General features: G+C 68.5%; 53 protein-coding genes, 1 tRNA gene and 1 pseudogene (2 of these 55 only partly in view). 20 read left to right on the plus strand and 35 right to left on the minus strand.

Annotated elements, in window-relative coordinates; translation table 11 throughout:
• The 4 genes in view from EII35_RS03145 to EII35_RS03160 are tightly spaced (at most 10 nt apart) and all read left to right on the plus strand, a layout consistent with a single transcriptional unit that may run on beyond the window.
• A protein-coding gene (locus EII35_RS03145; protein ID WP_125227012.1) for a winged helix DNA-binding domain-containing protein crosses the window boundary here: on the plus strand, window positions 1-1,006 show its 3' portion. 68 nt of this gene lie to the left of the window's left edge; the window shows 1,006 of its 1,074 coding nt (coding positions 69-1,074); its start codon lies off the left edge, out of view; it ends in the stop codon at window positions 1,004-1,006.
• A gap of 10 nt (window positions 1,007-1,016) precedes the next feature.
• Window positions 1,017-1,691, plus strand: coding sequence for an ABC transporter ATP-binding protein (locus tag EII35_RS03150; protein ID WP_260464995.1), 675 nt, complete (start codon window positions 1,017-1,019; stop codon window positions 1,689-1,691).
• Window positions 1,672-2,412, plus strand: coding sequence for a hypothetical protein (locus EII35_RS03155; protein WP_125227014.1), 741 nt, complete (start codon window positions 1,672-1,674; stop codon window positions 2,410-2,412). The genes EII35_RS03150 and EII35_RS03155 overlap by 20 nt, the downstream gene beginning before the upstream one ends.
• Window positions 2,409-3,104, plus strand: a complete 696-nt coding sequence (locus tag EII35_RS03160; RefSeq protein ID WP_125227015.1) for a hypothetical protein — start codon at window positions 2,409-2,411, stop codon at window positions 3,102-3,104. The genes EII35_RS03155 and EII35_RS03160 overlap by 4 nt, the downstream gene beginning before the upstream one ends.
• A 1-nt stretch (window position 3,105) precedes the next feature.
• Here the strand turns inward: EII35_RS03160 and EII35_RS03165 are convergent, their stop codons facing one another.
• The 11 genes from EII35_RS03165 to EII35_RS03215 all read right to left on the minus strand — a co-directional run bounded on the left by EII35_RS03165 (window position 3,106) and on the right by EII35_RS03215 (window position 12,417).
• Window positions 3,106-3,594 carry a SixA phosphatase family protein gene (locus tag EII35_RS03165; protein ID WP_125227016.1) on the minus strand — a complete coding sequence of 163 codons (489 nt, stop codon included), beginning with the start codon at window positions 3,592-3,594 and terminating at the stop codon, window positions 3,106-3,108.
• Between the two features lie 55 nt (window positions 3,595-3,649).
• Window positions 3,650-4,576: a cation diffusion facilitator family transporter gene (locus EII35_RS03170; protein ID WP_125227017.1), complete on the minus strand. Its 927-nt coding sequence runs from the start codon at window positions 4,574-4,576 to the stop codon at window positions 3,650-3,652.
• A gap of 12 nt (window positions 4,577-4,588) precedes the next feature.
• Window positions 4,589-4,924, minus strand: coding sequence for an ArsR/SmtB family transcription factor (locus tag EII35_RS03175; RefSeq protein WP_125227018.1), 336 nt, complete (start codon window positions 4,922-4,924; stop codon window positions 4,589-4,591).
• A 126-nt stretch (window positions 4,925-5,050) separates the two neighbouring features.
• Window positions 5,051-6,043 carry a TRM11 family SAM-dependent methyltransferase gene (locus EII35_RS03180; RefSeq protein ID WP_125227019.1) on the minus strand — a complete coding sequence of 331 codons (993 nt, stop codon included), beginning with the start codon at window positions 6,041-6,043 and terminating at the stop codon, window positions 5,051-5,053.
• 46 nt (window positions 6,044-6,089) lie between these two features.
• A complete protein-coding gene (locus EII35_RS03185) occupies window positions 6,090-7,097 on the minus strand; it encodes a hypothetical protein (RefSeq protein ID WP_125227020.1) in 1,008 nt (335 codons plus the stop codon).
• 303 nt (window positions 7,098-7,400) lie between these two features.
• The gene (locus EII35_RS03190; protein ID WP_125227021.1) at window positions 7,401-9,086 is read right to left on the minus strand and encodes an ABC transporter permease; all 1,686 of its coding nucleotides are present in this window, start codon (window positions 9,084-9,086) and stop codon (window positions 7,401-7,403) included.
• Window positions 9,079-10,005 (minus strand): ABC transporter ATP-binding protein, encoded by a 927-nt coding sequence (locus EII35_RS03195; RefSeq protein WP_125227022.1) that lies wholly within the window; start codon window positions 10,003-10,005, stop codon window positions 9,079-9,081. Before EII35_RS03195 ends, EII35_RS03190 begins: the two co-directional genes overlap by 8 nt.
• Window positions 10,006-10,079: 74 nt before the next feature.
• Window positions 10,080-10,583, minus strand: coding sequence for a hypothetical protein (locus tag EII35_RS03200; RefSeq protein WP_125227023.1), 504 nt, complete (start codon window positions 10,581-10,583; stop codon window positions 10,080-10,082).
• A 69-nt stretch (window positions 10,584-10,652) separates the two neighbouring features.
• Window positions 10,653-11,162, minus strand: coding sequence for a hypothetical protein (locus tag EII35_RS03205; RefSeq protein WP_125227024.1), 510 nt, complete (start codon window positions 11,160-11,162; stop codon window positions 10,653-10,655).
• Window positions 11,163-11,341: 179 nt separating this feature from the next.
• Complete coding sequence (locus EII35_RS03210; protein ID WP_125227025.1) at window positions 11,342-11,872, minus strand: hypothetical protein; 531 nt, start codon at window positions 11,870-11,872, stop codon at window positions 11,342-11,344.
• On the minus strand, window positions 11,869-12,417 hold the full coding sequence (locus EII35_RS03215; protein WP_395858216.1) for an inorganic diphosphatase: 549 nt from the start codon (window positions 12,415-12,417) through the stop codon (window positions 11,869-11,871). Before EII35_RS03215 ends, EII35_RS03210 begins: the two co-directional genes overlap by 4 nt.
• A 97-nt stretch (window positions 12,418-12,514) precedes the next feature.
• Between EII35_RS03215 and dacB the strand changes: the two genes are divergently transcribed.
• The 4 genes from dacB to EII35_RS03235 are packed head-to-tail and all read left to right on the plus strand — an operon-like array spanning window position 12,515 to window position 16,342.
• Window positions 12,515-13,945 carry a D-alanyl-D-alanine carboxypeptidase/D-alanyl-D-alanine endopeptidase gene (dacB, locus tag EII35_RS03220; protein ID WP_125227027.1) on the plus strand — a complete coding sequence of 477 codons (1,431 nt, stop codon included), beginning with the start codon at window positions 12,515-12,517 and terminating at the stop codon, window positions 13,943-13,945.
• Entirely contained in the window at window positions 13,945-14,916 is a 972-nt protein-coding gene (locus EII35_RS03225; protein ID WP_125227028.1) for a zinc-dependent metalloprotease, read from the plus strand. The genes dacB and EII35_RS03225 overlap by 1 nt, the downstream gene beginning before the upstream one ends.
• Complete coding sequence (gene tilS, locus EII35_RS03230; RefSeq protein WP_125227029.1) at window positions 14,903-15,841, plus strand: tRNA lysidine(34) synthetase TilS; 939 nt, start codon at window positions 14,903-14,905, stop codon at window positions 15,839-15,841. The genes EII35_RS03225 and tilS overlap by 14 nt, the downstream gene beginning before the upstream one ends.
• 33 nt (window positions 15,842-15,874) lie before the next feature.
• Window positions 15,875-16,342 carry an SRPBCC family protein gene (locus EII35_RS03235; protein WP_125227030.1) on the plus strand — a complete coding sequence of 156 codons (468 nt, stop codon included), beginning with the start codon at window positions 15,875-15,877 and terminating at the stop codon, window positions 16,340-16,342.
• A 30-nt stretch (window positions 16,343-16,372) separates the two neighbouring features.
• Here EII35_RS03235 and EII35_RS03240 read toward each other — a convergent pair whose 3' ends face one another.
• Window positions 16,373-17,239 (minus strand): hypothetical protein, encoded by an 867-nt coding sequence (locus EII35_RS03240; protein ID WP_125227031.1) that lies wholly within the window; start codon window positions 17,237-17,239, stop codon window positions 16,373-16,375.
• 115 nt (window positions 17,240-17,354) lie between these two features.
• Here EII35_RS03240 and EII35_RS03245 point away from each other — a divergent pair.
• Window positions 17,355-17,440, plus strand: a tRNA-Leu gene (locus tag EII35_RS03245).
• Between the two features lie 108 nt (window positions 17,441-17,548).
• On the opposite strand, the gene EII35_RS03250 is transcribed toward EII35_RS03245, so the two are convergent.
• The 4 genes from EII35_RS03250 to EII35_RS16230 form a co-directional block, all read right to left on the minus strand.
• Entirely contained in the window at window positions 17,549-19,069 is a 1,521-nt protein-coding gene (locus EII35_RS03250) for a potassium/proton antiporter (protein ID WP_125227032.1), read from the minus strand.
• Window positions 19,070-19,151: 82 nt separating this feature from the next.
• Window positions 19,152-21,140 (minus strand): ABC transporter ATP-binding protein, encoded by a 1,989-nt coding sequence (locus EII35_RS03255; RefSeq protein ID WP_125227033.1) that lies wholly within the window; start codon window positions 21,138-21,140, stop codon window positions 19,152-19,154.
• Window positions 21,137-22,882 carry an ABC transporter ATP-binding protein gene (locus tag EII35_RS03260; RefSeq protein WP_125227034.1) on the minus strand — a complete coding sequence of 582 codons (1,746 nt, stop codon included), beginning with the start codon at window positions 22,880-22,882 and terminating at the stop codon, window positions 21,137-21,139. The genes EII35_RS03255 and EII35_RS03260 overlap by 4 nt, the downstream gene beginning before the upstream one ends.
• Window positions 22,876-23,469: a TetR/AcrR family transcriptional regulator gene (locus tag EII35_RS16230; protein ID WP_125227035.1), complete on the minus strand. Its 594-nt coding sequence runs from the start codon at window positions 23,467-23,469 to the stop codon at window positions 22,876-22,878. The genes EII35_RS03260 and EII35_RS16230 overlap by 7 nt, the downstream gene beginning before the upstream one ends.
• Before the next feature lie 81 nt (window positions 23,470-23,550).
• Between EII35_RS16230 and EII35_RS03270 the strand changes: the two genes are divergently transcribed.
• Window positions 23,551-24,018, plus strand: a complete 468-nt coding sequence (locus EII35_RS03270; RefSeq protein WP_125227036.1) for a hypothetical protein — start codon at window positions 23,551-23,553, stop codon at window positions 24,016-24,018.
• 620 nt (window positions 24,019-24,638) lie between these two features.
• Here the strand turns inward: EII35_RS03270 and cas2 are convergent.
• Together cas2 and cas1 are read right to left on the minus strand one after the other, a co-directional pair.
• Complete coding sequence (cas2, locus tag EII35_RS03275; RefSeq protein ID WP_125227037.1) at window positions 24,639-24,941, minus strand: CRISPR-associated endonuclease Cas2; 303 nt, start codon at window positions 24,939-24,941, stop codon at window positions 24,639-24,641.
• A pseudogene (cas1, locus tag EII35_RS03280) lies at window positions 24,938-25,300 on the minus strand (CRISPR-associated endonuclease Cas1); the annotation flags it as partial. The pseudogene cas1 and the gene cas2, both read right to left, overlap by 4 nt.
• A gap of 79 nt (window positions 25,301-25,379) precedes the next feature.
• On the opposite strand from cas1, the gene EII35_RS03285 reads away from it, so the two are divergent.
• Window positions 25,380-26,219, plus strand: a complete 840-nt coding sequence (locus EII35_RS03285) for an IS5 family transposase (RefSeq protein ID WP_125227039.1) — start codon at window positions 25,380-25,382, stop codon at window positions 26,217-26,219.
• Window positions 26,220-26,232: 13 nt separating this feature from the next.
• On the opposite strand, the gene EII35_RS03290 is transcribed toward EII35_RS03285, so the two are convergent.
• The 5 genes from EII35_RS03290 to EII35_RS03310 all read right to left on the minus strand — a co-directional run bounded on the left by EII35_RS03290 (window position 26,233) and on the right by EII35_RS03310 (window position 32,150).
• The gene (locus EII35_RS03290; RefSeq protein WP_125227040.1) at window positions 26,233-26,451 is read right to left on the minus strand and encodes a transposase; all 219 of its coding nucleotides are present in this window, start codon (window positions 26,449-26,451) and stop codon (window positions 26,233-26,235) included.
• 73 nt (window positions 26,452-26,524) lie between these two features.
• A complete protein-coding gene (locus tag EII35_RS03295) occupies window positions 26,525-29,086 on the minus strand; it encodes an ATP-dependent DNA helicase (protein WP_221739662.1) in 2,562 nt (853 codons plus the stop codon).
• A 546-nt stretch (window positions 29,087-29,632) separates the two neighbouring features.
• Window positions 29,633-31,153 carry a lysine--tRNA ligase gene (lysS, locus tag EII35_RS03300; RefSeq protein WP_125227042.1) on the minus strand — a complete coding sequence of 507 codons (1,521 nt, stop codon included), beginning with the start codon at window positions 31,151-31,153 and terminating at the stop codon, window positions 29,633-29,635.
• Between the two features lie 28 nt (window positions 31,154-31,181).
• Entirely contained in the window at window positions 31,182-31,853 is a 672-nt protein-coding gene (locus tag EII35_RS03305; RefSeq protein WP_125227043.1) for an HAD family hydrolase, read from the minus strand.
• A gap of 9 nt (window positions 31,854-31,862) precedes the next feature.
• Window positions 31,863-32,150, minus strand: a complete 288-nt coding sequence (locus EII35_RS03310; protein ID WP_125227044.1) for a cell division protein CrgA — start codon at window positions 32,148-32,150, stop codon at window positions 31,863-31,865.
• Window positions 32,151-32,242: 92 nt separating this feature from the next.
• On the opposite strand from EII35_RS03310, the gene EII35_RS03315 reads away from it, so the two are divergent.
• The 3 genes from EII35_RS03315 (at window position 32,243) to EII35_RS03320 (ending at window position 34,177) form a co-directional block, all read left to right on the plus strand.
• A complete protein-coding gene (locus tag EII35_RS03315) occupies window positions 32,243-33,019 on the plus strand; it encodes a DUF881 domain-containing protein (protein ID WP_125227045.1) in 777 nt (258 codons plus the stop codon).
• A gap of 238 nt (window positions 33,020-33,257) precedes the next feature.
• Complete coding sequence (locus EII35_RS15775) at window positions 33,258-33,422, plus strand: hypothetical protein (protein ID WP_185744133.1); 165 nt, start codon at window positions 33,258-33,260, stop codon at window positions 33,420-33,422.
• 113 nt (window positions 33,423-33,535) lie between these two features.
• Complete coding sequence (locus EII35_RS03320; protein WP_260464989.1) at window positions 33,536-34,177, plus strand: aminodeoxychorismate/anthranilate synthase component II; 642 nt, start codon at window positions 33,536-33,538, stop codon at window positions 34,175-34,177.
• Between the two features lie 204 nt (window positions 34,178-34,381).
• On the opposite strand, the gene pknB is transcribed toward EII35_RS03320, so the two are convergent.
• From pknB to EII35_RS03365, 9 genes are all read right to left on the minus strand, one after another.
• Window positions 34,382-36,439 carry a Stk1 family PASTA domain-containing Ser/Thr kinase gene (gene pknB / locus EII35_RS03325; RefSeq protein ID WP_125227047.1) on the minus strand — a complete coding sequence of 686 codons (2,058 nt, stop codon included), beginning with the start codon at window positions 36,437-36,439 and terminating at the stop codon, window positions 34,382-34,384.
• A gap of 67 nt (window positions 36,440-36,506) precedes the next feature.
• Complete coding sequence (locus EII35_RS03330) at window positions 36,507-37,934, minus strand: peptidoglycan D,D-transpeptidase FtsI family protein (protein WP_125227048.1); 1,428 nt, start codon at window positions 37,932-37,934, stop codon at window positions 36,507-36,509.
• On the minus strand, window positions 37,931-39,325 hold the full coding sequence (locus EII35_RS03335; protein WP_185744134.1) for an FtsW/RodA/SpoVE family cell cycle protein: 1,395 nt from the start codon (window positions 39,323-39,325) through the stop codon (window positions 37,931-37,933). The genes EII35_RS03330 and EII35_RS03335 overlap by 4 nt, the downstream gene beginning before the upstream one ends.
• Window positions 39,325-40,728, minus strand: coding sequence for a PP2C family protein-serine/threonine phosphatase (locus tag EII35_RS03340; protein WP_125227049.1), 1,404 nt, complete (start codon window positions 40,726-40,728; stop codon window positions 39,325-39,327). The genes EII35_RS03335 and EII35_RS03340 overlap by 1 nt, the downstream gene beginning before the upstream one ends.
• Window position 40,729: 1 nt before the next feature.
• Window positions 40,730-41,191, minus strand: a complete 462-nt coding sequence (locus EII35_RS03345; RefSeq protein WP_125227050.1) for an FHA domain-containing protein FhaB/FipA — start codon at window positions 41,189-41,191, stop codon at window positions 40,730-40,732.
• Window positions 41,192-41,197: 6 nt separating this feature from the next.
• Window positions 41,198-41,902: an FhaA domain-containing protein gene (locus EII35_RS03350; protein ID WP_125227051.1), complete on the minus strand. Its 705-nt coding sequence runs from the start codon at window positions 41,900-41,902 to the stop codon at window positions 41,198-41,200.
• Window positions 41,903-42,031: 129 nt separating this feature from the next.
• Complete coding sequence (gene meaB, locus EII35_RS03355) at window positions 42,032-43,027, minus strand: methylmalonyl Co-A mutase-associated GTPase MeaB (RefSeq protein ID WP_260464990.1); 996 nt, start codon at window positions 43,025-43,027, stop codon at window positions 42,032-42,034.
• Between the two features lie 49 nt (window positions 43,028-43,076).
• Window positions 43,077-44,057, minus strand: coding sequence for an ATP-grasp domain-containing protein (locus tag EII35_RS03360; RefSeq protein WP_125227053.1), 981 nt, complete (start codon window positions 44,055-44,057; stop codon window positions 43,077-43,079).
• A 17-nt stretch (window positions 44,058-44,074) separates the two neighbouring features.
• On the minus strand, window positions 44,075-45,259 hold the full coding sequence (locus tag EII35_RS03365; protein ID WP_125227054.1) for a type III PLP-dependent enzyme domain-containing protein: 1,185 nt from the start codon (window positions 45,257-45,259) through the stop codon (window positions 44,075-44,077).
• 267 nt (window positions 45,260-45,526) lie between these two features.
• On the opposite strand from EII35_RS03365, the gene EII35_RS03370 reads away from it, so the two are divergent.
• Genes EII35_RS03370 through EII35_RS03380 form a run of 3 tightly spaced genes read left to right on the plus strand, consistent with a single transcriptional unit; the run spans window position 45,527 to window position 48,209 of the window.
• A complete protein-coding gene (locus EII35_RS03370) occupies window positions 45,527-46,129 on the plus strand; it encodes an acyltransferase (RefSeq protein WP_125227055.1) in 603 nt (200 codons plus the stop codon).
• Entirely contained in the window at window positions 46,129-47,220 is a 1,092-nt protein-coding gene (locus tag EII35_RS03375) for a DegT/DnrJ/EryC1/StrS family aminotransferase (protein ID WP_125227108.1), read from the plus strand. The genes EII35_RS03370 and EII35_RS03375 overlap by 1 nt, the downstream gene beginning before the upstream one ends.
• Window positions 47,220-48,209, plus strand: a complete 990-nt coding sequence (locus EII35_RS03380; protein WP_125227109.1) for a Gfo/Idh/MocA family protein — start codon at window positions 47,220-47,222, stop codon at window positions 48,207-48,209. The genes EII35_RS03375 and EII35_RS03380 overlap by 1 nt, the downstream gene beginning before the upstream one ends.
• A 75-nt stretch (window positions 48,210-48,284) precedes the next feature.
• Here the strand turns inward: EII35_RS03380 and EII35_RS03385 are convergent, their stop codons facing one another.
• Both EII35_RS03385 and EII35_RS03390 read right to left on the minus strand, forming a co-directional pair.
• Window positions 48,285-48,554 carry an HU family DNA-binding protein gene (locus tag EII35_RS03385; RefSeq protein ID WP_125227056.1) on the minus strand — a complete coding sequence of 90 codons (270 nt, stop codon included), beginning with the start codon at window positions 48,552-48,554 and terminating at the stop codon, window positions 48,285-48,287.
• A 108-nt stretch (window positions 48,555-48,662) separates the two neighbouring features.
• Window positions 48,663-50,003, minus strand: coding sequence for a UDP-glucose dehydrogenase family protein (locus EII35_RS03390; RefSeq protein WP_125227057.1), 1,341 nt, complete (start codon window positions 50,001-50,003; stop codon window positions 48,663-48,665).
• An 84-nt stretch (window positions 50,004-50,087) separates the two neighbouring features.
• Between EII35_RS03390 and EII35_RS03395 the strand changes: the two genes are divergently transcribed.
• A complete protein-coding gene (locus EII35_RS03395) occupies window positions 50,088-51,281 on the plus strand; it encodes a glycosyltransferase (RefSeq protein WP_185744135.1) in 1,194 nt (397 codons plus the stop codon).
• A 45-nt stretch (window positions 51,282-51,326) separates the two neighbouring features.
• Window positions 51,327-52,070 (plus strand): PIG-L family deacetylase, encoded by a 744-nt coding sequence (locus EII35_RS03400; protein ID WP_125227059.1) that lies wholly within the window; start codon window positions 51,327-51,329, stop codon window positions 52,068-52,070.
• Window positions 52,071-52,078: 8 nt separating this feature from the next.
• Here EII35_RS03400 and EII35_RS03405 read toward each other — a convergent pair whose 3' ends face one another.
• The gene (locus EII35_RS03405) at window positions 52,079-52,906 is read right to left on the minus strand and encodes an aldo/keto reductase (protein WP_125227060.1); all 828 of its coding nucleotides are present in this window, start codon (window positions 52,904-52,906) and stop codon (window positions 52,079-52,081) included.
• Between the two features lie 92 nt (window positions 52,907-52,998).
• On the opposite strand from EII35_RS03405, the gene EII35_RS03410 reads away from it, so the two are divergent.
• Window positions 52,999-55,474: the 5' portion of a cation-translocating P-type ATPase gene (locus EII35_RS03410; protein ID WP_125227061.1), read on the plus strand. 308 nt of this gene lie beyond the right edge of the window; 2,476 of the gene's 2,784 nt are visible here — the first part of the coding sequence; the start codon lies at window positions 52,999-53,001; its stop codon lies off the right edge, out of view.

Consider the following 55,474-nt stretch of genomic DNA (forward strand, 5'->3'; position numbering starts at 1 on the left):
GCCGAGGGATGCGGCCGGCGCGTTCGGTGCGCATCAGGGCCAGGACCTGCCCGGGGTGGTCGCGTCCCTCGCGCTGCGTTGCGGCGGCGACGTCGACGCGGTGGTGGCGGCGTTCGCGCGGGGTGAGATCGTGCGGGGCTACCCGATGCGCGGCACGGTGTTCGCGATGGCGGCGCAGGATGCGGCGTGGATCACGCAGCTGTGTGTCGGCCCGGGGCTGCGGCAGTCGGTGCGGCTGCTGGACAAGCGCGGGCTGGGGGAGCGGCACCGGGCCAGGAGCGAGGAGGTGGCCCGGGAGCTGCTGGCGGCGGGACCCCGTCCCCGGGCCGAGCTGGGGGAGCGCTGGGCGGAGGCGGGCCTGTCGGAGGCGCAGGGCGCGAACTACCACCTGCTGGTGCACCTCATCTCCACCGGGGTGCTGTGCCACGGCCCGATCGTCGACGGTGACCAGCACGTCGCGCTGTGCGAGTCGTGGCTGCCCGAGGGCTCGGGGCTCGAGGGGCGGTTCAACGGGGACCGGGAGGCGGCGGCCGCCGAGCTGCTCAGCCGGTACCTGACCTCCCGCGGTCCGGCGACGCTGCGGGACTTCCAGTGGTGGTCGAAGCTGCCGATCGCCGAGATCCGGCGGGCCTTCGAGCAGATCCGGGACCGCTTCGAGGAGGTCGACGAGGAGAGATTCCAGCGGCAGGGGCTGGCCGACGAGGTGCGTGAGGCGGGCCGGTCGGCGTCGCGTCCGCTGCTGCTCCCCGGATTCGACGAGTTCATCCTCGGCTACCAGGACCGGCTGTTCGCGATGACGCAGGACGTCCACGAGCGGCTGGTCCCCGGCAACAACGGGATGTTCCGGCGCCCCGCGATCAGCGGGGGCCGGGTCGTCGGCACGTGGAAACGGGGCGGAACCCCGAGTCGTCGCCGCTTCGAGCTGGAGGAACTCGCCCCCGTCCCCGACCGCACCCGCACAGGCCTGGCGGCCTGTTACGACTCCTTCCCCTTTCTGGGCGGGTGAGTGGGTCGTGATGAAACGGAACGAGGCGGGGTTGCAGTTGTCCGAGGGCTCGTACACGATCCCGCGGACCCGGCGCGGTGAGGCGAAACTCATCATCCGGGACGCATCCCTGACGGTCGCCCCCGGGGAGCGGGTCGGGATCGTCGGAGCCAACGGCGTGGGGAAGTCAACCGTGCTCCGGGTGCTCGCGGGGATGCTGCGGCTGGATGCGGGTCAGCTGAGGAACGATGGTGTCCCGGCCGATGACTGGCGGCGCCGGTTCCAACGCTCGGTCCACCTGGCGGCGGGAGCGCCACTCGGGTTCTACCCACGGCTCACGGGAGGCGAGAACCTCCGCTTCCTCGCGGGGCTGTGGGGCGTGACGATGTCCCGTCGCGAGGCGACCCGACGTCTCGTCGAGGTCGGCCTGGCGGCGGAGGCCGCCGAGCGGGTGATGTACGCGAAGTACTCCCTCGGCATGCGACAGCGGCTGCATCTGGCCGCGCTGTGGGCCGACCCCCGGGCCACCACCCACCTGTTCGACGAGCCGACCACCGGGCTGGACGAGGCGGGGGTCCGCATGCTCCGGGAACGGGTGCTCGCGGCCGAGGACCGGGCCCAGGTGCTGGTGAGTCACGACCCTGACTTCCTGGCGGCGGTGTGCACCCGAACGGTGAGGTTGGACGATGCGCGCCTGGTCGGCTGAAGGGCTGCTGTTCCTCGTCTGGCTGCAGTGGGTGGACCGCAGGGCGACCTCGTCGTTCGTGGTCGGCGTGACCCTGCAGATCGGGGTGCTCAGCGCGGGGCTGTGGCAGCTCCGCGCCGAACCCCGGGAGGTGGTCCTCGCCGGTGCCTTCCGGGCGATGTTCCTCCTCGGGACGGCGGTGTGCGCGCTGTCCGCGATGTCGGCCTTCCAGAACGAGTTCCGCTTCCAGACGGTGTGGCAGACCTTCCGCGACACCGCGGGCTTCGGCCGCCTGATGCTGGCCCGCGCCCTGGCGATGACGGTCATCACCGCCCCGGCCCTGGCCCTACCTTTCGTGGTCGCGGCCCTCATCACCCCGGAGAGCGTGTGGATCGCTGCCGGGGTGTACGTCGTCGGGCTGGTGGTGCTCACGGCCTACACCCACGTGCTGACCCTGGGTCTGGCCGTCGCCTACCGTCCGGCCCAGGTGGTGCCCTGGATCCGGCAGGGTGTCATGGTGGTGGCCCTCGGAACGGTGACGTTCCTGTCGCCGGTGTGGCTTCGTCAGGCGTTCCCGTTCGTGTGGTTGGAACGCATGGCCGAACCGGGCAGGTTCTGGGGTGGTGCAGCGGTGGCGCTGGTGCTGACGGCGCTCTGGTGGCTGGGGCTTCGCCTCCTCCTTGCCCCCGTCGCCCGACGGGTCGTGCACCGTCGGCTGCTCGACAACGTGGAGAACCGATGAAGCGGATCCGGACGGTCATGGGGGCGCCGCTCGTCGCGTTGGTGCGGCAGCAGTCCGTGCCGGGACTCATCAGCGCGCTGGGGGTGCTGCCGGTCCTCAACGCCCTGGTGCTCGGCGGCCTCTACCAGAGCCTCGGCGGACGCGGGATGGATCTGGCCCGGTTCAGCACGCACTGGCCCTACTTCGTCGCCGTGGCCGCCTTCGTGGCCGGGGCCGCGTCGTGGGAGATGGAACTGCTCTCGGCGACGCGCGGACACTACCGGGGACGCGTGATGCAGGCCCTGGGTTCGCGGGCCGGGTACGTCGTCGTCGCGGCCGGTTCCATCGTGGCGCTGTTCCTGGCGCTCAGGATCTGGGTCGGTTCGGAACGGCTCGGGGCGGAGGCCCTGGTCATGGGCGCTCAGCTCGCGGGATTCGCCGCCCTGGGATCGGGGGCGGCCCTGGCGTGGGGATTCGGGAGTGACAAGGGGGTCAACAATCTGGTGCAGGTGGCGCCCTGGGTGTTCGCCCTCGGCCCCGGCCCGTTCCTCCCGTCGGGGCTGCCGGTGGTGGGCGGACTGTTCCCGGCCAACGGGCAGGTCCTCGACGTCCGGGTTGAGCTGTGTCGTGCCCTCGCGGCCTTCGTCGTGGGGATGCTGTTGGCGCATCAGGCGCTCGGCCCCGGCCGGAGGCCGGTCTTTCTGGGGTCGTGACTCAGCGGCGTTCGATGCGTTCCAGCCTCACGTGGTCGAGTTCGAACGGGGCGAGGTCCGCCCAGTCGCCTTCGAAGGTGAACTCGGTGAAGGTCGAGGTGGGGAACCAGCACTGCAGCGCGTCGGCCTCGCGGGGGTTCGAGGCGTAGCTGAGCTGGGCCGCCAGGGCCGGGATCGACGGGGCGTGACCGACGACGAGGAGACCGGTGATGGCCGGGTCGGTCTCGCTGATGTGCTGGAGCATCGCCTCCGACCCGTCGTGGTAGAGGGAGTCCAGGAACTCGACGGGGATGTCGAGGCCCAGGGCGGCGAAGGTCTGGCGGGTGCGGGTGGCGGTCGAGACCAGGGCGTACCCGAGGCCCAACCCACGCAGCTCCAGCCCGGCATCCTGGGCGTCCTGCACCCCGCGGGGCAACAGCTCGCGGGCATGGTCGCCCCCGGGGTTGCTGGCCTGGGTCTTCGCGTGGCGCATCAGCACGAGTCGTCGCATGGGCCCAACTCTACGAGGTCCCGCTTCGGCGGGCCGCCTCACCGCGTCACGGCCTTCACGTGTGGAGGCGTTCCAGGTGCTGATCGGCGATGCTCGTCGACTCGAGCTGCAGGGTGCAGTGCTCGATGCTGATCTCGTGGTGCCGCTCGAGGCACTCCTGGATCTGGGAGAGGATCTGCTGGGAATGGCCGTCGCGGAAACACTCCTCGGCCAGCACAACGTGCGCGGTCAGGATGGGCTGATCCGTGGACACCATCGAGGCGTGGAGGTCGTGAACCCCCTGGACGTGGGGCAGCGTCAGGATGTGGGACCGGACCTCGCTCAGATCGAGGTCGGCAGGGGTCTCCTCCAGCAGGATCATGGTCGAGCGGCGCAGCAGCAGGACAGCCCTGGGCAGGATCAACGCGGCGACGATCAGCCCCGCGACGGCGTCGGCGCGCATCCACCCGGTCAGGGCGACGACGACGGCCGAGACGATCACCGCCACCGAGCCGAGGGCATCGTTGAGGACCTCCAGGAAGGCGGCCCGCATGTTGAGGTTGGCGTCCCGGCCACCCGCCAGGACCAGCAGGGCGAGCAGGTTGCCCAGCAGCCCGAGCGCACCGATGACGATCAGCCCGCCAGGACTCACCTCGGGGGGTGCGAAGAGCCGGAGGATCCCCTCCCCGACGGCGTAGCACCCGACGACCAGCAGGATGCCTGACTGGAGGGCCGCCGAGAGCACCTCCGCGCGTTGCCAGCCCCAGGTGCGACGATCCGACGGGGGACGCGCCATCAGCGTCGCCGCGATGAGGGCGACGATGAGCCCCATGGAGTCGGTCAGCATGTGTGCGGCATCCACCAGGAGTGCCAGACTCCCCGTGACGAGGGCGCCGATGATCTCCACCACCAGGATGCTGCCGGTGATGGCGAGGGCGGCGATCAGCCTCCGACGATTCGTGGAGCCGTGCGAGTGCCCGTGTGAATGTCCGTGGTCGTGCATCTGCTCCCACCCTCACTGGCCGCAGTCGACGGGGATCTCGCCGGTTGCTCCGAGCAGTGACTGGGCGGCGGCCAGCAGCTCCGCGGTCAACTCCGGTTCCGCCAGCGAGTAGAAGGTCGCCCGTCCCCGGACCCGGGCGCTCAGCAAACCGGAGTCACGCAACGCACGCACATGGGCGGACACCGTGGACTGTGCCAGTCCCAGATGTCCAACGAGGTCGGCGACGCGGTGCGGGGCCAGCATCAGGTGTTGGATGATGGCCAGCCGGTTGGGGTCCGCCAGGCAGCGGAACAGCGTGGCCGCGAGCTCCACCTCGGGGTCACACTCACCACCTGTTGTCATCGTCATAGGGCGATGATAACGCTGATTGACGATGTCCGGCAAGGGTTTCCAAGGACTTTCCTCGCGTCCGGCCCCGGTGGGGCCGAACCGATGTCAGAGGCCGCGCGGGCAGGCGAATCTGGTCGCGCAACCTCACTCCGGGAGAGGTTTCACCGCGACCACGAGGTCCCGGCGGATCGACGAGTCAACGCGGTGCGCGAACCGGTCCCAGGCCCCGCCGCTGCGGACCTCCAGGCCCGCGTCGGTGAGCATCGCGGCCAGGTCCTCGCGCGGGAGGGAGAGGGTGTTCCAGCTCATCCCCAGCGCCCCACCCGGGTGCAGCTGACCCGCCCAGACCGGGATCGTCTCCGCGAGCAGCTGCGCCGGGGTGCGGGACCGCTTCCCGCCCGTCGTGGCGCCGTGGACGACCCCGTACGGGGCGTCCGTGACGATCGCGTCGAACCGCTTCTTCCCGTACAGCGCCCCCGAGGTGCGGGCGTCGCCGGTGAACACCGTCGCCAGCAGTTCGCGCTTGCCGACGGTGATCCGGACGTCGAAGCGGCGGCCGATGTTCCTCCCCTCGCGGCGCACCGGGGTGATGTCGGCGTTGTGCTTGACCCGCTTGCGACGCAGGTACGTCTTGTAGAACGCGGCCATCGCCTCGAAGGCCTTGTCGTCGGACTCCACCCCGAAGGCGTCGCAGCCCGCGATGAGCGCCGTCGACAGGGTGGTGCCGCGGCCCGCCATCGGATCGAGGACCCGGTACGGGGCGGGCCGGTCGCAGGCGGCGAGGGTGACGTTGAGCAGCAGCCGGGTGAACTGCTCGTTGGTCTTCCCCTGGTACTTGGGGATGGTGACGAGGTCGTCGTCGAGGAGGTCGACGCGGGGCAGCGCGACGGGGTGCAGCATGTCGCCGTCGCGGCGGTACAGCGCGAAGGCCGCCGACTGGGAGGCGATGGTCGCCAGCTGATCGCGGGTGGGGGAGTCGGCCGTGAAGCCGAGGTAGTCCACCCCCGCCAGTTCCACCTGCTCGACCTCCGCGACGAAGGGGGCCGTGATCTCCAGTTCAGCGGCGGTCAGCGCCGCCGCCTCCCCTGCGTAGACGCGGTTGGCGGATGGGTTGCGCAGCAGCAGGTACGACGACATGGCAGCAGTCTTGCATCCGCGATCAGCCGCGGGCCAGCTCGACCCGTCACTTCCAGACGGCGATGAACTCCTGGGTCACGGCGTTGGCGTCGCTGGGGGTGGTGGCCGTGGCCAGAGCCGTCTGCAGCACTCCCCGGTGGGCCTTGGTGTAGCAGCCGTAGAACTTCAGGTCCCGCTCCGTGTCGGTGAGCTGACCGCAGACGCTTTCCCCGAAGGTCTCCGGGTTCTCGAGTTCCTTGGTCAGGGTCTCGAAGAAGAACTCGCCGGGCACGTAGCCGGCGACGAAACGGCCCCTGTCCGAGCTGTCGTACCCCTGGAACTTGAACAACCCTGTGGACTCCTCCTCCTGCAGCTTGACGGCCTTGAAGGTTCCGAACGTCTCCGGGAAGGGCGGCTCCTCGAAGGTCTCATGCGTCGGTTCCGCGGAGGTCGGGGTCGGGGTCGGCGTGGGGGTCGGTTTCTTTGAGGGGGCCTTCGACGACTTCTCCGCGCTGGGGCTCTTCGTGGGTTTCGGCTCCTCGCTGGACTGGGAGGCGGTGGCCGTCGGCTGCTGGCTGCTCTGGGTGGGGGTGGCGACGTTGTCGCCCTGACCGCGGGTGACCAGGTACACGACGAGTCCGCCCACCGCCAGCACCAGGACCACGACCAGCGTGACGAGCAACGGGTTGACCCTCCGGGGCGGGGTGGGCATGCCGTGGTACTGGCCAGGGTCCGGGTACCCCTGTCCCGGCTGGGTGCCATGGCCCGGTGCCGCGTATGCGGGCTGCTGACCGTACTGCTGCTGGTCGTACGGCTGCTGACCGTAGGACTGCTGACCGTAGGGCTGCTGGGACGACGGCGGGTACTGCTGCTGCCAGGGCGTCTGCCCGCCCTGGTGGGGCTGCTGAGGGTAGCCGCTCTGGCCCGGTTGCTGCGGGTATCCACCCTGCTGCTGTTGCGGATGGCCGCCCGGCCCCTGCTGGGGATGGCTGCCCTGGCCCTGCTGTGGGTGGGGCTGCCACGGCTGCCCCATCGGGCCCTGCTGTCCGGAACCTGGCCATTGGTTACTGCTCATCTGTGCCTCCTGCGAACCTATGTTAGAGGTGCCCGGAGAGGTGAGCCCTCACCGGGTCTCGACAATCGGGCGCACAGCGCCCTCAGCTCGACCAGCGGAGAGAGGGGATCCTCGCCGCGTTTCCGCTGGTCGAGCCGCGAAGCGAGCGTGTCGGGACCTCTGGAGGGGTTCCTGCGAACTCTCACGGGGTCTCGACACGGGTCCCTTCACTGCGTTTCGGGTCCCGGCTCGACCAGCGGAGAGGGGGCCCGGAGAGGAGGACACCGGGGTGACCACAGTGGATTCACCCATCGGCGCGCCCTCTCAGCGCAGGAACAGCGCCTTCAGGCGGCGGGAGGCGATGACCGTGCCGAGCACCGCCAGCGCCACGAAGTACAGGGCGTGACCGGCGGTGGCCCAGCCGACCGCCCCGGAGGTCAGATCCCGCATCATCTCGATGCCGTGCCACAGGGGCAGGAACTTCACCACCGTCGCGATCGGCTCCGGGTACACCTCGACGGGGTAGAAGGTGCCGGAGAACAGGAACATCGGCATGAGCGCCACGAAGATCCAGTCCAGTTGCTGGAAGGTCCTCGCGAACGACGTGGCGGCCATGCCGATCCCGGCGAAGCCGAAGGCGATGAGCAGACAGGCTGGGATCGCCAGCAGCGCCCACCACGAGGCGACGAGCCCGAGTGCCGCCATCACTGCCAGGAACGCCGTCGCGTACAACCCGCCCCGGACCAGTGCGACGATGATCTCACCGAAGGCCACGTCCAGCGGCGACAACGAGGTGGACAGCATCCCCTCGTAGAGCTTGTCGAACTTCAGTTTGAAGAACACGTTGTAGACGGTGTCCATCACCGCGCCCATCATCGCGGAGCTGGCCAACAGGCCCGGTGCGATGAAGGCGGCGTAGGCCGTCGCCCCGTCGGCCTGTCCGACGAGGGTGCCGAGCCCGAAACCCATGGCGGCCAGGTACAGCAGGGGTTCGATGCCACCGGTGACCATGACCAGGGTGCTGGACCCCCAGGCCGCCTTGACCCCCCGTCTGGCGACGGTGAGGAAGCCCCAGCGGTGGCCTCCGGCGGCCCGGATCAGGTCCTGGCCGTCCGGCAGCTCCTGACCCTCTGCCACCGCGACCTCCGGTTTCGCGGGTTTCCGACGTTTCTTCCGGCCGATGAACAGCTCCCCGAGCAGCCGGGCTTGGTAGGCCCGGCACGCCAGCCACCAGCCGAGCACCGCCAGTGCTGCCAGGTAGGCGACGTGCACGACTGGCAACCACCATGGCGCCGCCTGGCCCAGGGTGATGATCCGTGCCAGGTTCACCCCGTGCCACAGTGGCGAGGCCCAGCCGACGGGCTGGAGCCAGATCGGCAGTACCTCCAGCGGGAAGTAGGTGCCGGAGAACAGGGTCAACGGCAGCACCACCAGACGGCTGAAGAGCGAGAACTGCCCCTTGTCCTCCGGCTGGTGGGTGGTCCAGGCCGCGACGAGGTTCCCGAAGGCCCAGGCTGTGAGCAGCGCGATGGGGAGCAGGAACACCGCGTTGAGGATCGTGACACCGCCGAAGGGCAACAGCACGAGGACCACCGTCGCCACGCTGATGGTGTAACGCAGTGAGCCTCCGATCATGTGGCCGGTGAAGAGTTGGTGCGGGGTCGTCGGGGTGGTGGCGGCGGACAGGTACGTCTCGAACCACTTGAACCCGGCCATCACTCCCATCATGTTCTCGATGTGGGCGCCGTGCACGGCGACGCTGAGGATCATCGCCGGTGCGACGAACTGCAGGAACGGCACCCCGAGGGCGCCGGGACTGGCCTGGTCCACCACCACGCCGAGTCCCACCCCCAGCGCCAGTACTGTCAGCAGCGACTCCGCGGTGCCGGTGCCGAAGACACTCCCCGCCCAGGCGCGCAGCTGCATCACCACGTTCTTCGCATGCAGGAGCGACCCCCAGCGGGCGACGCGCCGCGCCTGGGCATCGTGGTTGATGGTGTGCTCAGTCAATGAGGGACCGTCCCGTCAGACGGAGGAACACGTCCTCGAGGGAGCAGCGTCGCACCAGCGCGGACAGGGGCTCCAGACCGAGTCCATGGACGGCACTCAGGATGGCCTCGCCGTCGGCGGCGTAGACCAGCACCCGGTCCGGCAGCACCTCGATGCGATCCCCGATCCCGGCCAGGCTCTCCGCGGCCTCTGCGTTCCGGCTGGAACCGAAACGCAGCTCCGCGACCTCCTTGCCCGCGTGCTCCCGGACGAGATCCGGGGGCGTACCCTCGGCGACGATGCGACCGTGGTCGACGACGATGAGCCGGTCGCACAGCTGCTCCGCCTCATCCATGTGATGCGTGGTGAGCAGGAGCGTGGTGCCCTTCTCCTTGAGCTGGAACAGCCGGTCCCACAGGATGTGCCGGGCCTGCGGGTCGAGGCCGGTCGTCGGCTCGTCCAGCAGCACGATCCGCGGATCCGAGACGAGCGCCCTCGCGATGGTGAGACGTCGTTTCATGCCGCCGGACAGGTCGTCGACGCGGGAGTTCTGCTTCTCGACGAGCTGCGCGAACTGGAGCAGCTCGTTGGACTTCGCCTCCAGCCAGGGACGGGGCAACCCGAAGTAGCGGCCGTGGAAGATGAGGTTCTGTCGCACCGTCAGCTGCAGGTCGAGGTTGTCGGTCTGGGGGACCACACCGAGGTGGGCTCGGATCCGGGGGCCCTGGTCGTCGGGGTCCATGCCGAGGATGCGAAGTTCCCCGCCGGAGCGCTGCGAGACGCCGGAGATCATCCGCATCGTCGTCGACTTGCCCGCCCCGTTGGGCCCGAGGAGCCCGAAGGAGGTGCCGGGCTCCACCTCGAAGTCGATGCCCTTGACCGCCTCGAAGTCCCCGTAGGACTTGCGCAGTTGGCGGGCGAGGATCACAGGTTCAGTCACGGCCCGCAACCCTACTCGATGGGGCCGACAAAAGGCGGACGTCTCGTCGCGTCCTGCCCGACACCGAGGCGGTTTCAGTACATGCCGGGGGGCGGGAAGTCGACGAAGCGGTCGACGAAGGAGGCGCGTGGGGCGACGCGCCTCTGTTCCGTCGCCCGGTGGGGCATGGTGGCCTGGAGCCATGACAGGAGCTCGTCGGGGACCTTGGCCTTGAGGAAGGGCGTGACCCGGAACCGCAGCACGCGGCTGTGGTCGTAGATCTCCAGGCGGCGACTCTGGTCGACGACCCGGGCGTGGCCGATGTCGGTGAGCCGCATCACCAGCTGCCCCCGCTTCCTGTCCCAGACGACGAGCTGACCGTTCCCGATCGAGACGGTGACCGGCCAGCTGAGCAGCCACAGGATGCCGAACAAGGGGGCCAACAGGGGGATCAGGATCAGCGTGACGAGTAGTCGGGCGGTTCGTGCGCTCTGCTGGTCCTGGTTCATCAGGAAGATGACGACCACCACCAACACGACGGCCAGGTAGGTGATGACGATTCCCCACACGAGGGTCCTGTTCTCAGGGAATGCTCTCATCGAGAAGGTCTTCAAGGTCACCTCCGAACCGTGGAAGCGTGGACGGGAGCAGCCTAACCAAGGGTGGGGTCACACCGGCAGGAACTCCACCGAGCGGTCGGTCCAGCGGAGTTCCTGGACCCGACCCTCCTTCCGGGTCTCGCGCCCGGGCAGGGCGTGGAGCAGTTCGTCGAGGACGGCGTCGCTGGGGTTCGTCAGCCCGTGACAGTTGAGGCGGATGCGGACATTCCCGGCCCGGTCGCAGATCTCCAGGCAGCGGGACAGCGCCGTCACCCGGACCGTGCCGATGTCGGCGAGGGCGATGCGGGCGACCTCCTCCTTCGGTGTCCGAACAACGAGGTCCTCCTGGTTGATCTGGACGGTGCGCTGGGAGTCGAGGAAGGCGATGAGCATGAAGGCGGGGAGCAGCATCACGACGATGCCCGCGGCGTTGACGACCCGGTTGCCCTGAAGTGCGACGGTGTGGAAGAAGTCGCGGTTCGACGCGATGAGCGTGACGAGCACGCTGAGGTACGCACTGGCGATGAGAACTGCCGGCCACTTCTTCGTTGCCTGGACAGTGAACTCGAAGGTTCGCATGTCTCTCCTTCCGACGAGCAGAAGGCTAGTCAGCGGCGGGGCGACATCAAGACCCTTGAGTTCATTGAGACCATAAAGCCGACAGACTCATAGTTTATCGGCTGAGAATCCCCGTGGAAAGGAAGTGTGGAGCTACATTCCTGAGGAAAGCCTCGTCAATGGGCGGTTCGTCGAGTGAATCAGTGATATCTCTGCGCGGTGCGCGACGGTGGGACACCGGGCGGGAAGGTGATCACCCGGTGGCGTCGGTTCCTGGGGCGCTTCCCACCGCGCGGGTCCGGGGCCTCCAGATGCGGCAGCTCCCGCCGCAGACAATCGGCGATCTCGTCCGGTACCGTCGTCGCGGCCGTCGGTTTGAGATCGACGCGGAGCTGGCCGTACCGGTCGAAGGCCTGAAAATTCCGGGTGAGCTTCTGGAAAACCTCCACCCGTGACAGGTCAGTCAGGGGGAAACGGTCCAACTCGACCTTGCCGTCGCTGATGAAGAACTGGCCGTGGGCGATCGTGATGACCCGGGTGGGACTCATGGCGTTGCGGATGAACATCATGCCCCCGAGCGCCACCGGGACGGTGATGTAGGCCGCGGCGACGTCCACGTCGAACTGCATGTGCAGGAAGGCGAGCACGATGAGAGCGCCGAAGCACCAGCCCAGCCCGGCGAGGAACAGGGGCAGGAACTTCGGGCGGAGCTGGAGCGTGAAGGTGTTCATGCGAGGTTGACGTGGTGGTGCTCGAAGGAGGTCCCCTTCGCCCGCTCGATGGAGGCCAGGATCTCCTTCTCGGCCTCGTCGCGGCCCGCCCACGTCGCGCCCTCCACCGACTTGCCGGGCTCCAGGTCCTTGTAGACGGAGAAGAAGTGCTCGATCTCCAGCAGGATGTGCTCGGCCACCGAGTCGAGATCCTTGAGGTGGCGACGGCGGGTGTCGGCCGTCGGCACGCACAGCACCTTGTCGTCGCCGCCCATCTCGTCGGTCATGCGGAACATGGCGACGGCGTAGCACTCGATGAGGCACCCCGGGAACGTCGGCTCCGCGCCGATCACCATCGCATCGAGCGGGTCGCCGTCCTGCCCGAGCGTGCCCTCGATGAAGCCGTAGTCGTACGGGTACTGGGTGGAGGTGAACAGGGTGCGGTCGAGCCGGATGCGGCCGGTGTGGTGATCCATCTCGTACTTGTTCTTCGTCCCCTTGGGGATCTCCACGGTGACGTCGAACAGGACTCGGTTCTCCGGGGTGAAGATGTCGATGCTCTCGATGACGTCATCACTCACTGGGACACTCCTATGATTGGGGAACGGCCGCGGCCACAGCGGCCCGTTTCGCCTGCAACCTTACCGGACCAGGAGTGAGCCGTTGACTTCTTCCCGTCGCCCCTGGCGATCGCTCATCGGTTGGGTGGCGGTCGGCCTGGCCCTCGCGATCGTCTTCCTCATGGCGGTGTTCCACACGACGATCCTCGCCCCACTTGGGTTGGAACGGGTGGGGGCCCCGGCCACGGTGCCCGCGACCCTCTTCGACGCGCCCAGCCCGGAGCCCTCCGCGACGCCGTCGTCGGGCAGCGGCCCCATCGTCGCCGCGGCCACCGGAGGTGAGGGAAGCCTTCCCGACCGGGCGGAACTGGAGGCGCGGCTGAACTCCCTCGACCTCACCAAGCTGCAGGCCGGCGTCCCCGACGGCGGGTCCCTCGTCACCGCCTACGAGGTGCGTGACGTCCTCACCGGCGAGGTCGTCGCCTCCTCCCAGGCGTCCCAGCCGCTCATCCCCGCCTCGAACACGAAGCTCCTCACCGTCGTGGCGCTGCTGTCCGCCTTCGACGGCGACGAGACGTTCACCACACGCGTCGTGGCTCCCGAACCGGGGCGGATCGTGCTGGTCGGCGGCGGCGATCCGCTGCTGACCTCCGTCCCCGACGCCACCTACCCCGGCCCCGCGTCGCTGCAGTCCCTCGCGGAGGCGACGGCGGCCCGGCTCAAGGAGGCCGGGACGACCACCGTCAGCCTCGGCTACGACGCCACCCTGTTCCAGGAGTCCTGGGCGAGCACCTGGCCCGCCAACTACCGCGACCAGGTCACCCCGTTGTCCTCCCTCTGGGTCGACGAGGGGCGTGACGCCGCGCGCGTGCGCAGCACCCAGCCGGCCGTCGACGCCGCCGCCCTGTTCGCCGCGCAGCTGACGGCGGCCGGCATCGTCGTCGACGGCGCGCCCGTGGCGGAGACGGCCAGCGGCGAGGAGGTCGCGAGTGTGTCCTCCCCGCCTGTCCACGCCATCGCGGAGGTGGCGATGCAGAGCTCGAACAACTCCTTCACGGAGGTGCTCGGGATGCACCTCGCCCTCAAGGTCGGCCAGCCCGCCACCTTCGCCGGCTCCGCCGCCGCCATCCAGGCCGAGCTGACGAAGCTCGGGCTGTGGGCCGACGGCGCGGTGCTGCACGACGCCTCGGGGCTGACGCGGGACAACATGGTGCCGACCTCGATGCTGGCCGGGGCCGTGCAGCGGCTCATGACCGAGCCGAGGATGTCGGTGATCCTCGACGGTTTCCCCGTCGCCGGGGTCTCCGGTTCGCTGGCCGACCGGTTCACCGACGAGCTGGCCCTGCCCGCCCGCGGCGTGGCGAAGGGCAAGACGGGGACCCTGTCCCTCGTCGGGACCCTCGCCGGGACCACCGTCACCGCCGACGGCCGTGAACTTGCCTTCGCCTTCATCACGAACGGCTCCACCGACGGCTGGGCGGCCAGGGTCTGGATCGACCAGGCGGTGGGCCGGATCACCGAGTGCGGGTGCTGATGAACCGTCGGCCCCACATCGCGTGGCCGGTGGCCCTGCGGGTCGCGGGGCTGCTGGGCGATCCCGGGCCGGCCATCCCGCGCCCGGCCGCGCTGCGGACCGTCGCCGCGTTGCGGGTCTCGGCGCGCCGGGCGGGGGAACTCGTCGTCGAGCGTGCCGGGATCGGCGGTGGACCTGCCGGGGACGTGGTCGTCGTGGATCGTCCCGGCTGGGTGCGGCTGGCGGGTGGCATGACGGCGGAGATGCTGGCGCGGCTCCCCGGTGTGGAGCGGCCCGACGGCGTGCTGAAGCGGCTCGTCGGCCTCGGGTACGGCACGGTCGCGGGGGCGGTGCTCGCGGTGATGGGGCGGGGGATGCTCGGCCAGTTCGACCCGCTGCACGGGAGGCTGGTGCTGCTGGCCCCGAGCATCGTCGAGGTGCAGCGACGGTGGGGTCTGGTTCCCGACGACCTCCACCTGTGGGTGGGGCTGCACGAGCAGACCCACGCCGTGCAGTTCAGCGCCGCGCCGTGGCTGCTCGGGCACCTCGAGGAACGCATGCTCGACCTGCTCGGCGACGACCCGGCTGTCGCGGAGATGGCGTCGGGCCTGCTTGCCGGTCGTGGGCTCGGCTCGGTCATGCTGAGCGCGACGGGGCAGGCCCGCCTGGCTGAGCTCGTCGCCGCCATGAGCTTCCTCGAGGGGCACGCCGATTTCGTGACGGAGACGGTGGCGCGGGATCACATCCCGACCGCGGGGGCGCTGGCCGCCGCGTTCCGACGCTCCGAACCGGCCCGCGGGTGGCGGCGGTTCATCGGTGGCCTGGACAAGGCGGCCCAGTACCGCATGGGGCTGGGTTTCTGCCGCCGGGTCGCGGAGCAGGCGGGGGCGGAGGCCCTGGGGGCCGCCTTCGAGGAGCCGGGGTGGCTTCCGGGCCCCGAGGAGATCGCGGATCCCCGGGCGTGGCTGAGGCGGGTCCATGGCCAGGCGTGAGCTGGGGAGGGACGCGTTGCGCGTCGGACAGGCGGTGGCCGCGCTGCTGCCCGCCGGGCCGGTGGTCGTCGGGGTCTCCGGCGGGGCCGATTCGATGGCCCTGGCCCTGGGGGCTACCTGGGCGGCGCCCCGACTGGGCAGCGTGGTGAAGGCGGTCGTGGTGGACCACGGGTTGCAGCCCGGGTCGGCTGCGGTCGCGGCCGCCACCGTCGATCGGCTCGGGGCGGCCGGGATCGTCGCTGAGGTGCGTACCACGCATGTCAGCGACGATCGCAACATCGAGGACGCGGCCCGCAGCGCCCGGCTCGAGCTGCTGGCGAGCGATGGGCATCCGGTGCTGCTGGGCCACACCCTCGACGATCAGGCGGAGACGGTGCTGCTGGGGTTGCTGCGCGGTTCCGGGACGCGGTCGCTCGCCGGGATGGCACCCGTGCGTGGCCCCTTCATCCGGCCCCTGCTGGGGATCAGGCGGGCCGAGACCGAGGCGGCCTGCCGGGACTGGGGGGTCGAGTGGTGGGAGGACCCGATGAACCGGGATCGCCGCTTCGCCAGGGTGCGAGCCCGGGCGGCGGTGGCCACCTTGTCGGAGGAACTGGGGCGAGACGTCGCGGTGGCGCTCGCCCGGAGCGCGGACCTGGCCCGGGCCGATGCCGACCATCTCGACGCGCTGGCCGCCGAGGCCCTCGCTCGCGCCGTGGTGGATGGACAGCTGGAGGTGAGCGGGGTGGCAGAGCTGCCGGAGGCCATCCGCGGGCGGGTCGCGTTGTCATGGCTGCGCGGGCAGGGGGCCTCCCCGGGGCGCAGCCACGCCACCGCGGTCGTGGGACTCGTGCTGGACTGGCGCGGCCAGGGGCCCGTCGACGTGCCGGGCGGGACCGTGCGACGCGACGGGGGAAGGCTGCGGTTTGACCGTCGCGGCCTGTGATGGGTTGAGTGTTTCCCGGGGGAGAGGAGAACCATGCTGGCCAAGCCCTACGCCGTCGTGCGCACCGTGACGATCGAGGCACTGCCGGAACAGGTCCACGCGATGATCGCCGACCTGGGATCGTGGGTGCTGTGGTCGCCGTGGGAGGGGCGGGATGCAACGCTGGTGCGTCGGTTCTCCCACCCCACGACGGGCCCGGGCGCCTGGTTCGAGTGGGAGGGCAACTTCCAGGCCGGTCAGGGGCGGGTGGAGATCCTCCACGTCAGCGACGACTCCGTCTCGCTCGACGTGCAGTGGCGACGCCCGGTGGTCTCCGAGCAGCAGATGGAGTTCCGGCTGGCCCGAACGGGGAGCGGGACCCAGGTGACGTGGACCACCCATGGGGAGATCAGCGGGGCCATCCGGGTTCTCGCCTACTTCGTGCCGATGAGCCGGATCCACGGACCGACGTTCAGCCGTGGGCTGGCCCGCCTCAAGGCTGTCTGCGAACGTCGTCCGTGACCGGCGTCGGCTCCGGGACAGGGCAGGAGGTCACTGCCAGGCGGCGTTGAACTCCTTGGTCGTGGCGAGGACCTCGTCGACCGACTTGGCGTTGATGCTCGAGGTGACGAGGGTGCCGCCATGGACGGCCCGCACGCAGTTCCAGGAGTCCTCGGAGCCGTCAAGGTTGAGCTTGCCGCAGGCGATGTCCCCGTCCTTCTTGGCGTCGGTGAACTGGCTCTCGTAGTACTGGGCCAAGGTGGGGGACGAGGTGAACATGGTGATGAAGACGTCGCCGTTGGTGGAGGTGTAGGTGCCGAGGACGTTGCTGGGATCGGTGATCGAGGTGTAGTCACCGAACGACGACGGGAAGTTCGGGGCGTTGCTCCCTTGGCCCGGGTCGAAGGTGGGCTCGTCGGTCTCCTTGCTCGGCGTCTTCTCCGGCTTCTTCGGCTCAGGTTTCTCCGACTCCGGCGCCTTGGACGGCTCCTTCGGCTCCGGGGAGGGGGTGGACTCCTTCGACTTCTCGGGGGCCGGCGCCGACGTCGTGGTGGTGGGGGTGGCGGAGGAGCCCTGGTTGCGCATGATGAGGTAGGTCACGCCGACGCCGAGGGCGACCACGATGACGGCGATGAGCGCGATGAGCAGGGCCTTGGAGTTCTTCCCCGGGGGTTGGGGGCCGCCGTGGCCCGGCATCCCCGGTCCTTGGCCGTCGTAGGGGCCGCCGTATCCGAGGCCGCCGTATCCCTGTGCAGGATACTGCTGTGGGGCTTGCCCGTAGGGCGCCGACCCCGGATAGCCCTGCTGCGGGTGGCCGGTGGGGTTCGGTTGGGGGTATCCGCCGGGATTCTGCTGCGGGTAGCCGCCCTGGTTGCCCATGGGGCCCATGGGGCCGCCCTGCCACTGGTTGTTGCTCATGTGTTCCTCCTGAGGTTCAATGCTAGGGGCCGCGGGGTCAACCCACCCTCCGTCGAGGCAGGGTTGGTTCCTGAGCTTCGCACGTGCTAGTGTTCATCCCCGGATCCAGTCCGATGCGCGAGTGGCGGAATGGCAGACGCGCCGGCTTCAGGTGCCGGTGCCCGCAAGGGCGTGGAGGTTCAACTCCTCTCTCGCGCACCACCCGGAACCCCGACCCTCAGGGTCGGGGTTCTTCTCTGTTGCTCGTGATTCGCGCCCGGTGCCGAGGCCGCCCACGGCGGCCACACAGGTCGTGACGGGGCGAATCGGTCAGGCGTCGCCGTCCAGGAGGCGGCGACGGTTGCGGCCCGAGACCAGCCATCGGGCGAGCGGGCCGCCCTCGTTGAGGAGGCTCAACCGTCCCTGAACCCGCTCCACCAGCCCCGAATCGACGGCGAGGAGCAGTTGGTCACCGCCTCGCAGTCGGAGCGATGCGTCAGGGACGATGATCTCCTTCTCCCGCACCACCATGGACAGGACCGCGCCGTGGGGCAGGCGCAGATCCGTCCCCCACATCCCGACGAGCTGGCCCTGCTTCGGGACGGTGAACTGGACGAGGGAGGCGTTGATCCCCTCCAGGGGGGAGGATTCGAAGTTCAGCGCCTGGGGGCAGATCCGGTCGATCACCCCCGCCCAGGGCGCGAGTCGGGGCAGTAGCGGGCCCTGCAGCAGGGTGAACATCACCACGAGCAGGAAGATCACATGGAACATGTGGGAGGCGCCGGGAAGGTTCTGGGTGAGGGGGATCGTCGCCAGCATGATCGGCACGGCCCCACGCATGCCCGCCGCGGAGATGAACAGCTGGGTGCGGAACCGCTCCCGGAACGGGGTGAGACACACGGCGACGGAGATGGGCCGGGCCAGGAACATCAGCGCCGACCCGATGACCAGGGCCGGGAGGATGGCGGCGGGAAGTTCCTTGGGGGAGGCGAGCAGCCCCAGCAGCACGAACAGCATGATCTGTGACAGCCAGCCCAGCGACTCGGTGAATCCCTCCGTGGATGCGTGGTGGGGCAGCGCCTGGTTGCCGAGCCACAGGCCCGCGACGTAGGCCGCCAGCAGGCCGGAGGCCTGAAGGGTACCTGCCGCCGAGTACGCGGTCAGCGCGATGGCCAGCGTCGCCAAGGGGTACAGGCCCGCGCTCGGCAGCGAGATCCGGTGCAGCAGTGACTGCCCGAGACGCGCGATGACGAGTCCGACGACGGCGCCCACCGCCAGCTGGAACAACCCGGTGGAGATCATCGTCGGGATGTCCATCTCGTGCCAGGCGTCGGAGACGACGACGGTGACGATGATGATGGCCGGCGGGTCGTTCACCCCGGACTCGCCCTCCAGGGTGGTGCGGACCCGGGCCTTGAGGGGGAGCCGTCGCAGAATGGCGAACACGGCGGCCGCGTCGGTGGAGGACACCATCGCGGCCAGGAGGATGCCGGTGCGGACGTCCACGCCCAGGACCAGCACGGCGACGGTGGCGGCGATCGCCACCGACACCAGCACCCCGACGGTGCCGAGGAGGCCCGCTCGCGCGGCGACGGGTCTGAACTCCGACCAGCGGGTGGTGAAGCCGCCGTCGAACAGGAGGATCGCGACGAGCAGCACGGCGATGTTGTAGGCGAGCCGGGCGTCGTCGAAGCGGATGCCGAAGCCGGCCTCGCCGATGAGCAGGCCGATCCCGAGGTACAGCAGCAGGCCCGGCAGGGAACTGCGTGACGAGATGCGCACGGCGACGACACCAGCGAGAAGGACACCGCAGGCGATGAGGACCGCGATGTACATCTGCTGGTCGCTCATCCCTCACCTCCCACGTCTGAGAGGTCATTATCCCGGCTCAGCCGGAGGCGGGGCCAACCCGCCCGTCGGACGGCGTGCCCTCTCACCCTGGCTGCGCGGGATCGTCGGACGGGTCGGTGCCGGAGCGGAACTGCGAGCGGTGCAGCTCGAAGTAGCGTCCCTTCGCCGCGAGGAGCTCGTCGTGGCTGCCCTGCTCCACGATGTCGCCGTCCACCATGACGAGGATGAGGTCCGCGTCGCGGATCGTCGAGAGCCGGTGGGCGATGACGAAGGAGGTGCGGCCGGAGCGGAGCGCGGACATCGCCTTCTGCAGCAGCAGCTCGGTGCGGGTGTCCACCGACGAGGTGGCCTCGTCGAGGATGAGCAGCGCCGGATCCGACAGGAAGGCCCTGGCGATGGTGATGAGCTGCTTCTCGCCCGCCGAGACGTTGCTGCCCTCCTCGTCGATGACCGTGTCGTAGCCGTCCGGCAGCGAGTGGACGAAGCGGTCGACGAAGGCGGCCTTCGCGGCGGCGACGATCTCCTCCTCCGTCGCGCCCTCCCGGCCGTAGGCGATGTTGTCGCGGATCGTGCCGCCGAACAGCCACGTGTCCTGCAACACCATCCCGATGTTGCCGCGCAGCTCACCGCGGTCGACGGTGGCGATGTCGACGCCGTCGAGCAGGATGCGGCCTGCGTCGAGGTCGTAGAACCGCATGAGCAGGTTGACCAGGGTGGTCTTCCCCGCCCCGGTCGGACCGACGATGGCGACGGTCTGGCCGGGCCGGGCGGTGAGGGTGAGATCCTCGATGAGGGGGCGCTCCGGGGAGTAGGAGAACCGGACGTGGTCGAAGACCACCTCCCCGCGCCGCACCGGCAGGTCCCGGCCGGGCTCGGAGGACATCTCCTCGGCGTCGAGGAGCTCGAACACCCGCTCGGCGGATGCCACTCCCGACTGCAGGAGGTTCATCATCGAGGCCAGTTGGGTCATCGGCTGCGTGAACTGCCGCGAGTACTGGATGAAGGCCTGCACGTCGCCGATGTTCATGTGCCCGGTCGCGACCTGCAGGCCACCGAAGACGGCGACGACCACGTAGTTGAGGTTCCCGACGAGGAACATGATGGGCATGAGGACCGCGGACAGGAACTGTGCGCCGAAGGAGGACTCGTACAACTCCTCGTTGCGACGGTGGAAGCTGGCCTCGACCTCCCTCTTGCGGCCGAACACCTTCACCAGGGAATGGCCCGTGTAGGCCTCCTCCACCTCGGAGTTGAGTTCCCCCGTCGCCTTCCACATGGCGGCGAACTGCTTCTGGGAACGTTTCATGATGAACGGCACCACCACCATCGACAACGGGATGGCCAGGATGGTCACCACGGCGAGCGGCCACGAGATCCACAGCATCATCGTCAGGACACCGATGACCGTCAGGGTCGAGTTGAGCAGCTGCGGCAGGGTCTGCTGGAACGTCTGCTGGATGTTGTCGATGTCGTTGGTGACGCGGCTCAGGAGTTCACCGCGTGGCTGCCGGTCGAAGTACGACAGCGGCAGGCGTTCCAGCTTCTCCTGGACCTGGGTGCGCATCCGCTTCACCGAACGCTGCGCCGCCCCGATGAGGAGGAAACTGCTGAGGTACCCGGCGATCCCTGAGACGACGTACAGTGCGACGACGAGCAGCACCACCGAGCCGATGGCGGCGAAGTTGATGCCCTCACCGGGGGTGAAGTCGACGCGTCGCAGCATGTCGGTCAGCGTCTGATTGCCTTGCGCCTCCACGGCGGCGATGGCCTGTTCCTTCGTCGTGCCTGCCGGCAGGTTCCGTCCGATCACACCCGCGAGCAGCAGGTCGGTGGCGTGGCCGAGCATCTTCGGGCCGAGGGTGCCGATGACGACCGAGGCGAGTGACAGCAGCACCGCCATCGCGACGACGACGCGGCTCGGCCTCAGATGGCTCAGGAGACGCCGCAATGACGGCCCGAACTGGGCGGCGGTCTCCCCGGTCCCCTGGGGGCCGTGGGAGCCGCCGATCCTGCCGGGTCCGTGCTTCGGGCGTTCCTTGGCGACGACGGGGGTGCGGGTCGTGGCGCTCATGCGTCAACCTCCTCGACGCTCAGCTGACTCTCGACGATCTCCTGATAGGTGGCGTTGTCGGCGAGCAACTCCTCGTGGGTGCCGCGTCCCACGATCTGCCCGTGTTCCAGGACGAGGATCTCGTCGGCGTCCCGGATGGTGGCCACCCGCTGCGCCACGATGAGGGTGGCGCGGTCCCGCGTCGCCGGGGCGAGGGCGGCCCGCAGCCGGGCATCAGTGGCGACGTCAAGGGCGGAGAAGGCGTCATCGAAGACGTTGATGGCGGCATCCTTGACCAGGGCGCGGGCGATCGACAGGCGCTGCCGCTGGCCTCCGGAGACGTTCGTCCCGCCCTGGGAGATGGGGGCGTCCAGACCACCGTCGAGGGCGGCCACGAAGTCGTCGGCCTGCGCCACCCGCAGCGCCTCCCACATCTGGGCCTCGGTGGCGTCGGGGCGACCGTAGCGCAGGTTCGAGGCGACGGTGCCGGAGAACAGGTACGGCCGTTGTGGCACCAGCGCGACCCGGGACCACAGGTCGTCGGGGTCCAGATCCCGCACGTCCACCCCGTCGACGAGCACCTGACCGCCGGTGACGTCGAAGAGGCGGGGGATGAGGTTGGTCAGCGTCGACTTGCCGGAGCCCGTCGACCCGATGATCGCGGTGGTGCGCCCCGGGGTCAGCCGGAAGCTGATCCGGTCGAGGACCGGCTGCTCGGCGCCCGGGTAGGCGAAGGTGACGTCGCGGAACTCGACGACGCCGGTGCGGGTCGCGGGGGTGACGGGGCGGGCCGGGGGCGCCACCGTCGGGACGGTGTCGAGGACCTGAAGGATGCGGTCGGCGGAGACGGCGGCGCGGGGGGCCATGAACACCAGCATCGTGGACAGCATCACCGAGATGAGCACCTGCATGAGGTAGGCGAGGAAGGCGGTGAGCTGCCCGATCTGGATGTCCCCGGTGTCGACGCGGTGGCCGCCGAACCAGATGACGGCCACCTGGCACAGGTACATGACGAGGAAGGCCAGCGGGAACAGCAGCACGCCGAGACGACCGGCCTTCAACGAGACGTCGTGGACGTTCCGGTTGGCCTGCTCGAACCGTCCGGCCTCGTGCTCCTCGCGGACGAAGGCGCGGACGACCCGGATGCCGGTGATCTGTTCGCGGAGGACCCGGTTGAGGGCGTCGAGGTTCTGCTGCATCCGCTGGAACAGGGGGGTGGCGAACAGGACGAGGACGGTGAGGGCGACGCCGAGGACCACCACACCGACCCCGATGATCCAGGACATGCCGGGGTCCTCACTCCACGCCATGATGAATCCGCCGACCATCGTGATGGGGGCGCCGATGAGCATGGTGAGGCTGGTCTGCACGATGGTCTGGATCTGCTGCACGTCGTTGGTGGTGCGGGTGAGCAGGGAGGATGCGCCGACGTCGCGGACCTCGGTGGTGGAGAAGCTGAGGGCGCGGTCGAAGAGGTCGGCGCGGAGGTCGCGGGCCATGGAGGTGGCGACGCGGACACCGAAGCGGATGGCGGTGATCTGGGTGGCCGCCTGGATGAGGGCGAACACGAGCATGAGGGTGCCGGAACGCCAGATGGCGGGGATGTCACCGACGATGACCCCCTCGTCGATGATGCGGGCGTTGAGGGTCGGTAGGTACAGCGCCATGGCCGTCGTGATCATCTGCAGGATGACGGCGAGGGTGAGGGGGCGCCAGTAGGGGCGCAGGTAGGTGGCGACCAGCCGGACGAGGCGGTTCAGCATGGGGTCTCCTTGCGGCGGGCGCCGTCGAGGGCGATCCGGGTGAGCAGGGCCGGGTTCGGCTGGGTGGGTGAGTGGAGGTTGTGGGCGAGCCCCATACCAAGGGTGAACACGACGTGGGTGAACTCGGAGCGGGTGGGGAGCAGGTCATCGTCGAAGGGGGTGAGGCGGGCGTCGATCCAGGCGTGGAGTTGGGCGAGCCGTTCCCGCCACAGGGAGACGATGTCATGGGGGTCGCGGTTGAGGTCGGCGGGGCAGCCGGGGCGTTTGAACAGCTGGGCGGCGACGCTGGCGTAGTCGGCGACGGTGCGGATGCAGGTCTCGGTGGTGTCGTCGAGGGTGTCGGTGGGGGCGACGGCGGCGAGGAGATCGTCGAGGCGGGTGCTGGAGAGCTCGTCGGCGACGGTGGCGGCGATGAGGTCCCGGCGGGTGGGGAAGACGCGGAAGACGGTGCCCTCGGCGACCCCGGCTGCGTCGGCGACCTGTTTGGTGGTGACGTCGTGGCCGTGTTCGCGGATGAGTTCGCGGGTGACGGTGATGAGGGAGGCGCGTCGTTCGTCGGGGGAGAGCGGGGTGGCGCGGGACATCATGTCGCCAAGTCTATGAGTGAGGACTCACTCACTCAAGGTGGGGGCTGGCGATTCGTCGGTGGCAGCCCGTAGATTTCTCCCATGATTCTGGTGTTTCGAGGTTGGGGCGGGCTGGGGCTGGGCCTGCCGTTGTTGGGTGCGATTGTGGGGGTGGCGTCGGCGGCGGGCATGAAGCTGGAGGGGCAGCTGTTCATGACCTTCGCCGGTATCGGGGCGCTGCTGGGTGGGGCGGCGGCGTTTCTGCTGGGGACCTATCTGAACAAGAACGTGCCGCAGCGCAAGGCGGCGCAGTACGAGGTGGAGCGTCGAACGGAGCTGCAGGGCCTCGTCGATGAGGGTCAGTTCCAGGTCTCGCCGGGGGCGGCGGTCCCGAAGAGCCGCGAGGAGGGCTACGGCCAGGCGGAACTGCTGCTGGCGAGGGAGGTCGAGGAGGTCAGGAAGACCCTCACCAACCGCCACACCCTCTACGGCATCCCGATGCAGTGGATCGGCATCGTGGGAGGGGCCATCGGAATCGGGATCATCATCGCAGGCCTGTTCGGCAACTGACCACACCCTTCTTCCCCGCTGGCCCGGCTCGACACCTCTGGGACGAATTGGACCCCTTGGTCGAGCCGCCCGAGTCCAGACCTCTCGAGGTCTCTGGCACACGTTCCATCCACTGGTCGAGCCGGACCGTGAGCGTCAGCGAGCAGTCCGTGTCGAGACCCTTGGTACCCGTTTGACCCGTTGGTCGAGCTGGACCGTGAGCGTCAGCGAACAGTCCGTGTCGAGACCCCTGGCGCACGGTGCTGGGACTTGAGTTGAGCAGGAATCCCACGGGGTCTCGACACGGCTCCTCTCCGAGCTCCGGCCCCGGCCTGACCAGCGGCGGTATGGACGGCGCACAGGCCGTCATCAACAACCGCCTCAGCCCCGTGAATGCCGCCTGTTGTCGATGACACTGGATGAGGTCCTCAGCGAAGTGCCGGTCCCGGAGGACCGGCGACAGCCCTCAATTTTACCCGCTTCTGGCTTGGGGTTTTGATGGGGGTCTGCGAGAGGTGACCGTTCAAGGGGGCGTGTCGCACCGGGATTCTGGGGGAGGTGGTACTCGCTTCCTTCTGACAAGGTGTTTCGGTGCGCGAGCGGTCAAGGCGTGTCGCGTGTTCCGTACCCCTCTCGCGGCATCAGACGATGAAACTCTGTGGAGTTGTCAGGTTTCGTTCTCGGCCCAGGAACTCGATGGTGGTCCCCATCGAACTCCCCGCCGGGCCAAGATCACACAGGAGGACGGAGTCCTCCTCCTCGCTCATCAGCGCCTGCAGCTCACGCCGTAGGCGGGCCAGTTTGACCGGAGCCGCCTCGATGAGGAAAACGCTGTATTGGATACGATCCCCATAGCTCAGCAGAGCTTTGGCCAAGCGGTCACGGCGAGGATCGTCCGGGACGTCGTAGGCGGCCAGGAACAACCTCTCATCGCGACGGCTCACCTTGTCCTGACTCCCACGTAACGCTCCTGGGAACCATCCAGGTACCCGAGCAGCATCCTGGCTTGGACCTCAATGGCGCGCCGCCAGGACACTTTGTAGCCGAAGACGGGATGCTTGAACTCTTGGGAAACTCGTCGTTCGTGTGCGGCAGTGATCGCGCGGCGCCCGTCGTCGGTCAGACGATGGTCTCCAAGCCCTTGGTGGAAGCTGTTTGAAGTCAGTTCGCCGTTGTTGATTGCCGCCACCACTGTCGAGTCCGCCAACAGTGGCCGAAACTGCTCCATCAAGTCCAGTGCCAGAGCAGGCTTGTTACGGGTGGAGGAGTGGACGAAGCCCAGATGCGGATCCAGCCCGCAGGCGTGGACCGCACTTGGAGGTCGTTTCTAAACGGTGTGTCGTTGTTGGCGGGTGTGGGTGGGGGTTGTGAGGATGGGTGTCATGTCGAAGCGGGTTTCTTCCCCTCCGCAGCGGCTGGTCACTGATGAGTTGTGGGCTGTGTTGGAGCCGTTGCTGCCGCCGCGTCCACCGGCCAAGGGGCCTGGTGGACGACCACGGGCATCAGATCGCGCAGCCTTGGAGGGCATCGTGTTCGTGTTGTCCACCGGTTGCCGGTGGCGTGACCTTCGACCAGAGATGGGATTCGGGTCCGGGGTCACCTGTTGGCGGCGGCTCCGCCACTGGCAGCAGGCCGGTGTGTGGACCCGTGTGCACCACCTCATCCTCGATGAACTGGGTCAGCTCGGTGCCATCGACTGGGAGCGCCACTGCATCGATGCCGTGTCAGTACGGGCAAAAAGGGGGGGCGAACATGTCGGCCCCAGCCCGGTGGACCGTGGGAAGAACGGATCGAGGTACCACCTGTTGACCGACTCCCACGGCATCCCGTTGGAAGTGATCCTCTCAGCTGGCAACACCCATGACTCCCAGTTGTTCGAGCCACTGCTGGAGGCCGCCCCGGCGGTCAAGACACCCGGGCCGGGCAGGCGACGTCGGCGCCCCGTGAGCCTGCACGCTGACAAGGGATATGACTACACGCGGTGTCGTCGTCACCTCCGCCGGCTCGGCATCAAGCCTCGGATCGCGCGCAGGGGTGTGGACAGTTCCCAACACCTAGGCCGCCACCGATGGGTCGTTGAACGCAGCATCGCCTGGCTGGTGACCTTCCGGCGTCTTGACCGTCGTTGGGACCGTACCGCCACGACCACCAACGCTCTTCTCACCCTCGCCGCGGCCTACACCGCGATGCGATTCCTCATACAAACACGCCAACAGTTATGAAACGACCTCTAAGTCAGGTCTCAGCAGCAGCATCCGAGGCCACCCCTGGCTGAGTCCCGGCATCGATGTCAGCCTGCTCGACCCACCGCTGCAACGCCGCAGACGACAAACCCAACTTCGGCGCGATCTCACCAACCGCCCGATACCGGCTGAGTCCTTCCTCCTGCTCGATGCGGTCACGCACCATCCGTACCGCCCGGGCACGGAACGCTTCTGGATATTTCCTCGGCATGATCCAATCCTCTCAACAACAGATCGGAACCAAACCTAGGACGGTTCATTGGTCGTTCCATCAGTGATGATGACTATTTCTTGAACGGCTTGAGCCCTCTGCGGATCGACAGCAATGCAACGTCCTTGCTGGTGTCGTTGATGTGGAGGCTACGCAAGACAGCTTGCTGGGTTTCAGGGGACCAGTATATGCGTAGGTTTTTTCGAGCACGGGTTATCGCTGTGTAAAAGATGTTGTGGGTGATGTCGTCCTCGTTGGCGTCGGTGATGACGATCTTAACGGTGTCATATTCCAATCCCTGTGCCTTGTGGATGCCGACAGCGTAGGCGATTTGGAAGGGCACGGTGGAAATGTCGTGGTCCTCGTCTTCCTCACTAGAGTCCACGTCATATACCGAGAACCTGACAGTGGAGTCGCTGACCCATTCGAGGTCATCGTAACCCTCTGCGTCGAACTCAGTAACAGGGCGATCAAGCGTGATGTCGAACTCGATGCGTTCTTCAAATGCTTGGATGCCAGCAATTGTGCCCTTCAAGTTGTTGTAGATGAGGCCGCGGAATCGGTCGTTATCGCCGAACAGTACCGGGTCGTTGACTTTATAGACTGCTGGGCCCCATGCGACTGCGGGGTTGGAGTTGCTGGCCTGCAGGAAGCGGTTGATGTTGTTGATGCCGTAGAGGCCATCGTAATTGAGCGCTAAGATGATGTCGTCGGAGGAATGGTTCTCAAAAAGAGATGCATTGAGTTTCGTGGAGTAGTGGTTTCGGGCGATCGTTTCGGGGATCGTGTCGTCAAGGGCGCGTACCTTCGTCCAGAAGTCTATGAGGGGTTTATCGGAGGTGCGGAACGGTGTTGTTAGCTCGAAGACTGATTCGGAGGGGATGTAGGAGCGGACGGCGTTGAACCAGTTTCCGAATCGAATTGCTTCGATCTGGTATACGTCGCCGACTAGCACTAAGAGTTTGAAGTCGGTTTCATTCAGGATTTTGAGCAGATCGTTATTGCTGACTGTCGAGCACTCGTCGATGACCAGTAGGTCGAAGCTGTCGTGTGGCTTAGCCTTATGGCTTGCGATCGTACGGAACTGGGAGTTTGGTGCCTTCACGCGGCGACGGAGGTTCTCAACGGCAGGGTTAGTGTTAGCGAGGAGTAGCTTCTGCTTGTCGGCGAAATAATTGGCGATGTGGTCGACCATCCGTGTCTTACCGGTGCCAGCAGCTCCATAGATTAGAGCGACGCGGGACTGGGCAAACAGCGTGGTGAGGGCATCCCTCTTGGCTACGTCATCGACGTCGTGAGTGGTGGTATTCAGCCACTGCGTGACGGCTGCAGTGTATCCGGCAACCCCTTGGGCGGCGCGGGACTGTAGCTTGGTGATGATGCTGTAGGTTTCGTCTTCATAGCCTTGGATGAAGACATGGCCTTTGTCGAGGACGAGATCCCGGGCGGGGCGGTGCTTGTAGTAGAGAGCGTCATTATGGGTGGTGATGAGAGCCCTAATATCACCAAAATCAGTTAGTTCTGATAGGGGGGTGTACAGGGTGCCTCGATCTTCCACGTTGCGTTGAATGCGGCGTGCAAGGAATTCGTGGGTGCGTTCTGTCTGATCAAGACTGTTTATGAGATCCCAGAATCGTGGTGTGTGCTTCAGGGGCATCGAACAAAAAGGCATCTCGTCGAAGGGGATGCAGCCGTAGGAAAGGTTCAGGTTGGAGAGGCGCTTGTTTGGCGCCGAGTCGTACTGAGGCTTGAGGTCTCTGTTCCTCATGCGTAATAGTAGGTAGCGCAGGATATTTTGCCCGGGTTTTCGGCCACGGATGATGCGTCGGGCTTCGTCCAGTGCGGGGAAGATTTGAGGATTGCTGGTCTTGGTGATGGCCTGCGTCCGCATTGCGTGGTATCGGTCATCTGGCGCATCTATCAGATCCAGCAGCGTGGAGCCAGTGCTGAGCTCTCGCATGACGGACCTGTACTCGGGGGAGTCGGTTCTCCCTCTTGGCATGTGCTGGCCAACGAGTCGAGCGAAGTTTTGTATCTCGGCGGGCCGGATGGCCACTTCCCAGCTGCGGATAAGTGTGATTGGCATCTCCTTCCCGAAGACCTCAATGGTGGTGTCTTGGAGGCCGAGGATAGCGGCGTAGTTGTCCGCGATGTCGATGTCGGTGAATGCTACGATTCGTTGGGCTTTGTTGCTCCAGTTGACCGCTGGATGGAAAGTAACTTCGTAGTACACTCGGCCGTTGTGGACGAAGGGGTGGGTCTTGTGAATGTAATAGCGGTTGCGGCGGTTTGAAGGGGGTGGTCCCGACTTTTCAATCGCGATGGCGATCTTTTCGTGGTACTCAGTTAGCGCAGGATCTTGGTTCAAGGGGAATGATTCGAGGTTGGCCAAGATGTTGACGCTGGTCTTGTCATGCAGGAGCTTGCGGAGACGCAGGAGGTACTCGTAGTAGCGGAGCATGAGGCGTTCAGAGGTGTCGCCGTCGAAGGTGTAGTGCGAAGCTGACGGCTGAAGAAGCTTGTGGAAGCGTTTGATGAAGTTGAGCTTGCCTTGGGTCGAGATCCACTCGAGGGCAGGCATGATGGCGTTGTTGTAGTTGTAGTCGGTGTCGCCTCGGCCGGTGTGGACGTACACGGCGACTCCTTCGATTAGGTTCCGCATCTGGCTCAGAATGTTCTGCGACAGTAAATCCCGATGGTGCGCCAAAGTCGCGATGTTGTTGCAGATAGCGTTGTCTGTGCTCGTGATGTGCTCAGCGACTGTGACCATGATGCCCTCCGGGAGTGATGACGTTTTAGTTTGCGTAGTGATAATAGCTGAGATGCGGATTTTTTGACGCCTGGTAGGAGCCTCCAGTCGCTAGCGCTGTCCTCTCGCGGAGCCGTGGAACGCTATCCGGTGGAGTCGGTGCGTTCTGATGAACTGGCTGTGGCTCCGGACGCTGTCACGTCCTTCGGCAGGGGCCGTGATCGCGACGTCGATCCGCCTGTTCCTGATGCGGAACAGCATTGCGGGCTCACAGCTACCGGGAGCTGTCGATCGGGCTTCGAGGATGAGGAGTGCCCGCTCTAGAGGAGCATCTCCACTCTTTGCTCTGAGCGTTGTTTCCCCGTACTCCCGTAACGGGTCATCCCCACGATGGGGGACACCTGGAACCCTACTCGTCCGGGCGGGAGTTCCTCAGCCCTGCGTCGGACGGAGCAGGGGGTAGAGGATCGTCTCGCGGATGCCCGCGCCCGGGTTGAGGAGCATCACCAGGCGGTCGATGCCCAGCCCCATGCCTCCCATCGGCGGGGCCCCGTACTCCAGCGCCTCCAGGAAGTCCTCGTCCAGCTGCATCGCCTCCGGGTCGCCCGCGGCCGCCGCCAGGGACTGCGCCACCAGCACCTCCCGTTGCACGACCGGGTCGATGAGCTCCGTGAAGCCCGTGCCCCGCTCCATGCCGCCGATGATGAGGTCCCAGGCCTCCACCTTCCCCGGGTCGCTGCGGTGCGGCCGCGCCAGCGGCTGTGCGATCGACGGGTAGTCGTGGACGAACGTCGGCTGCAGCAGGTCCGGCTCGACGAGGTCCCCGAACAGTTCCATCGCCAGCTTCCCCGCACCCCACTTCGGGTCGTACTCCACCTCACGCTCGTCGGCGATCGCCTGCAGTTCCTCCAGTGGCGTCTCGACGGTGATCGTGCGGCCCACCGCCTCGCTCAGCCCGTCGAAGAACGGCAGCCAACGCCACTCGCCGTCGAGGTCGATGACCCCCTGGTCCGTCTCGATCCGCCTCGACCCCACCGCATCGGCCGCCGCGACGATGATGTCCTGGATGAGCCGGGCGATCGTCCGCTGATCGCCCCACGACTGGTAGGCCTCCAGCATCGTGAACTCCGCCGAGTGCGACGAGTCGATGCCCTCGTTGCGGAACACCCGCCCCATCTCGAACACCCGGTCCGCCCCGCCGACCATCGTCCGCTTCAGGTGCAGCTCCAGTGCGATCCGCAGACTCATGTCGATGTCGAACGCGTTGATGTGCGTCGTGAACGGGCGCGCCGCCGCGCCGCCGTGGACGAGCTGCAGCTGCGGGGTCTCCACCTCGATGTAGCCCTGTCCGTACAGCGTCTCCCGGATCGCCCGCGTGATCGCCGCCCGCGACCGCACCATCGCCCGCGCCTCATCCCGCGCGATGAGATCGACGTAGCGACGCCGCACCCGCGACTCCTCCGACAACTCCTTGTGCAGCGTCGGCAGGGGGCGCAGCGCCTTCGACGCCATCCGCCACGACGACGCCATCACCGACAGTTCCCCACGCCTGGAACGCACCACACGCCCCTCGACCCACACGTGATCGCCGAGGTCCACGTCGGACTTCCACGCGGCGAGCCCCGCCTCGCCGACCTCGTTGAGCGCCAACATCACCTGGAACCGGGCGCCGTTGTCGTCCGGGGTGAAACCGTCCTGCAGCGTCGCGAAAGCCAGCTTGCCCGTGTTGCGGATGAACACGACGCGGCCGCCGACGGTCACGACGTCGTCGGTCTCCTCACCATCGGCCAAGGCCTGGTAGGCAGGGTGGTTGCGCAGCTCGGCCAGTGTGTGGGAGCGGGTCAGATCCGCCGGGTAGGCCTGCTGCCCACCCTCCAACAGCCGGGAACGCTTCTCCTTGCGGACGGCGGTCTGCTCGGAGTCGGTCGGTTCGATTGCCTGCGCTTCAGTCACGGGACGGGATTCTACCGTCGCCCGCCCGTCAGGACGACGACGTGAGGCGCGCCCGGATCACCCCGTCGGCGATCTCCCAGACCACCGCCGACAGATCCTTCACGTGGTGATCGGCCTCCAGGATCTCCGGGGTCTGCGAACTGAGGATCCCAAGCACCGGGAAACCGCCCGCCCGCGCGGCACGCACCCCGGCAGGGGCGTCCTCGATGACCAGTGCTCGCTCCGGCTCAACCCCCATCCGCTCGGCAGCGAGCAGGAACGATTCCGGCGACGGCTTGCCCTCGGTGACATCGTCGCGGGTCACCACGACGGGGGGCAGGGGCAGCCCAGCCTTGGCCATCCGTGCCCGCAGCAGGGGAGCAGTGCAGGAGGTGGCGATCGCGACGGCGTCGGCAGGCAGTTCCGTGAGGGCCGTCATCGCCCCGGGCATGGCGGTCACCCCGTCGGTGTCCTCCACCTCGAGCTGCTCGATGCGGTCGGCGGCGTACTGGGACCGCCCGGGCACGAGGATCTCGGAGATGGCGGCACTCGGCATCCCGATGTACTTCGGCAACTCGGTGGCATCCACCCCGAACTCCTCCGCCCACCTGGCGTAGGCGCGGTACATCGCGGTCTCGGAGTCGACGATCGTGCCGTCGTGGTCGAGGATGACCGCATCGAACTCCCCGATGACCTCACCGTCGCGACGCTGCCAGCCCATGGGCCGCGGTCACTTCCAGAGGGTGGCGATGATGAAGGACGAGATGATGAGGCCGATGGCGATCAGCACGTTCCAGTCGCCCAGCGACCGCATGAAACCGATCTTGTCGCCCGCGATGTTCCACACCACCATCCACAGCACGCCGAGGATGCCGACGATGCCGAACGCCCACGGCACCCAGTTGCGCTCACCCGTGCTGTGAAGCCGCTTCTTCTCGCTCCGCGCCTCGACGAGCTCCTCGGCCTGCTTCTTGCGGGCCTTCGCCTTGGCTTCCTTGCGGACCTTGGATTCGGGCACAGACCCACTCCTTCCATGACTGGTCAACACAGAGTAGACCAGCGGACCCCCGAGAATCACCTCGGCGACGCGGCACCCCTTACTCTTGGGTCATGAGTGATCGACGCCCGGAGGGGGCACGGGCCCGGCTGGCGCACATCCTGCGCCGCCGCCAGCAGGCGACGCCCGGCAACCCGAGGGGCCGCGCGGCCACCGTCGTCGTCTGTGTGCTCGCGGGGTTGATGATCTCCGTGGCGGCCGTCGCCGCTCGTGGCACTGATCTGCGCACGGACCGGAACCTCAGCCTCCGTGAGCTCGTCGCCACCCAGGCGGAACGCAACGAGGACCTGTCCCGGGAGGTCGCGACGGTGCGCACGGAGGTCGACGAACTCACCAAGGCCCTGAACGCCAGCCCCGAGGACGACACGCGGCTGGCCGAGGTCGCCCTCGACGCTGGGTCGGAACCCGTCTCCGGGCCGGGAGTGAGGGTCATCCTGACCGACGCCCCCGTCGACGTGAAGCCGGCGGGCGTGGACGACGACTCGCTGGTCGTGCACCAGCAGGACATCCAGGCCGTGGTCAACGCCCTGTGGGCAGGGGGCGCGGAGGCCATCAGCATCCAGGGCCAGCGGGTCATCGCGACGACGGGCATCAAGTGCGTCGGCAACTCGGTGGTCCTCCACGGCATCCCCTACGCCCCGCCCTACGTCATCGAGGCCATCGGCGACGCGAAGGACCTCACCCGCTCCCTCGACGAGGCCCCGGCCATCCGGATCTACCGCCAGTACGTCGAGGCGTACGGGCTGGGCTACGAGCAGGCGGAGGTCGCGGCACTGGACCTCCCCGCTTTTGAGGGCGCTGTGGGGATCAGCCACGCGAAGCGGGGGTGATCCCCACAGCGTGGTTGTGTTTCTCTGGTGTGATTGTGGGGATCAGCCACGCGAAGCGGGGGTGATCCCCACAGCGTGGTTGTGTTTCTCTGGTGTTGTTGTGGGGATCAGCCACGCGAAGCGGGGGTGAGCCCCACAGCGTGGTTGTGTTTCTCTGGTGTGATTGTGGGGGTCAGCCACGCGAAGCGGGGATGACTTTCCCGCTGGTCGAGCCGGGTCCGGAGCCTGCGGAGGACCCGTGTCGAGACCTCCGTGGGATTCCCTCCTGACTCGGGTCCCAGCACCGGGTGCCGGAGGTCTCGACTCGGACGGCTCGCTGGCGCTCGCGGTCCGGCTCGACCAGCGGGAGGGGCGGCGGGGTGTGCACCAACCGCCGCTGTGCTTCGGTGAGACCGCGATGTGAACGCTGCCATGGAAGCAGAGCGGCGGTTCGTGCCCGGTGCGGGCGGGGGTGCTTGGTGCGGGGAAGGGGGCGAGCGGTTCACCGAGTCCCTCGCCGCGTGCCAGAATGACGCCGTGGCACGCATCCTGGTGATCGACAACTACGACTCGTTCGTCTACAACATCGTCTCGTACCTCGCGCAGATCGGCGCCGAGGTGGAGGTGTGGCGCAACGACGACCCGCGGTTCGCGTCCCCCGGATGGGAGGCCCCCTACGACGGGGTGCTGCTGTCGCCCGGGCCCGGTACCCCGGAGCGCGCCGGGGTGTGCGTCGACGTCATCCGGGAACTCGGCGGGAGTAAGCCCCTGTTCGGGGTGTGCCTGGGCTTGCAGTCGATGGTCGTCGCCCTCGGCGGGGTCGTCGATCGGGCCGCCGAGCTGCTGCACGGCAAGGTCTCGCCCGTCCATCACGAGGGGGCGGGGGTCTTCGCGGGGCTGCCGTCGCCGATCAACACCACCCGCTACCACTCGCTGGCGGCGGTCGAGGACACCATCCCCCAGGACCTGGAGGTGACGGCCCGCACCGACAGCGGCGTCGTGATGGCGGTACGGCACCGCACCTGGCCGATGGAGGCCGTGCAGTTCCATCCCGAGTCCGTGCTGACCGAGGGCGGCTACCAGATGCTCGCGAACTGGCTCGCGACCTGTGGCGACCTCGACGCCCCGACCCGGGCCGCAGCGCTCACCCCCTTGGCGACGACCCAGCTCCAAGGCTGACCGCAACCCCTTCCGCTCTTCCCGTTCCCCTCGGTTTCGCCTGCCATTTCTGCGGCTCGCCTGTCTCTTTTGGCAGGCGAATTCAGACAAGGCAGGCGTTTCCGATCCAAGGCAGGCGAACCCGTCGTAAGGCAGGCGAACCCGAGGGGCCGACGACGGGAGCGTGGGTAGGTGGTTGCTGTGCCCCTCTCCACGGCCACGGGGTCAGCTGTTGCCCGGCTGGGGCGGCAGCGTCTCGCTGGGGGGATTCTGCGACGGCGGACCCGACGGGGGTGCCGATGAGGTCGGTGCCGACACCGGGGCCGGGATCGCGATCGAGATCTCCACGGCCGCGGTCTTCTCCAGCGTCTCCCCGGCCGGGTGTGACTGCTGGTAGACCCGGTCCTGCGGATGATCGTTCGTCTGGGTGCGGGTGATCCTGAGCTCGGAGGTGAACCCGGCGCTCTTGAAGGCCGCGCGCGCCTGCGCCTCATCCATCCCGAACAGGTCCGGCATCACGGCCGTCTTCGACGCCACCGCGACCGTCACCTTGATCGTCTCGCCGCGATCCAGCGGCTTGCCCTTGTCCGGGCTCTGCTTGAGGACGGTGCCCTCCGGCTTGTCGTTGTTCTCCTCCTGCGCGACCTCGAGCTCGCCGGTGAAGCCCTTGTCCCTGGCCTCCTTCTTCGCGTCGTCCAGCGACCTGCCGGTCAGCTCGGGAACCAGCGACGTGCCCGTCGCCACGACGAACGTGAACTCGTTCTCCGCCGTCACCTGGGCATCGGCGGACGGCTCCGTCGACAGCACCTCCCCCTTCTTCGCCTTGATGTCCTCCGTGGCGGGGTCGGCATCCTCGGTCTTCACGGGCCCAGTGAACCCGGCCTCCTTGAGCTTCCTCTTGGCCTCCTCGACGTCCAGCCCTGTCAGGTCCGGCACCTTGAGGGTGTTCGGCCCCTGACCGACCTTCAGTGTCACCGTCGATTCCAGCGGCACCGGGGTGCCCGCGTCGGGGTCGACGTCGACGACCAGCCCCTTCTGCTCCTCGGTGGACTCGACGAGCTCCACCTTCGGCACCAGTTGGGCGTCCTTGAGCTTCTGCTCTGCTGTCGCCTGGTCGGAGCCGACGACGGTGGGCACCGCGACGTCCTTCACCGCCGGCTTGCTCGGGTTGAGGGCGAACCACAGCCCGACGACGACCGCGACGATGAGCAGGCCCACGGTCGTGAGGATCAGCGCCAGCTTCTTCCGGCTCTTCTGCTCTTCCTCCTCCTCGACGGCGGGCAGGGTCCCGGTGGGGGCCACCCCGGGCGGCAGCTGCTCGGCGACGGCGGTCGGCGGCTCCATGACCGCCCGGCGCGCCCCCGCCGAGTTCGACGCCGGCAGCACCGTCGTCGGCAGGTCACTGGCCGCGACGGGGATCGCGGCGTGGACGGGTTGCCCGTTGAGCGCCCGGGTGATGTCGTCGCGGAACTCGCGGGCGTCCTGATACCGGTCGACCGGGGCCTTCGCGAGGGCCTTCAGCACGATGGCGTCCATCGCCGGCGTGACCTCCGGGTCCCGGTGGCTCGGCGGGATGGGGGTCTCCCGCACGTGCTGGTAGGCCACCGACACGGGGGAGTCCCCCTTGAAGGGCGGCTCGCAGCACAGCAGCTCGTACATGAGGCAGCCGACGGAGTACAGGTCGGAGCGGTTGTCGACCTTCTCACCCCGCGCCTGCTCCGGGCTGAGGTACTGCGCGGTCCCGATGACGGCGGCCGTCTGCGTCATCGTCGCGGAGGTGTCCGCGACGGCGCGCGCGATGCCGAAGTCCATCACCTTCACGGTGCCGGACGGGGTGAGCATCACGTTGGCGGGCTTGATGTCGCGGTGGATGATCCCGGCGCGGTGGCTGTAGGCCAGCGCATCCAGCACCCCGGCCGTGAACTCCAGCGCCCGGGACGGGAGGATCTTCCGCCCGTCGCGCAGCACCTCACGCAGCGTGATGCCCTCGACGAGTTCCATCACGATGTACGGCACCATCACGTCGGATTTTGAGTCCCGCTCCTCGCCGGTGTCGTAGACCGCGACGATGTTCGGATGGTTGAGACCAGCCGCTGACTGGGCCTCCCGGCGGAAGCGGGCCTGGAAGGTCGGGTCACTCGCGAGGTCGACCCGCAGCCGCTTGACGGCGACATCGCGAACCAAACGGGTGTCGTGCGCCCGCCAGACCTCGGCCATGCCACCACGGCCAATGATCTGGTCGAGCTCGTACCGCCCGCCCAGGAGGGTCCCGCGCTCACTCATCGCGTCGGTCCTTTCGTGTTGATCGGGAACCATTGTGATGCATGGAAGCCGAGATTGCTCGTCGCCCTCATCGGACGGCCTCCACGATTGCCTTGAAGATCGGTGCGGCCACCCGGCCGCCGGAGATGTCGTCGCGTTCCAGCCCGGCGTCGGAGACGAACACCGCCACCGCGACGTGCGGTTCGACGGCGTACCCGACGAACCAGGCGTAGGGCGGACGGTTCGGATCGGACTGCGCCGTGCCGGTCTTCCCGCCGATGGTCAGGCCGTCGATGGCGGCCGGTTTGCCGGTGCCATCGGAGACGACCCCCTCCATCATCTGCCGCAGCAGGGCGGCGTTGTTGGCGCTGAGCGGCTCACCCATCCGCTCCGGGGTGACGGTCTGGACGATCTTGAGGTCGTTGCCGGCGACGGTTCTCACCAGGTGGGGGCGCATCAGCACCCCGTCGTTCGCGATCGCCGCCGTCACCATCGCCATCTGCAACGGCGACGACGCGACCTCGTACTGCCCGATGGAACTGAGCGCCAGCTGGGCCTCGTCGAGTTCCTTCGGGAACCGGGACGTCGCCGACGGCAGGTCGATGCGCGGGTCCGAGTTGAACCCGAACCGCTCAGCCATGCTGCGTACCTTGTCGGCGCCGAGTTCGACGCCGAGGATGCCGAAGGAGGTGTTGCAGGAGGTGGCGAGCGCCGCCGCCAGGGTGATACGGGTGCCACCGCAGTTGGTGGAGTTGCCCATCGAGTGCGACGATCCGGGCAGCCGGTAGCTGGCGGGGGCGTCGACCTCGGACGACGGCTGCAGGCCCGCCTCCAGGGCGGCGGCCGCGATGACGAGCTTGAACGTCGAACCGGGTGGATAGACCTCGCGGACGGCCCGATTCTTCAACGGCTCCGAGGGGTCGTTGAGCAGCTGCTCCCAGTTGGCGGACTCGGTGGCATAGTCGAGGTTCGTCAGCAGGTTCGGGTCGTAGGTGGGGCTGGAGACCAGCGCCAGCACCTCGCCGGTGGTGTAGTCGATGGCGACGGCGGCCCCCTGCTTGTTCCCGAGCGCCTCGACAGCGGCCTTCTGCGCCGCCGGGTTGAGGGTGGTGTTGAGGGTGGCTCCCACCGGCTGCCGCCCCGTCAGCAGGTCGATGATGCGGTTGAGGGTCTGCGACGAATCGGTCCCCGACAGTTCCTCGTTCCAGGAACGCTCCAGCTCCTGCCGACCGTAGGTGTAGGAGTACCAGCCCGTCACCGACGACCACGTGGTGCCCTGCGGGAAGGTGCGCTCCCAAGGGTACCTGCCGTCGGAGGGGACGCTCACCGCGATCGGGTCGTTGCCGACGAGGATCGCGCCGCGACTCGTCGAGAACTCCGCATCCCTGACCCGCTTGTTGCGGGAGTCGGCGTTGAGCTGGGCCTGGGGCCCGATGCTGATCCACGTGATGTTGACCAGCAGGGCCGTGAGGAGCAGCCCGATGAACAGGCTGACCTTCCGCAGGGGTCCGTTCATCGTGCCAACACCGCCGTCCCGTCGCTCGGTTCCAGCAACTCCTGGGGGGTGGCCGTCGCCCGCTGCGGCATCCGCGCCCGGTGCGAGACCACGATGAGGATCCCCACGATCATCCAGTTCGCGATCATCGATGAGCCGCCCTTCGACATGAACGGCGTCGTCAACCCCGTCAACGGCAGGAGCCGCGTGATGCCGCCGATGATGGCGAAGACCTGCAGCGCGAACGTGAACGACAGCCCGCCGGCGAGCAGCTTGCCGTAGCCGTCGGGGCAGATGAGGGCGGTCTTCATGCCGCGGGAGACGATGATCCCGTACACGACGACGATGCCCATGAGCCCCACGAGCCCCATCTCCTCGGCGAGGCTCGCCGCGATGAAGTCATCCTTCGGCAGCGGCGTCAGCCCGGGGCGCCCCTGACCCCAACCCCGGCCGAACAGCCCACCCCAGGCCATGCCGAACTGGGCCGAGATCACCTGGTAGTTCGCGTCGTAGTTGCTGAACGGGTCCAGCCACGCGTTGATCCGTCTGGGCACGTGATGGGTGAAGTTCGCGGCCAGGACCCCGGCCGTCAGGAAGCCCACACCGGCCAGGATCGGCCAGGCGGGTCGTTGGGTGGCGATGTAGATCATCACGGTGAACATCCCGAAGAACAGCATCGCGGTGCCGAGATCGTTCTGGAACACCATGATTCCCAGGGCGATGAGCCACATCATCGCGATCGGGCCGAGATCCCTGGCCCGCGGGAAGTCGATGCCCGCGAACCGTCGCCCCGCCAACGCCAGGACGTCCTTCTTCTCGTAGAAGTAGGCCGCGAACCCGACGGCGAGCAGGATCTTCGCGACCTCTGCGGGCTGGAAGCTGAACGCCCCGATGCGGATCCAGATCCTGGCACCGCCTGATGCCCGGCCGATGACGGGTAGCAGCGGCAGCAGCAGCATCACGAGGCTGCCGAGGAACATGAGGTAGGGGAAGCGTTGGAGTCGACGATGGTCGCGCAGGAACACCAGCACCGCGACGAACAGCGCCAGCCCCAGCGCCGTCCAGATCACCTGGCGGGCGGCGTCGTGCCGGACGGGGTCCGTCACCTGGTCGAGCCTGGCGATCATCGCCAGGCCCAGCCCGTTGAGGAGCATCACCGCGGGCAGGATCACCGGGTCGGCGTAGGGTGCCTTCCAGCGCACCACGAGGTGGGCCACCAGAGCCATCGCGAACCAGATCCCCGCACCCCAGGCGAGATCCGGCGGCAACGCCCCGTGGATGTTGAGGTGGCTGATGATCCACCCGCCCAGCCCGAAGGAACAGGACATCGCCAACAGCATCAACTCGACGCCGCGGCGGCGCCGAAAGACGATGTACTCGCCCGTGGCTGAGGGCTGCTGGGTCACCGACATCAGCAGGCCTCGGGGTCGGCTTCCTCCGCGGCCGTCGGGGTGACGGCGGCGAGCACGGTCGGGTAGTTCTGCTGGCCGGGGGTCTGTGCGGTGGCCGTCGCATCCGGCGGGGGCGCGGACACCGTGGGCAGGGGGTCGGTCCCCGGCGGCGGGGAGGGGAGGCTGGGCGACGGCGACAGGGCGCGTTCCCGCCGCACGGCTGCGCAGCGCCTCGCGTAGTCGTCGAGGGTGTCGGCGGTGTGTCGGGCGCCCTCGAGGCTGTCCGAGCCGATCGTGTTGGCCACCAGCCGCTGGTAGTAGACGGGCAGGTCCTCGACGAGGGTGCCGCGGCGCTCGACGAGATGGTTGAGCTCCCGGCCGAGCAGCGCCCCCGGCAACCCGTTGTAGATGGCGACGTGCCCATCGAACTCGGCGATGAAGTACCGCGACGAGCTGTAGATCCGCACCCCCCACACGGCCCCGCCGATGAGCAGCAGCGCCGCGAGGACCACCGCCAGCGGCGGCGCCCAGCGTCGTTTCGTGTCGCTCGGCGCGTAGCGGGCGTTCTCCTCGACGCCGTGCTCGGTCTCGTCCTCCGCAACCGGGGGCTCCGGGTAGCCCTCGTCGTCGGCGACGGTGACCGTCGGGATGCGCCGCTCCAGCGCCGAACCGGCGAGCACCCCGTCGCGCCCATCCAGCTCGTCGCTCTGCGGGACGACCCGGGCCAGCACCAGGGAGATGTTGTCGTAGCCCCCCAGCTGGTTGGCCCGCGCCGCCAGCTGCTTCACGGCCTTGTCCAGGTCGTCCCCGGCCATGAGCCGGTGCAGCTCCTCCTCATCGACCAGCCCGGACAGTCCGTCGGAGCAGAACAGCAGGACGTCGCCCTCCCGGGCGTCCAGCTCGAAGAAGTCGGGGTCGGTGCCGTCGGCGCCGTTGAGGACCTTGAGGATGAGGGAACGGTGCGGATGCGACGCCGCCTGCTCCGGCGTGAGCCGTCCCTCGTCGATGAGCGCCTGCACCCACGAGTGGTCGTGGGTGAGCTGCTTGAGTTCGCCGTCGCGCAGCAGGTAGCCGCGCGAGTCGCCGATGTGGGCGACGCCGAGCATCGAGCCGGAGAACGCCGCCCCGCAGAACGTCGTCCCCATGCCGTCGAACTCGGGATTCCACTGCACCAGGTCGGCGAGCCGGTCGTTGGCTCGTTGCATCACCCCGGCCATGTGCTCCAGGAGATGCTCGTCACCCAGCCGACGATCGCTGGAGTGCGCCTCCTTCGCGGCCACGGCGGAGGCGAGGTCCCCAGCGGCGGCGCCGCCCATCCCGTCGGCGACGAGCAGCATGTGCGGGCTCGCGTAGGCGGCGTCCTGGTTGTTCTGACGCACCCGCCCCACCTCGGAGTGGACGCGGAAGTCGAGGGAGAACGTCACGTCACACCTCCAGCCTCATCATGGTGCGGCCGATGCGCAGGATGTCGTCGACGGTCATGGGGGTCGGCTGCGTCAGCCGGGTCCCGTTGAGGTACGTGCCGTTGGTGGAGTTCAGATCCGTCACCACCCAGGTCTCCGCGTCGCGCTGGTTGAGCTGCGCATGACGCGAGGACGCGTAGTCGTCGTCGAGGAGGATGGTCGAGTCCGCGGTCCGACCCAGGTTGATGGTGGGGGCCACGGGCACCGACAGCCCCTGCTGCGCCCCCTGCGTGATCGCGAACCGCGTCGGGACCCGGCCGCCGCCACGCCGCCTGACCGGGGCGGGCTCCGACGGGGGCAGGTCCGTGACCTTGACCTTCCGGCCGAACAGGTCCTTGCGGATGACATCGGCGATCACGAAGATGAACAGCCACAACAGGGCCAGGAAGACGATCTTGATCGCCGCGGCGATGAGGTCGGACATCGATGCTCAGGCCTCCGTCGGCGAATGCACCAGCATCCTCGTGTTGCCGATCTCGATCCGCGACCCGTCCCCGAGCCGGGCGCGCTGCACCCTGGCCCCGTCGACGAGCACGCCGTTGGTGGAGCCGAGGTCCTCGATGGTGATGGTGAGGTTCCCCGGCACCCCGGACACCGACACCAGGGCGTGGCGACGCGACACCCCCGGGTCGTTGATCCTGAGATCCGCGTCGGAGCCGCGCCCCACCACCAGACCCGGCGGGACCAGCGGGTGCCGTACCCCCGCGACCTCCAGCACGAGGGGGGCGTTGCCGGGGCGACGCATCGGGGCCCGTCCCGGATCGGAGGCCACCGCTCGGCTCGTGATCTTGAACTGCCCCGTCGTCAACCCCTGGTCGAGGACGTAGAGGATCTGGATGGGGCCGTTGAAGACGTAGGAACGCTCGGCGGCGTGTTCCCGGATCGTCGGGGTGATCTCCGCGTTCAGCGTCTTCGAGTAGGGAAACAGCCGGTTGTAGTCGTGCGGCGAGAGCGCCACCGTGAACGAGTTCGGCACCAGCCGACGGTCGCGGCTCAGCAGCTTCGCCTCGGCGTCGAGCTCCCGCTGGATCCCGGCAGCGATCTCCACGGGCTGGACGTCACCCTTGAAGGCGCGGGCGAAGACCTTGTCCACGGCAGCGCCGATTCTCTTCTCGGCACGGTCGAAAACTCCCATTCACCTTCCTCTCGACGTCGCCAGCTTAGAGGTTCGAGTCAGCAATGGCATCCATCGAGGGTCTTCCACTGCGCGGAATGCCCCTCGTCCCCTCCCGGGGTGTGCCCTGTCAGGATGCCACGGGACGGGTCAGCGCCCGAACGTCGCGGCGTAGGCCTCGAGGATCGCGGCCGCCCCCTCGACGGCGCTGAGCCGTTCCGCGTCGAGGTCGGCCTCCACTCGGTCAGCGACCTCCCGGACCTCGGGTGAGGTGCGGAGCCGCTGCACGACCTCCTGCTCCACCATGTTCCACAGCCAGGCGCGCTGCTGCTCGAGGCGGCGGGTGGTGAGTTCGCCGGCGCTCTCCAGTTCCGCCCGGTGTTTCTCCACCGTCGACCACAGGTCGTCCAGGCCCGCCCCGGTGTACGAGGAGCAGGTCAGCACGGGGGCACGTCGCTTCGACTCGTCGCTGGAGATCAGTTTCATGGCGATGCTGAGCTCCCGGGCCGACACCCGGGCCGCCTGCTCGTTGTCGCCGTCGGCCTTCGTGATGGCGATGACGTCCGCGAGCTCCAGGATGCCGCGCTTGATGCCCTGCAGCTGGTCGCCGGTGCGGGCGACGTGGAGGAACAGGAACGTGTCGACCATGCCGGCGACCGCCACCTCCGACTGCCCGACCCCGACGGTCTCCACCAGCACGACGTCGTAACCGGCGGCCTCGAGCACCAGCATCGACTCGCGGGTGGCTCGGGCGACGCCGCCGAGATGCCCGGCCGACGGGGAGGGGCGCACGAAGGCGGCCTCCCGGTTCGCGAGCTCGCCCATGCGGGTGCGGTCGCCGAGGATGGAGCCGCCCGTGCGGGTCGAGGAGGGGTCGACGGCCAGCACCGCCACCTGGTGGCCGTGCTCGTCGATGAGTTTCGTGCCCATCGCGTTGATGAACGTGGACTTCCCGGCTCCGGGGACCCCGGAGATGCCGACACGGAACGCCCGGCCCGTGTGGGGGGCCAGCAGTTGCAGCAGTTCGTGGGCCTGCTCCCGGTGCTGCGGCTTCAGTGACTCGACCAGCGTGATCGCCCGGGCCACATGCCCTCGGGATCCCTCGACGACGTTCTCTGCCAGCTCTGCCACACTGAGATTCCGCATGGCAACGAGCCTAGCCCCACCCGTCATGCCGGTGGCGGCACCCCACCCGTCAGCGCTGGGACAGCCCGTCGATGTGGTGCATGATGACGCCGTCGTAGCCGAGCATTGCCCAGTCCTCCTCATAGGCGCCGATGTTCGGCTCGTTGGCGCGGCCCTCGACGTTGTTGAGCAGCAGCGTCGGGAAGTCCACGCCGCACTCGTAGGCGTGCGGGTACACCCCGCCGAAACGCGGGTTGACCTCCAGGATCGACCAGCCGTCGGGGGTGGAGAAGAGGTCCACGTCGATGGTGCCGCGGAAGCCGCACCGCTTCACGAAGTCCGCGACGAGGGCGAACAGGGACTCGTCCTTGAAGGACACCGACTTGTCGGCCGTCCCGGCGCGCATCCGCAGCTTCTTCTTCGCGAACATGGACACGACCTCGCCGGAGACCATGTCGACGTAGACGTCCACGTCCACGGGCTCGCCCGGCAGGAACTCCTGGATGATGAGGTCCGGGGTGGTCGCGAAGGCCTGGTCCAGCTGCCCGCGGTCGTCGATCCTGGCGATCCCCGCCGAGGCGGAGCCGGTGCGGGACTTCACGAACAGCGGGAACTGCGCCACGCCCGCGTCGAGGTCCGCGTGGCAGGCCTCCAAGGAGATCCAGGACCGCGGCGTCGGGAGCCCCTCCGCCTGCAACCACTCGAACATCAGCCACTTGTCGAAGGCGCGCTCCACCACCTCGGCGGGGGAGATCATGACCTTCACGCCGATCGCCTCGAACTCGTCGACGTGGCGGGCGAGCAGGCTCAGCTCCGGGTCCAGCAGCGACAGGACCACCGCGATCTGGTCCTCGCGGCAGATGCGGAGGATCGTCGGCAGGTACTCGGGGTCGTTGATGAGGGGGACGACGTGGTGGCCGTCGGCCGCGTACAGGGCAGGGGCCAGCTCGGAGGCGTCGGTGGTGATGACGCGTCCCCGCCCGGCCAGGGCCCGTCGGAAGTAGGACACCGTCTGCACGCGGCTGCCCGCGGTCAGGATCAGGACGTTCATGGGGGTCTCCTCTCGGCTCACCAGGTGTTCCCGGCCAGGTACTCGTCGACGCCCCAGCGCTTGCGCACCTCGGTGAGGGAGCCGTCGGTCAGGCGAGCATAGACCCGGGGGAGGTACTGGATGAACAGGGGGTTGAACGTCATCGTGTAGCTGCCGACCTTGTGGTAGACGATCCGGTCGCCCTCGCTCAGCCGGGGGGCGTCCGTCAGGGTCATGAGGCGGTCGTTGTCGAGGCAGGTGAAACCGGAGACGATCTGCGGCGTCGCGCACGCCTCGCCGTCGGAGACGACGGTGTGCTCGTAGGCCGACTTCCGCAGGAAGGGGTCCAGGTTGGTCCGGGAGCCGTCCGTGACCACGATGACGTGGTCCTGGACCGGCTTGGCGTCGATGACGGAGGTGTGAAGGTCGAAGGGCACCGCGACGAGGGCGGCCCCCGGCTCCAGGATGAGACGGGTGCGCGTCGGGTCGACGGCGTCGCCGACGGCCTCGCGGATCGCGGTGACGTACTCGTCGGGGGTGGGGAATCGGTCCGAGTCGCCGCCGAAGAAGCCGCCTCCCATGTCCAGCCATTCGAGGTCGAGGCCGTGGCGGGCGATGATGTCCCGGGCGGTGCGGCCGGCGGAGACGTAGGTGTCCAGCGCCCGGGTCAGCGAGGTGACGTGCAGGTGCAGCCCGGCGATCCGCACCCCCGCGTCCCGCAGCTCGGCGACGGCCGAGTCGAGGTCGCCGTTGTCGACGTGGAAGCCGAAGCGCAGCCCCGCCGCGGCGGAGGCGGTGTGGTCGGGGGCGTCGCGGTCGACGTCCCAGTTGACCCGCAGCCCCACCCCGTCGACGCGTTCGCCCCGGGCGGCCCGTTCGATGACCCAGCGCAGCTCGCGGCGGGAGTCGAGGTTGACGACGGCGCCGACGTCGAGGGCGGCGGCCAGGAGCTCGGGGGTCTTCACGGGCCCGTTGACGACGACGCGCGCCGGTTCGTGCCCCGTGCGGAGCGCCAGCTCCCACTCCTCCGCGGAGACGATCTCGGCGGGGACGTCGTGTCGGCCCATCCACTCGACCAGCCACGGCAGCGAGTTGGTCTTCACCGAGTAGGTGAGGGTCGAGTTCGGCCACCCCCGGTCAAGGGCTTCCCGGAAGGAGCGGACCTGACGCAGCAGCAGGGCCTCGTCGACGACGAAGGCGGGGGTCTCGATGGGGGTGTGCATGGCTCTCCGTCGGACGTCGGGAACGGGACGCCCCGATCTTACCGGCGGGCGGCGCGGGGAAGGAGCGGAGCTGGAGGGGGGCGTCGGGGCGTGCATGAACCGCCGCTCTGCTTGCGCGAGCCGTCGTTTGAAACGTTCCAAGCGAAGCGGGACGGCGGTTCGTGACCGTGGCGGGTCCGTCGTCCGAGATCAGCCCTGCCGGGACAGTCGTCGCCAGGCGTGGCTAGACTGCGAGGCAGGCCCCATCCGATTCGAGAGGCGAACCCCATGGCAGAACCCCGCATCCTCCCTTCCGCTGACCTCGACGACGGCGTGCAGATCGGCGATGGCTCGTCCATCTGGCACTTGGCCCAGGTTCGAGGAGGGGCGGAGGTCGGCGAGAACGTCATCGTCGGGCGCGGCGCCTACATCGGCAGCGGGGTCCACGTCGGCGACAACTGCAAGATCCAGAACTACGCCCTCGTCTACGAGCCCGCGCACCTGGAGGACGGGGTCTTCATCGGCCCCGCCGCGGTGCTCACCAACGACACCTTCCCCCGCGCCGTGAACCCGGACGGCACCGCCAAGTCCGCCCACGACTGGGAGCCGGTCGGCGTCACCCTCAAGAAGGGCTGCTCCATTGGCGCCCGCGCCGTCTGCGTCGCCCCCGTCACCGTCGGCGAGTGGGCGACGGTGGCCGCCGGCTCCGTCGTCACCCGAGACGTCCCCGCCTACGCCCTGGTGGCCGGGGTCCCCGCCCGCCGCATCAAGTGGGTGGGTCGCTCCGGTTTTCCCCTCGAGGAAACCGGGCCCAACACGTTCCGTGATCCGCACACCGGCGACGAGTTCGAGCAGGTGGGCGAGGTCCTCAACCTCGTAAAGGAAGCATGATGTCCTTGTCCTTCATCCCCCCGGCCAAGCCGATCATCGGCGATGAGGAGCGGGAGGCCGTCGACCGCGTGCTGCGGTCCGGCATGATCGCCCAGGGCCCCGAGGTCGCCGCGTTCGAGACCGAGTTCGCCGAGCACTTCAAGCTCGACCGGGCCTGCGTCGCCGTGAACTCCGGCACCTCCGGCCTCCACCTCGGCCTGCTGTCCTGCGGGATCGGCGTCGGCGACGAGGTCATCGTGCCGTCCTTCACCTTCGCGGCGACGGCGAACTCCGTGGCCCTCACTGGTGCCACCCCTGTCTTCGCCGACATCGCCGCCGACGACTTCACCCTCGACCCGGCCTCCGTGAGGGCCTCCATCACGGAGCGCACCAAGGCCATCATGCCGGTCCACCTCTACGGCCACCCCGCCAAGATGGACCAGCTGCGTGAGATCGCCGACGAGCACGGCCTGATGCTGTTCGAGGACAGCGCCCAGGCCCACGGCGCCTCCCTCCACGGCACCCCGGTCGGCGCCTTCGGCTCCTTCGCGATGTTCTCCCTCTACCCGACGAAGAACATGACCTCGGGTGAGGGCGGCATGGTCTCCTGCGCCGATGAGACGATCGAGCGCAACGTCCGGCTGTACCGCAACCAGGGGATGCTGCAGCAGTACCACAACGAGGTCGTCGGCCTGAACAACCGCATGACCGACATCCACGCCGCCATCGGCCGCGTCCAGCTCACCAAGGTCGACGGCTGGACCAAGCAGCGTCAGGACAACGCCGCCTTCCTCACCGCCAACCTGCAGGGTGTCACCCCGCCCTCGGTGGCCGACGGGGCCGTCCACGTCTACCACCAGTACACGATTCGCGTCCCCGAGGACCGCGATGGCCTGGCCGCCGCCCTCAAGGAGGAGTACCAGGTCGGCTCCGGCATGTTCTACCCCGTGCCGAACCACCGCCTCAAGCCGTTCCAGGCCCAGGTGGAGCTGCCGGAGACGGAGCGCGCCGCCCGCGAGTGCCTGTCCCTGCCGGTTCACCCGTCGCTCAGCCAGGAGGACCTGGAGCGGATCGTCACCGCCGTCAACGCCCTCGCGAAGGCAGGTGCATGATGAGCAACCTTCGCGCAGGCCTCATCGGCCTCGGCATGATGGGGCGCCACCACGCCCGCAACCTCAAGGCCATCGACGGGGTCGACCTCGTCGCCGTTGCCGACGCCCAGGGTGACCCCCACGGCGTCGCCTCCGGGCTGCCCCTCCACAACGACATCGAGGGGCTGCTGTCGGAGAACCTCGACTACGTCGTGGTCGCCGCCCCGACGATGTACCACGAGGAGATCGGCCTCAAGATCGCTGAGGCCGGTGTCCACGCTCTCATCGAGAAGCCCCTCGCGAAGACGGTCGAGGCCGCCCAGACGCTCGTCAGGGCGTTCGCGGACAAGGGGCTCATCGGTGCCGTCGGCCACATCGAGCGCTACAACCCCGCGCTGCAGGAACTGCGTCGCCGCCTGGAGGCGGGCGAGCTCGGTGACCTCTACCAGATCACGACGAGGCGTCAGGGCCCCTTCCCGGCCCGCATCGCCGACGTCGGCGTCATCAAGGACCTCGCCAGCCACGACATCGACCTCACCGCCTGGGTCACCCAGCGGGACTACGAGCTCGTCGCGGCCCGCACGATGTTCAAGGCCGGACGCGAGTACGAGGACATGGTCTCCGCCACGTGCCAGCTCTCCGGCGGGCTCATGTCGAACCACCTCGTCAACTGGCTGACCCCGACGAAGGAGCGCCTCACGATCGTCACTGGCGAGAAGGGCATGTTCATCGCGGACACCCTCACTGCGGACCTCACCTTCTTCGCCAACGGGCAGATCGAGACCACCTGGGACGACATCGCGCAGTTCCGCGGGGTCACGGAGGGCGACGTCACGCGCTTCGCCATCGCCAAGCCCGAGCCGCTGCGCACCGAGCACGAGTCGTTCCGCGACGCCGTCCTCGGCAAGCCCGCCGACATCGTCACCCTGGAGCAGGGCGCGAAGGTCGTGCGCGTGTGCGAGGCCATGATCGAGTCGGCCGCGTCGAACCAGTTCATCGACGTCCGCTGAGTCGACGACGCGAACACGACGACGAAGGCGCCGGACCCCGAGGGGTCCGGCGCCTTCGGTGTTGCCTTGAGACGCTCAGAGGGCGTTGCGCAGGGCGGTCGCCGGGGCGAACTTCGCGACGCGGCGGGCCGGGATGGTCATGGCCTTGCCGGTGGCGGGGTTGCGGCCCTCGCGGGCGGCGCGCTGGGTGGTGGTGGCCGTGAAGACACCGGGCAGCTGCACCTTCTTGTCGGCCACGAGGGCCTCGGTGATGACGGCGCCGAAGGCGTCGAGCGCAGCCTCGGCCTGGGCGTTGGTCAGACCGGCCTTGGCCGCGATGGCCTGGATGAGTTCACGCTTGGTCATTGACAGTCTCCTTTTTCGTGAGGTCGTCATCATATTTGGCGCTATTCCGCGCCGTGTCAAGCTCCAACGCGCTGAAATGCCCGTATTTCCGGGGTTTCTGGCCACTCGTCACCACATGGGGACGCCGCGTCCCATTCCTCGGTAGGTCCAGCCGGCGGCCTCCCAACGATGCGGGTCCAGGACGTTCCGGCCGTCAATGATGACCGGATGGTCGACGTGTTTCGCGCACTCCTCCGGGTCGAGGTCGAGGAACTCCGCCCACGGGGTGAGCAGCAGCACCACATCCGCTCCGACAAGGGCTTCCGTCACCGAGTCGCAGACGCTGAGGCCGGGCTGGCGGCGTCGCAGTTCGGCCCCCGCGGCCGGGTCGACGACCCGGACCTCGGCTCCCCTGGCCCACAGCCGCGAGGTGATGTCGAGGGCGGGGGAGTCCCGCAGGTCGTCGGTGTCGGGCTTGAAGGTGACGCCGAGCACGGCAACCGTTTTGCCGACAAGCCGCCCGCCCACCGCATCCTCGGCCAGGGCGACGGCCCGTTCCCGGCGGCGCAGGTTGATGGCGTCCACCTCGCGCAGGAAGGTGAGGGCCTCGTCGACGCCCAGCTCACCGGCCCGGGCCATGAATGCGCGGATGTCCTTCGGCAGGCAGCCCCCGCCGAACCCGATCCCGGCCTGCAGGAACTTCGGCCCGATCCGGTCGTCCAGGCCGATGGCGTCGGCCAGCCGGGTCACGTCCCCGCCGGTCGCCTCGCACAGCTCCGCCATCGCGTTGATGAACGAGATCTTCGTCGCGAGGAACGAGTTCGCCGCCACCTTCACCAGCTCCGCCGTCGGGTAGTTCGCCACGACGACGGGGGTGCCGGCGGCGATGATCGGGGCGTAGCACTCGTCGAGGATCGCCCGGGCGGCCTCGCCCGCGGGCCGGTCCTCCGGCAGCCCGTAGACGAGCCGGTCCGGCTCCAGGGTGTCCTTGACGGCGTGGCCCTCCCGTAGGAACTCGGGGTTCCAGGCCAGGGCCAGCGCCTTCCCGGAGGCGGCCAGCTGGGCCGCGAGGCGCTCCGCCGTGCCGACGGGCACCGTCGACTTCCCGACGACCAGGACGGGCCGGTCCCCGTCGGGGCGGGCGTGCTCGATGATCGAGGAGATCGCCGCGTCGACGTGGCTCAGGTCGGCGCCGAGGCGTCCTGCGAGCTGTGGGGTCCCCACGCCGATGAAGATCAGCTCCCGATCCGCCAGGCGCTCCGGATCGGTGGTGAAAGCCAGCCTCCCGCTCGACACGGCCCGCGCGAGGACCTCCGGGAAGCCGGGCTCGTGGAAGGGGGCGCGGCCCGCGGCCAGCTGCTCCACCTTCCGATCGTCGATGTCCAGGCCGACCACGTCGTGCCCGATCTCGGCCATGCACGCGGCATGGACGGCCCCCAGGTACCCGCATCCGATGACTGCCATCCTCATGGAGGCAGGTTACCGGTGGGGTTGGGGGCGTTGAGTACGATCACAGCAACGAGGTCGGGTGGATCAGCCCGGGAAGGAGCCGTCGTGGGGGAGCCACAGTTGCGCGTCGCCTTCGTCACCCTGCACACCTCGCCGTTGGAACGCGCCGGATCGGCCGATGCGGGGGGCATGAACGTCCTCATCCTCGCCCTGGCCCGGTCCCTCGGCCGTCTCGGCGTCCACGTCGAGTTCCTCACCCGTTTCTCGGGTGAGGACCAGCCGCCCTTCGAGGAGGTGGCGCCCGGGGTGACACTGCGTCGGCTGCCCGCAGGGCCGCGAACCCCGCTGCCGAAGAGCCTCATCGATCAGCACATCCCCGAGTTCCGCGACGCGATGGCCGAGCTGGTGCCCTACGATCTCGTGCACTCCCACCACTGGATGTCCGGGGTGGCGGCCCTGCCCGTCGCCAGGGACTGGGGCGCGCCCCATGTGATGACCTTCCACTCCGTCGCCGCCCACCCCAACTCGCCGCTGCGTGACGGGGAACCGCCCGAGTCGCCCGCCCGGGTCGACGGCGAGGTGCAGTGCGCCGAGGAGTCCGACCTCGTGCTGTGCGTCTCCCACCACGAGGCGGCCGTCGTCATCGGGAGGTGCAACGCCGACCCGGAGCGGGTGCGGATCGTCCGGCCGGGGGTCGACGTGGAGTTGTTCCATCCCGCCGACGACGACTGGCATCCCGACGGCGTACGGCCGGGCTACGTCCTCCTCGCGGCGCGGTTGCAGCCGCTCAAGGGACCCGACGTCGCGATCCGCGCGCTCGCCGTCGTCCCGGCTGAACAACGACCCGATCTGGTGATCTGTGGGGAGGCCTCCGCGGACTTCGCCCATTACAGGGTGGAGCTGGAGTGCCTCGTCGAGAGTCTCGGGCTGCGGGAACAGGTCCATTTCATCACCGCCCCGGATCGGGAGTCGCTGGCTCGACTCATCCGCCACGCCTCGGTCATGCTGGTGCCGTCGCACTCCGAGACCTTCGGTCTCATCGCGCTGGAGGCGTCGGCCTCGGGGGTCCCGGTCCTGGCCGCTGCCGCCGGTGGGCTCACGGAGGCCATCTGCAACACGCACACCGGGCTACTCGTCCCCACCCACGATCCGTGGGCCTGGGGTTCGGCACTGACCTCGCTGCTGGCGGACCCGCAGCGCCGGGAACGGATGGCGACGATGGGCAGGCAACGGGCCCTCACCATGACCTGGGACGCCGTCGCCGAGCAAACCCTGGAGCAGTACCGACGGGTGCTGTGACCCGCCGCGGTGGCCTGGACCTTCCCGCGGCGTGACAATGGGGGCATGAGCAAGTCGCTGCGGATCGCCTTCGTCCATGCCCACCCCGACGACGAGTCCCTCTGGTCGGGTGCCCTGACCGCCCACCTGGTGGCGGCAGGCCACGAGGTGAGCCTGCTCACCGCGACCCGTGGGGAGCGGGGCGACGTGGTGCCCGGCGAGCTGTCCTCCCTGGCCGGAACCCCCGAACTGGAACGGCACCGCATCGGGGAACTCGCTCGAGCCGTCGCCAGCCTCGGCTTCGCCCGGCACGCCTTCCTCGGCGACCCGCCGGTCGGCTCCGGGCGTCGCTACCGTGACTCAGGCATGACCTGGCTGCGACCCGGGTTGGCGGGCCCGGCCGCCGACGCCGAACCCGACTCACTGTGCTCCCGGCCGCTGGATGACGTCGTCGCCGATCTCGCGGCCTGGCTCCGGCACGTCGACGCCGACCTCGTGGTCAGCTACGACGACGACGGCGGCTACGGCCACCCCGACCACGTGCGGATGCACCGGGCCTGCGTCGCGGCGGCCCGCCTGCTCGGGGTCGGTTTCGCCGCCGTCGTCCACGCACCGGGCGAGGGGGTGCGCTGGTTCGACCTCGACAACCTCGCCCCCCGCGTCGAGGAGGCGCTGCGGCACCACGCCAGCCAACTCACCGTCAATGGCGACGGCACCCTCACCCACTCGGGCGGGCAGACGGAACCCGTCGTCACCTCCGTGGGACTGCGGCCGGATGCCGTCGCCCGCCCGGTCGTCGAGGGGCTGTGACCCGAGGGTCAGGCGTCGAGGGTCGCCGGATCGGGACCGATGCGGTTGTTGACGTTGAGCGCGTCGATGGCGGCCCGGTCCTCCGCGGTCAGGGTGATGTCCAGGGCCTTGAAGTTCGACTCGATGCGCTCCGGGGTCCTCGACTTCGGGATGACGACGAAGCCACGGTCCATGTGCCAGCGGATGACCACCTGGGCCGGGGTCGCGCCCAGCCGCTCGGCGATGGCGACGACGCTCGGGTGCTCCAGGTCCTGCGCCTGACCGAGCGGCGACCAGCTCTCGATGGTGATCCCGAGGTCCGCGCAGTGACTGATGAGGTCGTCGGGCTGGAAGGTCGGGTGGAGCTCGATCTGGTTGACCGACGGGGTGATGCCCGTCTCGTCGACGATGGTGTCAAGGTGCTCCGGCAGGAAGTTGCACACACCGATGGACTTCACGAGCCCCTCGGAGCGGAAGTCGATGAGCTGCTCCCACGTCTCCGTGTAGAGGTTCTTGGCGGGGCAGGGCCAGTGGATGAGGTAGAGGTCGACGTACTCCTGGTCGAGCTTCTCCAGGGACCGCTCCAGCCCGGAACGGGCCAGGTCGCGGCCCTGCACCGCGTTCCACAGCTTCGTGGTGAGGAAGATCTCCTCACGGGGCAGACCTGACTCCTTGATGGCTCGGCCGACACCCACCTCGTTGCGGTAGATCGCGGCCCCGTCGATGTGCCGGTAGCCGACCTCCAGGGCCTTCGACACCGAGGCGGTGGCCTCGTCGTCGGTCATCTGCCACGTGCCCAGGCCGAGCTGGGGGATCTGGACGCCGTCGTTCAGGGTGATGATCGGTGAACTCGTCATGTCCCCATTCAACACCGTCGCCCCAACTCGCGGGGACAGGTCTCGCCGGGGCGTGTGTAATGGAGGGACAGGACCGGGGGAGAGGGGCAGTCATGACCATCAACACCACACGGCTGGCGGAGCCGCACCGCTTGGAGGTCGACGCGGTGCTGACCGGTCTCGACGTCGATCCGGCCCGGGGGCTCGACGTCGAGGTCGCTGCGGCCCGGCTCGCCGCGGACGGCCCCAACGAGCTGCGGGCCAAGCCACCGGTGCCGCTGTGGCGACGCATCCTCGCCCAGTTCCGCGACCCGCTGGTCACGCTGCTTCTCGTGGCCATGGCCATCTCCTTGGTGGCGTGGATCTTCGAGGGCGGGCACGGCGCCCCGATCGACGTCATCGTCATCGGGGCCATCGTCGTGCTCAACGCCGCCATCGGGCTCGTCCAGGAGGGGCGGGCGGAGCAGGCCGTCGCGGCACTGGCCCGGATGACCGCCGCCACCTCCACCGTGCTGAGGGGAGGCCAGCAGCGGGTCATCCCCTCCAGTGAACTCGTCCGCGGTGACCTGCTGCTGCTCGCCGAGGGCGACGCGGTCGGCGCCGACGCCCGACTCATCCAGGCGACGGGGCTGAAGGTGCAGGAGGCGTCGCTGACGGGGGAGTCGGAGGCGGTGGACAAGGACCCGGCCGTCATCGACCACCCCGTTGCGGTCGGTGACCGCGCCAACATGGTCTTCAAGGGCACCGCCGTCGTCCACGGGGTCGGGCGGGCCGTCGTCACCGACACGGGCATGGACACCCAGATGGGCACCATCGCGACGCTGCTCGACGAGACGGAGACCGACCCCTCACCGCTCGACCGGGAGGTCGCCTCCCTCACCCGGATGCTCGGCCTCGTCGTCCTCGGCATCGCGGCGGTGGTCATGGTGGTGCTCTTCCTGCTCAACCGGCCCGGCTCGGTCTCCGAGGCGGTGGAGATCCTGCTCATCGGGGTTTCCTTGGCGGTCGCCGCGGTCCCGGAGGGGCTCCCGGCGATCCTGTCCATGGTCCTCGCGATCGGTGTGCAGCAGCTGGCCGCCCGCCGGGCGGTCATGAAGGACCTCCACTCCGTCGAGACCCTCGGATCCGCGTCGGTGATCTGCTCCGACAAGACCGGGACCCTCACCCGCAACGAGATGACGATCCGAGTCATCGCCACCGCCTCCGGCGAGGTGGAACTGAGCGGCACCGGCTACTCGCCCGAGGGGGAGGTGCTCGGGGATCCCGCCCCCGCGGCGCTGCTCGAGGTCACCCTCACCCTGGCTGGGGGAGCGGTGGCCAACAACGCCGGTCTCGCCCGCGACGACGACGGGAACTGGGGCATCACCGGCGACCCCACCGAGGCGGCCTTCCTCGTCGCCCAGCACAAGGTGCAGGGACTCGTCGACCGGGTCGCCGCAGCCGAACGGCAGGCGGAGGTGCCCTTCAGCTCGGAACGCAAACTCATGTCCGTGCTGGCCGCCCATCCGGAACTGGCCGCCCCGAGGCTCATCACCAAGGGCGCCCCCGACGTGCTGCTGGAGCGCTGCGTCGCCCGTCGCGTCGGGACGGAGGTCGTGCCGTTGGACGACGAGGCCCGTCGCGAGATCACGGCGACGGTGGAACGCCTCAACTCCCACGGCTACCGGAGCCTGGGGGTCGCCTACCGGGAGGTCGAGGCGTTGGAGGTCGAGGTGGGGCCGGAATCCGAGCAGGGGCTCGTGCTCGTGGGTGTCGTCGGGATCATCGATCCCGCCCGCGACGAGGCCCGCGACGCCGTCGCCGCCGCCCACCGCGCCGGCATCCGCGTCGTCATGATCACCGGCGACCACCCCGTCACCGCCGCCCGGATCGCAGCGGACCTCGGCATCGTCGCCCCGGGAGCCCCCGCGCTGACCGGCGCCGATCTGGACTCCCTCGACGAACAGGGTTTCGCCGAGGCCGTCGCCCGGGTGTCCGTCTTCGCCCGGGTCGCGCCAGAGCACAAGATCCGTATCGTCGACGCGTTGCAGCGCGGCGGGCAGGTCGTGGCGATGACCGGCGACGGCGTCAACGACGCCCCGGCGCTGAAGTCCGCCGACATCGGGGTTGCGATGGGCATCACCGGCACGGAGGTGACGAAGGAGGCCGGGACGATGATCCTCGGCGACGACAACTTCGCCACCATCGTCGCGGCGGTCCGTCAGGGGCGGGGCATCTTCGACAACATCAAGAAGTTCATGCGGTACCTCCTCAGCTCCAACATGGGGGAGGTGGTGACGGTGTTCCTCGGCATCGTCCTCGCCGGGGTGATCGGGCTGTCCGACGCCGCCGCGGGCAGTTCGCTGGCCGTGCCGCTGTTGGTGGCGCAGATTCTGTGGATCAACCTGGTCACCGACTCGGGGCCGGCCCTGGCGATGGGGGTGGATCCGGAGGACGGCGACGTGATGGCCCGTCCGCCCCGCCACCCTGGCGAGCGCATTGTCGACAAGGCGATGTGGCGTCGGATCGTCTTCACCGGTGTCGTCATGGGGCTGGTGACCCTGTTCGCCCTCGACCTGTCCCTGCCAGGGGGCCTCGTCCCGGGTGGAA

This window comes from Arachnia propionica, assembly GCF_003932785.1.
GTDB lineage: Bacteria > Actinomycetota > Actinomycetes > Propionibacteriales > Propionibacteriaceae > Arachnia > Arachnia propionica_B.

What these genes read in the sequence shown, in the direction of transcription:
- EII35_RS03165 (WP_125227016.1), bottom strand. Translation starts at nt 3,594, where the DNA reads ATGCGACGACTCGTGCTGATGCGCCACGCGAAGACCCAGGCCAGCAAC.
- EII35_RS03315 (WP_125227045.1), top strand. Translation starts at nt 32,243, where the DNA reads ATGAGTGATCGACGCCCGGAGGGGGCACGGGCCCGGCTGGCGCACATC.
- EII35_RS03305 (WP_125227043.1), bottom strand. Translation starts at nt 31,853, where the DNA reads ATGGGCTGGCAGCGTCGCGACGGTGAGGTCATCGGGGAGTTCGATGCG.
- EII35_RS03380 (WP_125227109.1), top strand. Translation starts at nt 47,220, where the DNA reads ATGAGCAACCTTCGCGCAGGCCTCATCGGCCTCGGCATGATGGGGCGC.
- EII35_RS03255 (WP_125227033.1), bottom strand. Translation starts at nt 21,140, where the DNA reads ATGAGCGCCACGACCCGCACCCCCGTCGTCGCCAAGGAACGCCCGAAG.
- EII35_RS03200 (WP_125227023.1), bottom strand. Translation starts at nt 10,583, where the DNA reads ATGAGAGCATTCCCTGAGAACAGGACCCTCGTGTGGGGAATCGTCATC.
- EII35_RS03270 (WP_125227036.1), top strand. Translation starts at nt 23,551, where the DNA reads ATGATTCTGGTGTTTCGAGGTTGGGGCGGGCTGGGGCTGGGCCTGCCG.
- EII35_RS03335 (WP_185744134.1), bottom strand. Translation starts at nt 39,325, where the DNA reads ATGTCGGTGACCCAGCAGCCCTCAGCCACGGGCGAGTACATCGTCTTT.
- EII35_RS03185 (WP_125227020.1), bottom strand. Translation starts at nt 7,097, where the DNA reads ATGAGCAGTAACCAATGGCCAGGTTCCGGACAGCAGGGCCCGATGGGG.
- EII35_RS03385 (WP_125227056.1), bottom strand. Translation starts at nt 48,554, where the DNA reads ATGACCAAGCGTGAACTCATCCAGGCCATCGCGGCCAAGGCCGGTCTG.
- EII35_RS03205 (WP_125227024.1), bottom strand. Translation starts at nt 11,162, where the DNA reads ATGCGAACCTTCGAGTTCACTGTCCAGGCAACGAAGAAGTGGCCGGCA.
- EII35_RS03210 (WP_125227025.1), bottom strand. Translation starts at nt 11,872, where the DNA reads ATGAACACCTTCACGCTCCAGCTCCGCCCGAAGTTCCTGCCCCTGTTC.
- EII35_RS03150 (WP_260464995.1), top strand. Translation starts at nt 1,017, where the DNA reads ATGAAACGGAACGAGGCGGGGTTGCAGTTGTCCGAGGGCTCGTACACG.
- EII35_RS03370 (WP_125227055.1), top strand. Translation starts at nt 45,527, where the DNA reads ATGGCAGAACCCCGCATCCTCCCTTCCGCTGACCTCGACGACGGCGTG.
- EII35_RS03240 (WP_125227031.1), bottom strand. Translation starts at nt 17,239, where the DNA reads ATGAGCAACAACCAGTGGCAGGGCGGCCCCATGGGCCCCATGGGCAAC.
- EII35_RS03285 (WP_125227039.1), top strand. Translation starts at nt 25,380, where the DNA reads ATGTCGAAGCGGGTTTCTTCCCCTCCGCAGCGGCTGGTCACTGATGAG.
- tilS (WP_125227029.1), top strand. Translation starts at nt 14,903, where the DNA reads ATGGCCAGGCGTGAGCTGGGGAGGGACGCGTTGCGCGTCGGACAGGCG.
- EII35_RS03155 (WP_125227014.1), top strand. Translation starts at nt 1,672, where the DNA reads ATGCGCGCCTGGTCGGCTGAAGGGCTGCTGTTCCTCGTCTGGCTGCAG.
- EII35_RS03260 (WP_125227034.1), bottom strand. Translation starts at nt 22,882, where the DNA reads ATGCTGAACCGCCTCGTCCGGCTGGTCGCCACCTACCTGCGCCCCTAC.
- EII35_RS03365 (WP_125227054.1), bottom strand. Translation starts at nt 45,259, where the DNA reads ATGCACACCCCCATCGAGACCCCCGCCTTCGTCGTCGACGAGGCCCTG.
- EII35_RS16230 (WP_125227035.1), bottom strand. Translation starts at nt 23,469, where the DNA reads ATGATGTCCCGCGCCACCCCGCTCTCCCCCGACGAACGACGCGCCTCC.
- EII35_RS03400 (WP_125227059.1), top strand. Translation starts at nt 51,327, where the DNA reads ATGAGCAAGTCGCTGCGGATCGCCTTCGTCCATGCCCACCCCGACGAC.
- EII35_RS03175 (WP_125227018.1), bottom strand. Translation starts at nt 4,924, where the DNA reads ATGACGATGACAACAGGTGGTGAGTGTGACCCCGAGGTGGAGCTCGCG.
- EII35_RS03345 (WP_125227050.1), bottom strand. Translation starts at nt 41,191, where the DNA reads ATGTCCGACCTCATCGCCGCGGCGATCAAGATCGTCTTCCTGGCCCTG.
- EII35_RS03360 (WP_125227053.1), bottom strand. Translation starts at nt 44,057, where the DNA reads ATGAACGTCCTGATCCTGACCGCGGGCAGCCGCGTGCAGACGGTGTCC.
- EII35_RS03235 (WP_125227030.1), top strand. Translation starts at nt 15,875, where the DNA reads ATGCTGGCCAAGCCCTACGCCGTCGTGCGCACCGTGACGATCGAGGCA.
- EII35_RS03390 (WP_125227057.1), bottom strand. Translation starts at nt 50,003, where the DNA reads ATGAGGATGGCAGTCATCGGATGCGGGTACCTGGGGGCCGTCCATGCC.
- EII35_RS03350 (WP_125227051.1), bottom strand. Translation starts at nt 41,902, where the DNA reads ATGGGAGTTTTCGACCGTGCCGAGAAGAGAATCGGCGCTGCCGTGGAC.
- pknB (WP_125227047.1), bottom strand. Translation starts at nt 36,439, where the DNA reads ATGAGTGAGCGCGGGACCCTCCTGGGCGGGCGGTACGAGCTCGACCAG.
- EII35_RS03290 (WP_125227040.1), bottom strand. Translation starts at nt 26,451, where the DNA reads ATGCCGAGGAAATATCCAGAAGCGTTCCGTGCCCGGGCGGTACGGATG.
- EII35_RS03180 (WP_125227019.1), bottom strand. Translation starts at nt 6,043, where the DNA reads ATGTCGTCGTACCTGCTGCTGCGCAACCCATCCGCCAACCGCGTCTAC.
- EII35_RS03405 (WP_125227060.1), bottom strand. Translation starts at nt 52,906, where the DNA reads ATGACGAGTTCACCGATCATCACCCTGAACGACGGCGTCCAGATCCCC.
- EII35_RS03170 (WP_125227017.1), bottom strand. Translation starts at nt 4,576, where the DNA reads ATGCACGACCACGGACATTCACACGGGCACTCGCACGGCTCCACGAAT.
- EII35_RS03330 (WP_125227048.1), bottom strand. Translation starts at nt 37,934, where the DNA reads ATGAACGGACCCCTGCGGAAGGTCAGCCTGTTCATCGGGCTGCTCCTC.
- EII35_RS03225 (WP_125227028.1), top strand. Translation starts at nt 13,945, where the DNA reads ATGAACCGTCGGCCCCACATCGCGTGGCCGGTGGCCCTGCGGGTCGCG.
- EII35_RS03250 (WP_125227032.1), bottom strand. Translation starts at nt 19,069, where the DNA reads ATGAGCGACCAGCAGATGTACATCGCGGTCCTCATCGCCTGCGGTGTC.
- meaB (WP_260464990.1), bottom strand. Translation starts at nt 43,027, where the DNA reads ATGCGGAATCTCAGTGTGGCAGAGCTGGCAGAGAACGTCGTCGAGGGA.
- EII35_RS03375 (WP_125227108.1), top strand. Translation starts at nt 46,129, where the DNA reads ATGTCCTTGTCCTTCATCCCCCCGGCCAAGCCGATCATCGGCGATGAG.
- EII35_RS03160 (WP_125227015.1), top strand. Translation starts at nt 2,409, where the DNA reads ATGAAGCGGATCCGGACGGTCATGGGGGCGCCGCTCGTCGCGTTGGTG.